Origin of the sequence: Paenibacillus thailandensis (assembly GCF_042685365.1) — a bacterium.
GTDB lineage: Bacteria > Bacillota > Bacilli > Paenibacillales > Paenibacillaceae > Paenibacillus_AP > Paenibacillus_AP thailandensis.
In genome coordinates this window covers 57,460-104,053 of the sequence record NZ_JBHUMY010000008.1, presented here as the reverse complement: position 1 = coordinate 104,053, position 46,594 = coordinate 57,460, and the positions used below count along the sequence as shown (strand labels likewise).

Genomic DNA, 46,594 nt, shown 5'->3' with positions numbered 1-46,594 from the left:
GCGTGCAGCTGACGAATACTAATCGGTCGAGGGCTTATCCTAAAATTACCCCACAAAGTGAAGCGAAGGCTTCCGGAGCATAATCCAAATACTTTGCGGGGATCCCAAAAAGCAGCTAAAGCGAGAAACATTATTCTTATTCGGTTTTGAAGGTTGCAATGATCGCGGTCGGCGATAAATGTATCCTTAGATATATGGCCCGTTGGTCAAGGGGTTAAGACACCTCCCTTTCACGGAGGTAACAGGGGTTCGAATCCCCTACGGGTCACCAAGCCGTTGTAGCTCAATTGGTAGAGCAACTGACTTGTAATCAGTAGGTTGGGGGTTCAAGTCCTCTCGACGGCACCAGTGTATGAGAGCCATTAGCTCAGTTGGTAGAGCACCTGACTTTTAATCAGGGTGTCGAAGGTTCGAGTCCTTCATGGCTCACCAGTTTCATATGCGGTCGTGGCGGAATTGGCAGACGCGCTAGATTCAGGTTCTAGTGGTAGCAATACCGTGGAGGTTCGAGTCCTCTCGACCGCACCATATGCGGACGTGGCTCAGTGGTAGAGCATCGCCTTGCCAAGGCGAGGGTCGCGAGTTCGAATCTCGTCGTCCGCTCCATCTACATAATACAAGCTTCGGATCGATCGATCCGAAGCTTTATTTGTTTTTCAGCCATCGCCGGAGATTGGATAGAATAGAACAGTAAAGAAGCCCGAGCCAGCGCTCGGGCTTTCATGTCATATCGTTACGGGTGCGATAAAAGGTTCACAACCTGCCTTTAGCAGGCGTTCATTCGACGATCAGCGGCACGACTTTCCCCGCGTTAACGTCGATCAGGCCGTGATCGGTGATTTTCAAATAAGGGCTGACGGGCAAGGAATGAGTCGAAATGGACATAATCGGGTTGTAATGCTTATAGCCGAGGCTTTCCATCGCCTGACGCACCTGTTTGACGGACTCGGCCGCTTCGTCGAGAGGCGCCTCCGTCAAAATGCCGCCGACCGGCAGATGCATGTTCGCCAATACCTCTCCTTCATGAACGACGCAGAAGCCTCCTTGTTGCCGGATAACGGTATTCGCGGCAAGCACCATGTCCTTTACATTATGCCCAACGACGAGCAGGTTATGATTGTCGTGCGAATACGTCGTGGCGACGGCCCCGCGCTTAATCGTGTCCCCGGCAATCAGGCCGACGGCCCGACCGCCGTGCTTGCCGTAGCGCTCGAACGTAGCGATCAGCCCGCAGCCGCTTGTTTCCCATCGCAGCCTTCCTGCGATAGCTTCAAGCTCTACCCGGTTTTCGTTCGTAAACGTCGAACCGTCCTGTACCGCCATGACGCGGCATGCGTAACGCCCGTTCGGAGCGTCCGTACGCAGCGCAAAGTCCGTTTCGGAAAGCTCGCCGAGCTTTACGCTTTGATAAAAATGCGCCGGGAAACGATAAGGCGCCGGCTCCGGTTCGTACGGGCGATCCGCCGAATAAGCCAACGTCCCGTTTTTGTAGACGGCGTCGATCTTCATCTCCTCCAGGTCGGAGACGAGCAAGAAGTCCGCCAGCTTGCCGGGAGCGATTACGCCGCGGTCGTACAACCGCATTCGGCGGGCAGGGGTATAGGTTGCGGCATAAATCGCCCGTTCGGGCTTCATGCCCATACTAATCGCTTTGCGGACGATCTGATTTAAATGCCCGCGGGCGCGGAACGAATCCGCCATCACGTCGTCCGTCACAAAGCAGAAATGCTCGGATACGTCATGATAAATCAAATAAGCGATAACCTCCGGGGTCATCGATTTCTCCTGAATTTCAATAAACATGCCCGCGGCGATGCGTGCTTCCAGTCCTTCCACGGTTTGATGCGTATGGTCGGAATCGACCCCGGCGTAAATGACGCGCTGCAGGTCCAAATCGAGCAGCTTCGGCACATGGCCTTCGATGACCAGCTGAGGATGATTTTTTTTCATATGCATCAAAATGCGGTTCGTTTTGCAGTCCGGATCGGAAATAATATCGACGTAGTTCATAATTTCGCCTAGGCATACCGCTTCGCCCGAAGCGAGCAGTTCGTCCATGTCCGCGATTTCGATCGAGCCGCCGGACGTCTCCAGGGACGTGGCCGGAACGGAGCTCGGAATCGCATAAAACATGTCGGCCGTGCAGTCTGCGCTCGCTTTGATCATCTCGCGCACGCCTTCCAGCCCGAATACGTTGGCCATTTCGTGCGGCTCCGGAACGATCGTCGTCACGCCGTTGCGGATCAGGCCGTACGAGAACGAATGCGGGGTAACCATCGTGCTTTCGATATGCAGATGAATGTCGACAAGGCCCGGCAGCATATACCGGCCTTTTGCGTCAACGACCTGACCGGCTTCAAACGTTTCCGCGCCGCGTTCCCCGATATAGAGAAACTTCCCGTCGCGCACGGCGACGTTGCCGGGAGTCCATTTTTTGAAATAGCTGTTAAAGACGTTGGCGTTTAAAATTAACAGATCGACTTGCATGGATGTTTCCTCCTGTTGTTATTCGACGAGGACAAGCTTGTCCGGCGGAAACCCCAGTCGAATATGTTGATTGCCGGCGAAAGGCTGCTGCATCTCCTGGTTAACCGTAAACTCGCCGAGCGCGGTCTCCACGACGTATTGATAGCTCCGTCCGAGGTATGTGCTTACCTTCACCGTCCCGTCCAGCGTGTTGTCTCCGGCTTCGATCTGGTCCGGCAGGCCGATGGCGATATCGTCCGGCCGTATGGCGCCTTTAAAGCTGGCCGGCATGCCCGGGACGACGGCGGCTTTAAAGCGGCGGTCGCCGACGCGCAGCAGGTGGAAGCCGTTCTCTTCGGTACGCTCTTCAAACGTAATGAAGTTATTGAAGCCGATAAATCGGGCGACGAATTCCGTTTTCGGATATTGGAATATGACGGACGGGCGGTCCAACTGCTCGATGACCCCTTTGTTCATGACGGCAACCTGGTCGGAAATCGAGAAGCATTCCTCCTGATCGTGCGACACATAGACGGTCGTAATGCCCAGCTCCTGCTGAATGCGCCGGATTTCCACGCGCATGTTGACCCGCAGATTGGCGTCGAGGTTGGAGAGAGGCTCGTCGAAGAGCAGCAATTCCGGCTCGATGACGAGCGCTCGGGCGATCGCGACGCGCTGCTTTTGCCCGCCGGACAGCGCCTTCGGGAACCGGTTCTCGAAGCCGCTTAAGCCGACGATCTCGAGCATCCGCAGCACGCGGCGCTTGATTTCGCCGTCCTTCACTTTGCGTAGGCGCAGGCCGAACGCCACGTTGTCGTAAACGGACAGATGCGGAAACAAGGCGTAGCTCTGGAACACCAGACCGAAGTTCCGCTTGTTGATCGGAACGCGCGTATAATCCTTGCCGCCGAACTTGAAGGAGCCTTCCTTCGCCTCCATGAAGCCGGCGATCAGGCGCAGCGTTGTCGTTTTGCCGCAGCCGCTCGGGCCCAGCAAGGAGATGAGGTGGCCTTTTTCAATCGAGAGGTTGAAGTCGCGCAAAATATAGTTCTGGTCGTAGGCGACCGATACGTTATCAAGCTGTAGCAATGCCATCGTGTCAGGCCCTCCGTTATTGTTTAGTGAATTGGGAAAGTCCCATGAGACGTTCGATCAGGAACATAAACACGGCGGTAAACGCCATCAGCAGCACCGAAATGGCCGAAACCGTCGGGTCGAAATAATTTTCCACGTAGGTGAGCATCTGGATCGGGAGCGTGCTGACGCCCGGACCGGTCATAAAGAGCGAAATGTCGACGTTGTTGAACGACTCCAGAAACGCGATCAGCACGGCGGCGATAATGCCGGAACGGATATTCGGCAGAATAACCTTAAAGAAGGTTGTCAGCCGACCGGCTCCAAGGCTCATGGCCGCCTCCTCGATCGAAAAGTCAAAGTTAGCCAGGCTCGAGCCGACGACCCGGATAATGAACGGCAGCATAATGACGGTATGTCCGATCAGCAGCGCGGCGTATATCGGGATGTCGAGCGTAATGACGACGTATTTGAGCAGCGTGAAGCCAAGCACGATGCTCGGAATAAGCACCGGCGACAGGAAAATCGCGTTAAGCGTTTCTTTGCCGCGGAACGCAGCCCGGTTAAGGGCGTAAGCGGCCGGTATGCCGAGCAGGATCGCGAACAGGTTGCCGAGCAGGGAGACGCCGACGGACGTTTGGAACGTTGTGACGAACATATCGACGTCGAAGACGTTCCGATACCATTTGAGCGAAAATCCCGTCGGGGGGAATTTCAATACCGAGCCCGGCTCGAACGAGGTGAGCGCGATGATGACAAGCGGCCCGAGCAAAAACAAATAGACGACAAAGGTGAATAGGGCAAGCCCCGGATTTTTTTTCATCTGAGTTCTACCCCTTCGGATTAAATTTGGCCGCAGCCTTGTTCATAAGGCCGATGACGATAAACGTGATGATCATCATTATGGTGGCGATAGCGGAAGCCGCCTGCCAATCGTTCAGCGTAATGGCGTTCTGGTACAGGAACGTCGAGACGACGCGTTTCTTGCCGCCCAGCAGCGCCGGCGTCGTATAAGCGGTCAAGCTGCCCACGAACACGAGGATGCTGCCGATAATCAGTCCCGGAATGCTGAGCGGAACGACGATTTTGCGGAACGCCGTAAATTTCGACGCGCCGAGGCTTTGAGCCGCGCCGACCAGGTCGACGTCGATCGATTCCAAGACGCCGACAAGCGTAATCAGGATTAACGGCAGGAACAGATGAACCAGGCCGATAATCATCGCCGTCGGCGTATACAGGATGCTGAGCGGCTCCTCAATAAAGCCAAGCGAAGTCAACAACGTGTTGACCATGCCGTTTTTGCCGAGAATAATCATCCAGCTGAAGGAGCGGACGACCGAGCTCGTAAGCAGCGGGAAGATGGCGAGCGCCAGCATGATGCTTTTTTTGCGCGGCGGCAGCTTGGAAATGTAATAAGCCACGGGAAAGCCAAGCACGACGCAGAGCACCGTCGTCATGACGCTGACGAGAAGCGTCGTTCCCAAAATATCGAGAAAGTAGGCGTCGGTAAAATATTGCGTATACGTCTCAAACGTAAAACTCCCGTCCCGAAACAGCGTCGAGCCGACTGTGAGCAGCAGCGGCACGATCATGAATACGGTAAGAAACAGCAATCCGGGAGCCAGAAGCAGGTACAAGTATCGCTTTTTCATGAAAGGTAATCTCCTGTACGTTATTGTTCAGTCCCGCAGGACTTCGATAAAACGGCGAATAAACTCGCCGGAGTCGGCGCGCAGGCAGACGTCGACGTTTGGCTCGCGGCCAAGCCGGTTTTGCACGTCGCAGACCGTTTGGCCGTCGCACAGCTTGCTTTTGGTCTCCACGTCCACGAAATAACGTTTCGTCTCGTAGAGCTCCGGCCATATCGCCATGCCGACGGCGAGCGGATCGTGCATGGCGCAGGCGTCGACGCCGTTCCGTTCCCGATACCGCCGCATGTAATCGCGCGTGCTGTCCCGCACGTAGCGGGCAATCGCCGTGTCGCCGATCGCGCCGATATCCCCGTCCGTCAGCAGCGCCTTTCGCGTCACGTCGAGTCCGACCAGCGCCAGACGAGGAAACCCCGCCTCAAGCACCAGCTTCGCCGCTTCCGGATCGACGTACATGTTATATTCCGCCGTCGGGGTAACGTTGCCGTACGTGCCGGTCGCTCCGCCCATCACAATGACTTCCTTCAGGTCATGGACAATGCCGGGATAGTTCGAAACGGCAATGGCGACATTGGTCAGCGGGCCGGTGGCGATCAGCGTAATTTCCCCGGGATGCCGCCGGGCTTGGCGAATGATGAAATCGGGGCCGTACGTCTCGGATCTGGAGCGGTTCGATGGAATCATGTCCGGCAACGCTCCGCCAAGGCCGTCCTCGCCGTGCACGCGATGCTCGAAATGCGGGCGTCTCAGCAGCGGGCGGGAGGCTCCGGGGTATACGCCGATGCCGGGATCCGCTTGAAGAAATTCGAGAATTTTCATCGTGTTTAAGGTGGCGGCCTCCAAAGATACGTTCCCGTTAACGGTCGTAATCCCCAGGACGTCCAGTACGCCGCTACGGATCGCCAGCATGATGCCAAGCGCGTCGTCGATACCGGTATCCACGTCCATAATGACTTTTTTCACTATCGAATCCCCTTCCACTTCTTAAAGATGTGCTTGAAACAAAAGCAGAGGCGAGGGGCCCCTGCTTTTGTTAACCGCTATTCCAAAGCGGCCGTTACCGGCGTTAACGGATGCCGTGCCGTCTTTATTAAAGCGTAACTTCGCGGTTAAAGCGGTCGGTCCAATTTTTCAGGTTTTGGTTTACGAAAGACATATCAAGCTTTCGCAGCTTCTCTACGACATCCGCGCCGTACGTAACGCCTGCGGCTTCTTCTTCCGTCAGCGTTACGTCCTTGTTCGCAGGAGAGTCGACCTTGGCTTTCGCCGCTTTCTCTTGAACCTCTTGGCTAAGCTGCCAGTTTATAAACTCTTCGGCGAGCTCCTTGTTGTCGCTGCCTTTCACGACGTTCAGCGTGTTGACGATCGCATAAGCGCCTTCCTTCGGCGTTACGAACTTGATGCCCGGAACGGCTTCCTGCAGGTCGCTCAAATACATTTGCATAATCGGTCCCGCGGACGCTTCGCCTTGGGCAAACATGTTGATAAATTCGGAAGTTTGCCCGTAATATTTCACGACGCTCGGATTCAGCGCGCTTAATTGCGAGAACGCTGCATCTTCGTTAAAGTCGGCATTGCCGGCCGCGATGGAAGCCGCATCCACCATCATCGGGCCGCTGGTCGACGTAATGCTCGGCATCGTCAGCTTGCCCTTCAGCTCCGGCTTCCACAGATCGCTCCAGGACGTAATCTCGATGCCGGTAGCCGCCGGGTCGTACGCGATGCCAAGCTGGCCGATCGTGTAGGCCGGGCCGTATTCTTCGCCGTTAGGCGCTTTGGCGATATCGTAGATGCTGTCAAGATTTGTAAGCTTGCTGCGGTCGATCTTCTCGAAGGCGCCGGCTTCGATGCCCTGCTGCGCATAATAGTCGGACAAATAAATGACGTCTACGTCCGAGCTGCCTTGCAGCACTTTGCTCAAGCGATCCGCGTTGTTGCCCGTTTCCAGGACGATTTCCACATTGTGTTCTTTTTCAAACGGCTCATAAACTTCTTTATTGTAAAATTCCTCAGCGAAGCCCCACGTCGATATGACGAGCTTTTGTTTCCCGCCGGAGCTTTCCCCGGCCGAATCGTTACCGCCGTTCCCTCCGCAGCCCGCAAGCATCAGCGCAGCAGCGGACAACGCGATGAAGCCTTTGCCCAACAGTTTGTTCACAACTACCATCTCCTGTCGTTTTAATTAGTTTCTCCTTCGTGCCGACAATATACGTTGCGGTTACCCGCCCGCCGTTAAAGCGGATGGCATTCCCCCAAAAAAGAAAATATATAAAAAAGCGCTCCGATTAGAAAAATTCTCTAACCAGAGCGCTTTTCCCCGTAAACAAGGCCAAGCGTAATCCGTTATATCCTAGGCGCGGACAATCCTTAAGATAAATCAAAAGGAAAGCGCCGCAAATATGAATCGGTTACTTATGCTTTAGCATAATGGTGGTAACGGCCCACTGCGTCGCGGGGTCGTAATCCCGGAGCAAAACCTCGATCTCAAGGCCAAGTTCGTTCTCCAGCCGTTCTCTCAATCTCTTTTTATATATAGAAGACATATAAAAGTCGACTTCATACTTCAGCGTCGGAACTTCCCCTTCGAGGGCCGCGGAACGAGGCGAGCGGCGATGGCGCGCGTAAAGCGTAACCGCTTCTTGGCTTATGCCCGTCTTAAGCAGCGTAGTGCCGAAGCCGAACAGCTCCTTGGACACTTCGTTGTAGATTTGGCTCAGCTTCTGTTTGAATTCGTTCGAATTAGGTTCGATAGGGGCCATGAAGTCTCCTTCAATCCATAAAAAATTTCGACGATGAAGATTGCATGTAAATTAATAATACAAAATAAACGGAATGCGCGCAACAAAATGTTCGGTTATTTATTGTTTCCGACGATGAACTTATCCTATTGGCTACTGCAATAACCCCGTAATTACGAACTTTTCCGTTCTATGGGAGAAAATATGACCTGTATAATACGGAGAAAACGGGAGGACGGTTTTGAATCCGGCCGCCGTATTCGTTATGATAAGAAGAAAAATCCAAGGGAGCTGCAATGACGTGAGCGAAGTCTATTATTTCCGCAACGAGTTTCTGCCGAAAGAGGACGTCCGGATTTCGCCGGAGGACCGGGGATATTATTTCGGCGACGGCATTTACGAAGTCATCCGGGTGTACAAGGGCCGAATGTTCGAGGCCAAAGCCCATTTCGAGCGGTTTAAACGAACGGCGCTGGCCGTCCGTATCCCGCTGCCCGACATGGGGGAGCTGGAAGCGGCGCTGCAGGAGCTTATCCGGCAAAACGCGGTCGAAGAAGGCAGCGTATATGTGCAGATGACGAGGGGAACCGCACCCCGCGCCCACAACTTGAACGCCGATACCCCTCCGGTCGTCATGGCGTATTGCCAGAAATTGTCCCGTCCGGTCGACAAGATGGAGAAGGGCATCGCGGCCGCGACCGTGCCGGATACGAGATGGCAGCATTGCGACTTGAAGACGCTGAACTTGCTCGGCAACGTGCTGCTGAAGCAGAAGGCGCTCGACCAAGGCGCCGACGACTGCATTTTGCACCGGGACGGCAGCGTAACCGAATGCAGCTCGTCCAATCTCTTTATTGTCAGAGATAACCGTCTTGTTACGCATCCGGCGGACAACCTGATTCTGCCGGGCATAACGAGAAACGTCGTTATCCGGCTGGCCGCGGAGCTGGAGCTCCCGGTCGAGGAGCGGGCTCTGACGGTAGACGAGCTGCTCGGCGCGCAGGAAGTTTTCCTTACGAGCACGGTGCAGGAAATCGTGCCGATCGTAACGGTGGACGGGAAAGCGATCGGCGGCGGAACGCCGGGGCCGGTAACGCAAAAGCTTCAGCAGGCGTTCGAGCGCCTGATTCTGGCTTAAACGCCCGCAAATCGCTCGGTTGACCGTGGGCTTCAAGGGAAGGTCGGCAGCCGGCAAACGAAACGCCGCCCGCCGCTATCCATACGATAGCTGCGGGCGGCGTTTAACGTTTAAACGTCAAAGGTTAGAAAGCCCAAGTGCCTTTCTTGAAGACCGGTTCCTCTTTGCCGTCGGCGGTAATGCCGATAATGTCCATTTCGGCCGATCCGATCATAAAGTCGACGTGCGTGATGCTCGTATTCAGGCCGCGCGCCTTCAGCTCTTCCTGGGACAAGCCTTTGCCGCCTTCGAGGTTAAAGGCGTACGCGCTGCCGATCGCGAGATGGTTGGACGCATTCTCGTCGAACAACGTATTGAAGTAAAGAATTCCGGACTCCGAAATCGGCGAATAATGCGGGACAAGCGCCACTTCGCCGAGGTAGCGGGCGCCTTCGTCCATTTCGATCAGCCCTTTAAGCGTCTCTTCGCCTTTCTCCGCCCGAACGTCCACAATTTTTCCGTTTTCGAACGTCAGCGTGAAGTTGTCGATAATGTTGCCGCCGTAGCTAAGCGGCTTCGTGCTCGACACCTTGCCGTTTACGCCGGTCGCCAGCGGAGCGGTGAACACTTCTTCGGTCGGCAGGTTCGCGACGAACGATACGCCTTGTTCGTTGACGCTGTCCGCCGCCACCCACAAATGGCCTTCCGGCAGCTCGATCGTCAGATCGGTGCCCGGAGCTATGTAGTGAAGCTTCTTATATTTCTTCGCGTTCAAATAATCCGACTTCTCTTTAAGCGTTGCGATATGCTTCTCCCATGCTGCGACCGGGTCGGCTTCGTTGATGCGGACGGTATCGAAAATCGCTTCCCACAGCTTGCTTACTTGCTCCGACTCCGGAGCGTCCGGGAACACTTTGGCGGCCCAAGCCTTCGAAGGGGCGGCCACGACGCACCAGCTGAATTTATCCGCTTGCATGTACTGGCGGTATTTCGCCAAAGCTTTGCCGTACGTGCGCTGGTGATTGGCGATTTTGTCGCCCGAGACGCCTTTCAGCAGATCGGGGTCCTGCGATACGATGCTAATGACGGCGCCGCCTTTCTCCGCCAGCTCCGTCATTTCGCCGGCGTGCCATTTAGGCTCTTCCAGGAACGCTTCGTCCGGAGCCAGATCGTAGCGCAGCCGGGTTACCGTATCGTCGCTCCATTTCACGTTAACGGAGTACGCGCCCGCTTCATACGCTTTTTTGGCGATGAGCCGAACAAGCTCGGCGGCGTCGATGGCCGCATTCACGACAAGCGTTTGCCCCTTTTGAATTTTGACGCCGATGTTGACGATGAGCTCGGCGTAGCTGTCCAATTTTTGCTGAAACGTGGTCATGGATCATTCCTCCATTATTTTTTGAGTTTGAAATGAACGGCGGCGCTGTACAGCATTTTGCCGAGGTTCGGGTTGAAAACCGCCTGGTAGCTTACGGAGCTGACGTCAAGCAGCAAAGCTTGATTGTTCGTAATCTGATCGTCGATTTGCTTCTGCAGCGTTTTTAAGTCGTAAGCCTCAAAAAACTCCACCTTGTTCTCAAACAAATCGAGTTGGATGTTCATATGTATTTCTCCTAAAAGTTTTGTGAAGCTGTGCTTCCTCGGTTATGCATCGAACAAAACTCGCTTCGGAAGCGACTGCTTGGTTTGCTGAAGCTGTTCTTCCTCAAGTGTAGTATACGGACATGGCCGGATTCAAGCCTGCGCTAACCGCCGGCGCGGGGCGCACGTCCCCGGTTCAAGCGGCCGTGGACCGCAAAGAAAACGGCGGACAGCAGCGCCGTCGCAACGGCCAGCCACGCAACGGGCATCAGTCCTCCAACGTCGTAGAAGCTTCCCATGACATAAGGGCCGATGACGCGCCCCGCCGAGCCGAGGCCGCCCGTAAGCCCGATGTAAAACGGGGCGTTCTTGCCGGCATGCTCGGCGATAAAAGCCGGCGTTGCCGGCGAGATGAGCATTTCCCCCAGCGTCGCGAAGATCATCCCAAGCACCATGCCGGGATAATTCGGCATCAGCAGGATTAGTGCGAAGCCAAGCATGTACAAAAGGCCGCTTGCCGTCATCTGCGACGTTTCCGTCGGGGCAAAAAAACGTTTGATCAGCGTTGTGACCGGCTGCGCCGCGAAGATCAGGATGCCGTTTAACGTCCATAAGAAGCCGTACATCGATTTCGGCAGCCCTTCGGCTATGATATACGGCGAAACGCCGGTATTCCATATCGAGTTGCCAAGCAAAATGAGCAGCGTCCCGATCGACATGTACAGATAGAGGCGGACGTTGAGCAGAAGAGGCCACAGGCTTTCGCGCTGCGCCGTTTTGACCCGTCCGCTCCTTCCGGAATGCGCGGCATCTCCTATTGTGCGTAAATAAAAGAAGAAAAAAACGGCGAAGACCGCCGAACTGACGCCGTTCAGCAGAAAGCTTAACGAATAGGACAAATCGGCCAGAAAGCCGCTGGCGGCCGTCCCGAGCGCTACCCCGATATTGTTGGCCACATAGATGACGTTAAACAGTTCCCCGCGCCGCTCGGCGAAACGAAAGCCGACGAACGCCTGGATGGCCGGGAGCGACATCGAATTGAACAAACCGACGAATCCCATGGCCACGACAAACGGGATCCACCGGTCGCCGATGACGGGCAGCGCGAACAGCGAAAGAGCGTTGGCGGCAAGGGCGCCGACGATTAACCGTTTGACCCCGATTTTGTGGTATAAACTCCCCCCTAACAGCTGCCCGGCAATCCCGCCGACCGATTGAACGAGAATGACGAATCCCGCGCTGGCCATGCTTCTGCCCAGTTCGTCAAACACATACATGGAGATAAGCGGCCACATTAACGATCCGCCGACGGAATTGACAAGGCTTGCCAGTAAAAAAAATTTGATTTCCTTCGGATATTGCTCCAGAAGCTTCATGAAAGGTTCTCCTATCCAGATGTCATCTCTCATTATAGCTAAAAAAGGAAGGGGAGTTCTATTGAAATATAATATTTTTTGGTTGCGGTTCTTCTATAGAAGAACCAAGTTAAACATAAAAATTTACAAGGATAGAAGCATGGTGGCTGGAGCGCCAGCATTTTTGCAATGCGCGTATCGCGGCCGTTTGGTAGAATGGGTTGATTCGAACCTATTCATAACGTAATAGAGAGATAGATAGCAGGAGAGAGGAGAACACCTATTGGCAAGCACATCAATGAGAAAATACGCCGCTGCCGCCTTGGCCGCTCTTGCGTGCTTTCCGGTTATGGCGCATGCGTCGTTCGCGGCGGTTACCAAGCCGCCTTATACCGATATTTCGTCCAGCTATGCGAAGGCGGAAATCATAGAGCTCTACGAACGCGACCTGATGAAAGGGACGACGGAAACGACCTTCTCGCCTAAAAAAGCGATAACGCGCGCCGAATTCGTGACGGTGCTGAACCGTCTTCTTGGCCTTAAGCCGGTGGACGCGGCGGTGACGCCGTTCCGGGATACGCAAAGTGCGGCATGGTACTATGAAGCGGTCATGGCCGCGTTTCAGCTTGGATTGGTCCAGGGGAAAAGCGAGACTTCGTTTGCTCCGTCCGCATCGATTACCCGCCAGGAAGCGGCCGTGCTTCTCGTCCGAGCGTTGAAGCAGGAGACCGACGCGTCCGCGAACGAAATGGCCGGAGTATCCGATAAAGCTTCCATCTCCGCTTGGGCCGAGGAGGCCGTCGCGAAGGCGTTCGAGCTGAATCTTCTGAAAGGCGACAGCGGCGGGAAATTCCGTCCCAACGATCCGATCACGCGGGAGGAAGCGGCCACGATCGTCGCCCGTATCGTTTCGAACGAGGACTGGGCCGATGAACTGGAGCAAAAGCCGGATTACGGCATTCAGCTGGGCTGGCAATACGGACAAACGACCGCCGAATTCGAGAAGTCGGTAGCCGCTTCGACCGTCAATACATTGTCTCCGAGATGGTATTTTCTAGAAGAAGGCGGGAAGCTTACGGATCATACCGACAAATCGCTTATCCAATGGGCGAGCGCCAAAGGGAAGCAAGTATGGGCGATGGTGGGCAACCGGTCCGACCAGGACCTGACGCACGAGGTGTTGTCCGACGCAGCGGCGCGGGAAGCGTTGGTCGGAAATCTGGCGTCGATGGTTTCGAAATACGGTCTGGACGGGCTGAATATCGACTTCGAAAACGTCGCTCCGAAGGACCGGGCTTCGATGACGGCTTTTGTCAAAAGTCTCTCTTCCGCGCTTCGAGAAGAAGGTGCCGTGCTTTCGTTCAACGTTTCGCCGGATCGGGGAACGGACTGGACGGAAGCGTTCGATTACGCGGCGATCGGCCAAGCCGCGGATTATGTCGTGCTGATGTGCTACGACGAGCATTGGGGAGGCTCCTCGACAGCCGGATCGGTATCTTCGCTTAGCTATGTGAAGAGCTCGCTCGCGACGCTTGCGCAGGCCGTAGCGCCGGATAAAATCGTGCTGGCGATGCCTTATTACACCAGGGACTGGACGCTTAAAGCGGACGGCAGCGCGGCGTCTTCCGTATCGATCACGCTTCAGAATCAGCAAACCCTTATTCAGACGAACAACGCGGCGATAAGCTGGGACGACCAAGCGGGTCAATATATCGCTACGTATACGAAAGGCGGATACAAGCACCGCATATGGGCGGAGGACGGCCGTTCGATCGGCCGCAAGCTCGAAGCGGCCGCTTCCTACGGTTTGGCCGGTTATGCTTATTGGTACATCGGGGCCGAAACGCCGGATATCTGGGACAGCATCCGAAATTCCTCCGTTTTTCTGCAATACGATTTCGAATAAGGGGCGGAAACGGCGGAGCCGTAGAGTTCGTCCAAAAAAATAGACACGAAAAGAGGGACTGTCGGCTAAAAGCCGCAGTCCCTCTTCGTGCCTGATGGCAGCCATTTGGGCTACTTGTAATTTAAGGCGAGAGCCTTCATGGCCCGGTTTAAACGCTCGAGCTCCCGCTGCGCGTCGAAGGACGCTTGTCCGCCAGCATTGCCGCTAACGGCCGGAGCAATGTCTCCCTTCACGTTCGCGTTTGCATTCGCGTCGGATGACTTGCCGGATAACGTCGTTTCAATGTAGGCGTTAACCTCCAAGATGCGTTTGGACAACGATCCGGTGGAAACGCCGTAGATGTCGGCAAGCTCCGCTTGGCTCCGCGCCGCCTCGTTGGCTTCGGCGACGGCGAATTCGATCGCCGCGGCGAAGATGCCCGGCTTGCGGAAGCTTGGCTTCGTATGTTCCGAGAAACGGTTCCATAACGCGATCGCTTCCAATATAATGCTATCCTCGTAACGGCCTTTCATATGCTCAAGCAGATGAACAGCCAGCGCGCGATACGATTCTGTCGACCAGCTCAATTCAACGTCAATCATATGGATGATGTCATTTTCGGTCAAAGCGACGTTTGGCTTGCCGGAAGTAAGCAACGCGGATTGCAATCTGTTGTTCGACTGATCCTTTCCGAGACAGCAGCGCTTGTACTTTAATCCGCTGCCGCAGTAGCAAAGATCATTTCTGCCTATTTTATCCAAAACATCAACTCCTGTACAACTTGCTGTGCCCCCTAATCATACCCGATTGGCAGGCATTATGACAAGTAATCGGAGGATAGAGCCAAAGCGGCGCCTCATAGATTGCGGCCCGTTAACGAAAAATAGGAGAGAAACTTTCGATGCCCTGCGGACGGGGAGGATTTGGGCGAATAACAGCGAAGTCTTAAGGACGGCGACCCCACAAGCGATTCATTGAAGATGGAATGACCTGAAGCGGGAGGAGTATAAGAAGATGGCCTACAACAGCATTATCGTGCGACTGGAAATGAACCATGAGCTTGTCAACTTTGGCGAAGTCGCTTCTACCGTAAGCAAAGCGGGCGGAGATATCCGTTCCATAGACGTCATTCGTTCGGGCCAGCACAACTCGGTCCGGGACATTACGATTCACGCGGCGGACGATAAAGAGCGGGAAATAACGGAGGCGTTAAGGTCGCTACCGGGCATCGTCGTCGTGAACGTATCCGACCAGACGTTCCTCGCCCATCTGGGGGGCAAAATCGAAGTCGCCCCAAGACAACCGATCAAAAACCGGGACGATCTGTCGAAGGTGTATACGCCCGGGGTCGCCCGCGTTTCGACGGCGATTCACGAAAATCCGGATAAAGCGTATTCGCTTACGATCAAACGGAATACCGTCGCCGTCGTGACGGACGGGACCGCCGTGCTTGGTCTGGGCGATATCGGCCCTAAAGCGGCGGCACCGGTTATGGAAGGCAAAGCGATGCTGTTCAAGCAGCTTGCCGGGGTGGATGCTTTCCCGATCTGCCTCGACACGAAGGATACCGAAGAAATTATCCGCACGATTAAGGCGATCAGCCCGATCTTCGGAGGCATTAATCTCGAAGACATCAGCTCGCCCCGCTGCTTTGAAATCGAAAGGCGGCTGGACGAGGAGCTCGACATTCCGGTGTTCCACGACGATCAGCACGGAACGGCTATCGTTGTCGTAGCGGGCTTGTTGAATGCGCTTAAAGTCGTCGGCAAGCGGATTGAGCATGTGCGGGTCATCGTCAACGGGATCGGCGCGGCGGGCGTTTCGATCTGCAAGATGCTGCTGGCCGCAGGCGTGACCCGCCTTGTGCCCGTAGACCGCGAAGGGGCAATCGTCCGGGGCGGGCAATATGATCACCCGATGTGGGCCTGGCTGGCGGAGCAGCCGCAGGTCGAAGCGGTGCAAGGAACGCTCCAGGAGGTCATTGACGGAGCCGACGTATTCATCGGGGTTTCGAGAGGCAACATTTTGAGCGCGGACGACGTGTCCAGAATGGCGGAGAACCGGATCGTGTTCGCGATGGCCAATCCTACCCCGGAGATCGAGCCGGAAGAAGCGCTTAAGGTGGTGCGCGTGTTTGCGACCGGACGAAGCGATTATCCGAACCAGATCAACAATGTGCTCGTATTCCCCGGCATGTTCCGCGGCGCGCTCGATTGCCGGGCCAAAACGATCAACGAGCCGATGAAGCTGGCGGCCGCCCGAGCAATTGCCGCGGTGGTCAAAGCGGAAGAGAGGCATGAACAGTACATTATTCCAAGCATTTTTAACGATCAGGTCGTGCCTAACGTCAGAAGGGCCGTTATCGAAGCAGCCATCTTAACGGGAGTCGCACGCCGGATTCCGCCCGATTTCCGCTAAGCGGAGCCGGCAGCGGGACTACTAGCGATTCGAAAGGAATGAAAGCGATGTCAGTAGGCGTATTGGCTCATTTGTTCGGCAGTTTGCCTTACCGCGACCTTGCCGCCAAGGTGCGGTCTTACGGTTTTACCCATGTGCAGCTCGCGATGTGGAAAGCGATTAGCGATATCGATTTCAGCCGGCGGGGAAAGCTGAGCCCCGGATTGGCGTTATCGATTGCGGAAGCGTTCGACAAGGAAGGGGTCCGCATATCCGTGCTCGGCTGCTATCTGCACTTTTTTGACCGGGACGAGGCCAAGCGGCGGGACAATGTCGAGCGGTTCAAGGAGCTGCTGCGCTATGCGCGTTTTCTCGGCGCCCCGACGGTCGCCTTTGAAACCGGCAGCTTCCCGGGCGGGGATTATACCGAGCAGGATCGGAGCGTCATGAAGCAGGTGCTGGAGGAGCTGGCGGAGCAAGCCGAGAAATGGGGCGTGTTCGTTGGTCTGGAGGCGGCGAACGGCCATCTGGTCGGAACGGCGCGTCAGCTTCATGCGATGCTGGAGGAGGTTCCTTCTTCGCAAATCGGCGTCGTGCTCGACCCGGGCAATCTGCTCCACGAAGGGAATATCGCGAAGCAGGACGAGGTCATCGAGGAAGCCTTCCGGCTGCTGGGCGACCGGATTATCGCCTGCCATGCGAAGGACCGTCTGCTGCAGGAAGACGGCAAGGTCGTGACGAAGCCGGCCGGCTTCGGGCAAATGAACTACGAGCTGTACATGAAGCTTCTGCAGCAATACAAGCCGGAAGTCGATATCATTATGGAGGAAGCGCGGGAAGACCAGATGGAGCGGTGCAAAAGCTTTATCGAGCAAACCCGGCGCAAATATCCGGTCTTATAATCGTACCCGCAAAAATAAAAGGAATCATCGCTTCTCAGGGCGTGATTCCTTTTATGCTTCTCATATCGCTTTTGCATCTTCTCCCGAAGTCCGGCGCTCGTGCGCGTCACCGGGTTGACGCCTTGCCAGCTTCCCCGCAGCCGCTCCGGATTCGGCTTTCCTTCCCGTTCCAGCTTTCGTCTAAGCTTCTTCGATTTGCTTGTTGCCATGCTCGTTGCCTCCATCCATTTGCATTTTTTCCATGCTTTCTCCATTATAGACGATCCGGCGCCGGAAGGCCATTCGTATTGTTCAAGCCGCATCCATCGGCGGCGTTCATGAATATATTGTTTTTGAGGAAAACTTAATTGCACGACGGACATAACTATGTATAAAGACGAAGAAAGGGCTGGCTAGTCCCGGACAGGTGATCAGGATGAAACCAATCGAGCGAGTCGCGTTGCCGGAAGAGCTTGTGTTCAAGAACTTGTCGGAAAACAAGCTTTCGCTTCGCGACGTGATGGATCGAATACTGAAATTTATGTCGAACGACCCCCGTTCCCCTTACCAGTTCGTCATCGGCACGGACAGCCAAGTGTTTCACGGCTATACGAAGTTTATTACGGGCATTATTATACGCCGGGTCGGCAAAGGGGCATGGGCGTGCTACAGGCAGGTCGTCGTTCCGCGCGAGATGAGGTCGGTTAAGGAAAAGCTGACGTACGAAACGTCGCTTTCCCAGGAGGTCGCTTATCATATGAGAGAAGCGGGCGGCATCAGCCGAATGGAGGAGTTTCTTATTCCGCATCTGTATCAAGGAGCGTCTCTCGAGCTGTTTATCGACATCGATGCGGGGACGGAGCCGATCGTCAACAAGACGTCGCTGTACGTCCAGGAGATGATCAACCGGGTACAAGGGATGGGGAGCTACGAAGCCCGCGTCAAGCCGGATTCGATCGGCGCTTCCAGCTACGCCAACCGGTATACGAAAAGACCGGTCGATATTGAGAAGCCATAAGCCGCGGGGAACGGCTTTTTTTGTTAGGCGGTGCGGCAATCTTCTCCAATATTCGACAAAAGAAAACGGTTGCAAAACCGGGATTGCGAGCCTATACTAGGTGTTGAAAAGGTTTTCAAATCCCGAAAAGGACGGCCTGCCATGAATTCGACCACGATTCGAGACGTCGCCCGTTTGGCGAAAGTGTCGATCAGCACCGTATCGAGAGTCATGAACATGCCGGAGGCGGTCGCTCCCGACAAGCGGGAGCGGGTGCTGGAGGCGATCCGCCGGCTGGAGTATCAGCCGAACGGCTTCGCACGAGGCCTTATTTTCAAAAAATCGAACACGCTTGGCGTGCTTATTCCGGATATCCGAAATCCTTATTACGGGGACATCATCCGGGGGATGGAGGAGGCGGCCAAGCAATTCGGCTACAGCCTCATGATCTGCAACACGGACCGCGATCCGGAGCGGGTTGTCGGTTATATCGAAGATTTAAGGGAAAAGCAGGTTGACGGGCTGCTCTTCGCCAGCGATTACGTCACGGCTCTTTATTACGAGACGATCCGCAAAAGCGGCGTCCCGGTCGTGCTTGTTTCCACCGAATCCCGCGAATACGGCATCCCTTCGGTGAAGGTGGACGAAGAGCAGGCGGCCTACGAGGCCGTCCGCCATCTTATCGCGCTTGGACACCGCGAGATCGGCATCGTCTGTTTTACGCTGCCGGATCCGATATCCGGCGAGCCGAGATACCGCGGCTATGCGCGGGCTTTGGAGGAAGCGGGGCTCGAAGGGAGCAAGAACCATGTCGTCTATGCCACGCATTGGTTTGAAGAAGCTTACGCCGCGACGGACGTATTGTTCCAACGTTACCCGCAGCTGACGGCCGTCTTCGCCTGCTCCGACGAATTTGCGCTTGGGGTCATCTCCTGTCTTCATGACCGCGGCATCAAGGTTCCCGATCAAGTATCCGTCATCGGTTTCGACAATGTTAGGCTCTCCCGCATGTCCATTCCAAGGCTGTCGACGATCGCCCAGCCGATGTACGAGATCGGGTATGCCGGCGTCAGCAAGCTTCATCGGCTTGTCCGGAACGAAAGCCTGGAGACGCTGCGCGACATTGTGCCTCATCGGCTTATCGTCCGCGAATCGACGGGGCCGCCCGGCGGTTCGGGGGAAAACCGCAAAACCATTGATATCCGAACGAACGATAGTTTCTGATCCGCATATGGTTTATTTCATCCTTCCGCTTAAATGCAAAACGACACGTTTCAACTTCTGCTCGCTAGGTAAAGCAAATTAAATTCCAAGTTCATGCCAAATTTCCGAGTCTAACTTCCGAATCAACCGTAACGAATACACCAAACTTGAATAAACCGATGTATAAGTTCGGGCCGTGAATTTGAAAACGTTTTCAATTTATAAATGCAAAAAACGTTATGGAAGGCTCCGAACTTTATTGAAAGGGGGGATTGCGCCGCGGGCTGCCAGTCGTCACTTATAGGCCGCGCAATGAAAATCCGGCTGCCGGGCACGAATGAGACCGAACGGAAACGGTTTTGCACGAAAGGGTCATTAATCGATGAAGGGGATGGTTCGTTTGAAACGGGCACAACGATTAACAAGGTCCATGATCGGCACATTGGTTCTCGTCTTGGCGCTGCTGCTGTCCGCATGCAGCGGCGGCAACGGTGGAAATAACGGAGGCGCTTCCGGCACGCCGGCGCCGACCCCGGAGCCGAGCGAATCGGCATCGGCCAGCCCGTCGGCTTCGCCGGAGCAACCGGCGGACGGTTCCCCGCTGGAACAGGCATACGCCGGCAAGTACAAAGGCACGAAGGTTACGATGTTCGGGCCGTTCGTCGACGTCGATCAGGTGAAGTTCGAGGAAGCGATCAAGGAATTCGAAACGAAGACGGGCATCGATATTCAATACGAAGGCTCCAAGGAGTTCGAAGCGACGATCGCGATTCGCGTCGACGGCGGCAACGCGCCGGATATCGCGGACTTTCCGCAGCCCGGCCTGCTGCAAAGCTTCGTGAAGACGGGCAAAGTGATCGACGTAACGACGTTCCTCGATGCCGAGAAGCTGAAGGCCAATTACAATCAAAGCTGGCTGGACATGGCGACGATGGAAGGGCCAAACGGCAAAATCATGAGCGGCGTATGGAACCGCAGCAGCGTCAAGAGCTTGGTATGGTACCCGAAGAAGCAGTTCGAGGAAGCGGGTTATACGATACCGCAAACGTGGGATGAGCTTCTGGCGCTAACCGAACAAATCGCCAAAGACGGCGACCCGGCCTGGGCGATCGGCATCGAAAGCGGCGCGGCGACGGGATGGCCGGCTACCGATTGGATCGAGGACATTATGCTCCGCACGACGACGCCGGAAAACTACGATAAATGGGTGAAAGGCGAGCTGCCGTTTACCGATCCGATCGTCAAAAACGCCGTCGAAAAGATGTCCGAAATTTGGCTGAACGAGGACTATGTGTACGGCGGAACAAAGTCGGTCGTCACGACGGCGTTCGGCGACTCCGTCGGCCCGATGTTCGAAAATCCGCCGAAGGCTTGGCTGCACAGGCAGGCAAGCTTCATTACCAGCTTCTTCCCGGAAGGCTCGAAGCCGGGCGAAGACTACGACTGGTTCTATCTACCGCCGATCGACCCGCAATACGGCAATCCGGTGCTCGTGGCCGGGGACATCTACGCGATGTTTAACGACCGGCCGGAAGTCCGCGCCGTTATGGAGTTTTTCACGACGGGAGAATCGATCAAGACATGGGTGCAGTCGGGCGGCGTCATCGCGCCGATGAACGACGCGCCGCTGGATTGGTACACCAGCGACGTCGAGCGTCGCATGGCCCAGCTTATTCAGGACGCCTCGACGCTGCGCTTCGACGGTTCCGACCTGATGCCGGGATCGGTAGGCGCAGGGACGTTCTGGAAAGGCATGACCGACTACGTCAGCGGAACGGTAGAGCTGGATAAAGCGCTGGAGGAAATCCAAGCGGGCTTTAACCAATAATCCAAGAAACGAGGGATTCGTATGCAGCCTGCAGCAGCATCTTCCAAATTCAAGCCGGCGCTCGTCCTGAAATCCACCGCGGTTATCGCAGCCAATGCGCTCGCGCACAGCGGCCTGTTTCTGCTGCTGCGGGATGCGGACCTGCCCTCGTGGATTTTTGCGGCGCTGGCCATCTTGTGGGGCGTGCTAGGGGTATATGGGCTCTATTGGTCGCTGAACTGGGCCGTCGAGCAATACCCGGAGCGGTGGAAGAAACGGATCTTGCCTTACGTCTACGTCGGACCGGCCGCCCTGCTGCTCGGCTGGCTGCTGCTCGTGCCGACGCTGCGCACCTTGTATATGAGCTTTATGGACGAAAGCTCGGAGCATTTCGTCGGCTTCTCGAATTATGCCGCCGTTATCTTTAACCGCTTGCTGCTGACGGCGCTGCGCAACAATTTGCTTTGGGTCGCGTTCGGCGCGACCGCATGCATCTGCCTGGGACTGCTAATCGCGGTCCTGGCGGACCGCAGCAGCTTCGAGAAGCTGGCCAAAGCCGTCATATTCATGCCGATGGCGATTTCCTTCGTGGCGGCGGGCGTCATCTGGAAGTTCATTTATTTCTATAAGCCCGGCGACGAGCAGATCGGCCTCCTGAATGCGATTCTGACCGCGCTTGGCGGCGAGCCGCAGGCGTTCACGAGCATGCTGCAGCCGTGGAACAATCTGTTTCTGATCGCGATACTCGTCTGGATGCAAACCGGATTCGCGATGGTCGTTTTTTCCGCCGCGCTCAAAGGCGTGCCGGACGATATCGTCGAAGCCGCCCGTGTGGACGGGGCAAGCGAAACGGGCATTTTTTTCCGTATCATCCTGCCGTATTTGTCTCCAACGATCTTGTCGGTATCTACGACGATTATCGTCTTTACGCTTAAGATCTTCGACGTCGTCATGGTTATGACCGGCGGCCAATACGATACGGAGGTCGTCGCGACGCAGTTTTACCGGCAATTTTTCATGTACCGCAATGCCGGATACGGGTCCACGCTCGCCATCGTGCTGCTCATCGCCGTTATTCCGGTCATTATTTTCAACTTGAGGCAGATTCGGAAGCAGGGGGGACTATGATGGGATACAAACGTAAAAAAATCGCGTCCAAAACCGTCATTAACCTCGTTCTCGGCTTCATCTGCTTCATCTGGCTGATCCCGACCGTCGGGCTACTGGTCTCTTCCTTTCGGCCGGCGGCAGACATCCTGCAGACGGGGTGGTGGACGGTATTCCCGCACAAAGCTTATCGGACGGTAGAAACGATGCAGCTGCCGAAGGAGACCGACCTGCGCGAGCCGATCGAGATTAACGGTGTCGCGTATACCGACGATCAGCTGAGAAGCGGGGCGGCGACCGAGGACGGCCGTCGGCTCATATGGGAGAACCGTCGGGCAAGGACGGTGCAGGTGCAGGAGAGGGACTGGACGTTTAACGCGAGTTTTACGCTCGACAACTACGACAACGTCTTGACGGGGAAGACGTACAACATTACGATGCCGGACGGCTCGGTCAAAACGGAAAAAGGAAGCGGCTTGTCCCAGGCGTTCCGAAATACGCTTATTGTGGCCGTTCCTTCCACCGTTATTCCGATTCTTATTGCGACGTTTGCCGCTTACGCGTTCGCTTGGCTCAAGTTTCCGCTGCGGCGCTCGATGTTCGTCGCCGTCATCATGCTGCTGGTCGTGCCGCTGCAGGTGGCCCTTATTCCGATTCTCCAGGATTACGGCAAGCTTGGGCTGAACGGGACATACCTTGGCATATGGATCGCCCATACGGGCTTTGGCTTGCCGCTTACGATCTATTTTATGTACACGTTTATCAGCCAGCTGCCCAAGGATCTGTTCGAGTCGGCTTTTATGGACGGCGCCAGCCATTTTACCGTATTTACGCGGCTTATCCTGCCTTTGTCGGTACCCGCTATCGCATCCATCGGCATCTTTCAATTTCTGTGGGTGTGGAACGATTATCTCGTGTCGCTGGTCTTTATCGGCAGCCAGCCGGACGTGCAGGTGCTGTCGATGCGGATCGCGGGCCTTGTCGGGTCGCGCGGCGACGACTGGCATTTGCTTACGGCCGCGGCTTTCGTCTCGATGCTGATGCCGCTGACCGTGTTTTTCGCCCTGCAGCGCTATTTCGTTCGCGGGCTGCTCGGAGGTTCGGTGAAGGGGTGAACGCGGCCGCTCATCCTCGGAGGGCTTCGAAACCGCGGCCACTCATCCTCGAAGGACTTCGATAGAAGTTTTGCTCATATTGTTGCCGCTCTTGTGATAACATAGGAGCTAATACAAGCTGCAGCTTAATGACGGGAGGATCGGGAGCGGATGGGAGTTCCGGCGGGCGTATGGATCAGCGCCGTTATTATCGTCGTCGTGATTACTTGGCTGACGTTGTGGGTGACCAAAAAAGCGTACTCCAAGCGTTGGGAGGACGATTAAACGGACATAGCGAAAACCGCGGGTGCGGCTTATACCCGCGGTTTTTTTGCTTGCGTGCGAATGAACCGAATGCGAACTATCCGACAAAAGCCGCAAGCATCCAAATATGCTTCTCGACCGAAGCTTGAATGCCCGTAAACATATCGGCCGAAGGCTGGTCGCCTTCCGAATCGGCCGCTTCGATCGCGGCGGAAAGCTCTTTCGACATCTGCTTGAAGTCGCGGATCAGCTGCGTGACCATCTCCTCGGCGGTTTCGCCTCCGGCCGCTTCCTTGATCGTCGCGACGTTCAGCTGCTCCCTCATGGTCGACGCCGGCTCGCCGTTTAACGCGAGCAGACGCTCGGCCAATTCGTCCACATAATCGGCTGCCGCGTCGTAAAGCTCCTCGAACTTGGCATGCAGCGTGTAGAAATGCGATCCTTTTACATACCAATGGTAATGATGCAGCTTTGTGTACAATACCGACCAGTTGGCCACCTGCAGGTTCAAAGCTTGCTGTACCGTTTGTTTTGCCGTCGTCTCTGTTGCCAAGGAATAATCCTCCTCCCAAATTGTGACGCCTATACCGATGCCGAATGCAAGGGTTGGCACGGTCATTTCCGTTTCCTTTTTTATTTACCCAGCCGCTGCAGTTTTTAATCATGATTATGGCGAAAGAGCAAAATGGATATATCGAAGTTTGTCGAATGGTGGTAAGATTAAATTAGGAATATTTAACCATCGTGGAGGAGCGGGCATGAAAGGTTTTGGGCGTTTATCGTTGATTTTTTGGCTGCTATTTGCGCTTGCGACCGTTTGGCGGCCTTCCTTCGCGGTTGCGGCAGACGGACAAGAAGAGACGGTCATTACGGAGTGGCAAATGAGCTGGGCGGAGGAGCGTCCGGATTTATCAACGAAGGCGGACAGGCTCTCGTCGCTTCAACATCAACGTTGGTTTCCCGTCCATGCGGGGGAGAAGCACCCGGTGCCGGAACACGTGCGCGCGGCATGGATCAAAATCAAGCTGCCTGCGATTGAAAGTAACCGAACGGGGTTGTACATAAAGGAGATCATTGGTCAAAATTTATACGCTTATATCGACGGGGAAGAAATATACTCGTCTGAAAGAGATTATGTTCAAACTCGAAGAAAGCTTCTTTTATCATTAACGGCAGAGGACTCTAACAAAGAATTATTTGTATTTTTAAGTTACCCGAATAAATCATTCCTTGTTAAAAATATTATTTTTGATGAATACAGGGTATTGCAAAAAAAATATTTAACACCAATTCTAACGGATATTATTCTTGGGTCATCGTTAATTCTAATATCACTTTTGATGTTATTTTGTCTCCTTTTTATAGGGAGATCTTTTCATAAAGCCTGGAGTTCTTTAGCAATCTTGATATTAACAACAGGCTTGATTATTATTGGGGATGGGACAATTCCTTATTTGGACCGTGACTCATTTGGACAATTATGGACGAATATTTTTGATCAATCGACCAATATTCTTCCTATTTCTTTATTTATTTTTCTCGAAGCTTTTATTGGAAGAGGACCAAAATCTATTATTTCCAAATTTATAAAAATAGCGAGCATCGTAGGAGTCTTGAATGTAATTGCTTTTATTTTCGATATCATTACTAAAAGTAAATATTTCGGTTATATGTATCACCTCATGACATTTTTATATTTGCTATTGTTGTTAGCAAGTGTAATCGTTATAGCCGCTGTACTGCTTGTCCGATCTATACAAAAAAATAATTATGCTATCATTATTTCTGGAGGTTTATTAGCTTTTCTCGTTATTTGCTCTACGGAACTTTTTTGGTTTTACTTACAAGGTCAAGACCATCGCTTCTATTTTTGGAAGTGGGGAGCTTTGGTGCTAATATCATGTTTTATATATGTATTGGGCAAGATGATATACGATAATTTCCGGAAAGCGTCTGAGTACGCACAGCAGTTAGAAATTTTCAATATTGAATTGCAGAAATCCGGAAAAATGGAAGTAATAAGCCAACTCGCTGCTTCCGTTGCCCATGAAGTCCGCAATCCTTTGCAAGTAACAAGAGGATTTCTCCAGTTAATTGGCTCAAAAAACATTCAATTAAATGAGAAGAACTATATGGCATTAGCCATAAATGAACTAGATCGGGCTACAGAAATCATCAACGATTTTTTATCTTTTGCAAAACCTCAAAAAGAAGAGATGACTAATTTAAATTTGAATGAGGAATTTCAACATATTATCGATATACTGACACCGATGGCTCGACAAAACAACGGAAGTTTCAAGGTTCATTTTAATGGAAAATTATGGATAAGGGGAGTATCGTCAAAATTTAAACAAGCAATAATTAACATTATTAAAAACAGTATCGAAGCTTTGCCCAATCAAGGGAAAATTGAAGTTTTCGGATATATTTATTTGGAAGAAGTTTATATTGTAATAAAAGATAACGGAGAAGGAATGACTGAAGATGAGTTAAGACAACTTGGTAAACCCTATTTTTCTAAAAAGGATAGTGGCACTGGTTTAGGTTTAATGGTTTCATTCAATATTATAAAGTCCATGGATGGAGATGTTGAATATAATAGTGTAAAAGGTAAAGGGACTCAGGTCACATTAAAATTTCCAATGTTAAAAATTTAAAAAATGCGGCTCTTCGCTTATGAGCCGCATTTATTATTAGTTCCAAGGAGTAACCATAACGGAAGCTTCTTCTGTTGTATCGGCCGGATTAGGAGGAATAACTATGTAGTAGTGTTTATTGGTTTCCTCTACAACAGTAATTTCAATGTCCCAAGGTAGCGAATAACCGAACATTTCTTCTATCGTTGATCTGGGATCTTCAAGCAATCTCGCTTTAAATTGTTCATCCTCCCATGCTTTTTGAATAATTTGATTACGAACCTCTTCAACTGACATGTGAATAACACCCTCTCAACAGGCTGAAATGATTTATTTCAGATATATTTTATCATGAAAATGGTAGAATAGCACTATTGATTTGTTGAATTATTCACGTAATAGTAAAATCCTCCTGATAGCATAGACCTTTTATTTTGTTCGATTTCATTTGCTGTTTCACGCAATCCGATGACTAAACTTCTATGAAAGGCATGAAGGTCTGACAAAGCGGGGACAAGGGAAACGGCATTGTTTAAGTTTAGTTCTGCTATATTTGCATACGAGTCAAGTGCACTTTGTACAAATAAATAATTTTTTATCTTTTTCTCATCGAGGGGTGCGTATGGTTTATAAGTATGAATAATATGAGAAATCAAACAATTGTAGCCGTCATTATTAAAATCCTCTTGCCAATCCACCCAATCATCTGACATTTGCAAAGAGACTAGTGTCCAGTTCACTGTTTTTTCAACGACGGGAACCATCTCCGCTTGGTCTGAAAGCAAAAGTACCGCGGTACTTCCTAATTTGACAGGGCTTGCTTTTTTTGAGACTAGGAGCGGCGACTTTATGAAATAGTCTTCGTCGGACTCGTTGCTCACGCCATCGGCCCACTCCTCAACATACCGTCTGTAATGTTGCCAGAAGGGAGAATCGGATTCAAACAGTTCATGAAACAAGCGGTTCATTTCGAAGGTAAACAATTGTGCAACTACGATGTCTTCCTTACTTTGAAAATTAGGGTTATCCATAATATCATCCTGGATAAAAAAAGAAAGCATGCCAAAAGCACATGCTAATGAAATTTTTCTGCATATATCATGATGTATTTCAGATATATCTGTCATCCAGTAAGGAAGTAGATATGAGATGTAATTTTTATTGTCTTTTTCTTTTGGATTGAGGCTCTGATCTAAATAAAGTCTGGCTCTGGCATCCAGAGGATGCTTATATTTCGAAACAAGCTCCAAAGCTTGCTCGTATAAGATGTTCCATTCGCTGCAATATTGATCAACAAATTTCATCTAGGAATTAGCTCCCTTAATCAGTCCCATGGAGCGGCCATTCTAGCTTTATTTTCGAATTGTTCAGCGGGATTGCGAGGAATAACTAAGTAAATTTCATCTGTCGATTCTTCGACTGTTTTGATCTTAAGAGAGTCGGGGAAAAGAATGCCGAAAGCTTCTTTCAACGTTTCTTTCGGATTGGAGATAAGGCGTTGTTTAAAGTCCTCATCTTGCCATGCTTTTTCGATGATTTGAGTTTGCATAAGTGCGTTTGCTGTCATGATTAGTTCATCCTTCCTATTAAATTGTTATAATTACACAAACAACATACCATAAAAATACAACATTATCCACTATTTTTCTCCACCATTCGACACATTTCCTCTTGCAAACGGACTTATTAGATCTTCTGGTATGGAAAGGGCCTCCGGTTGAGAGGGTTGGAATATTTCGGTAGAATAGGAATTACAACTGGACCAAAGTCGAGGACATTTCTCTACTTAGGTTGGTTTAATCGTTTGGCATTGTAAGGTAATGTATAAGCATCGGTTGTTGGTCATATAGAAGTTGTACGTCTATAAGACAGCGTAAATTTTACTGCCGGAGCTTCTATCGTCTCGGGGCAGGACGATAGCGCCGTTGCGGCTTGTATGGAGGTTAAGATAGTGAAGGAATTGGAAGTGTTTGTCGTTCTGACGGATACGGGGACTTTGTTTACGAGGACGATCAAGTATTTTACGAAGGACCCGTTAAATCATGCCTCGATTGCGTTTGACGAGCAATTAAACGAAGTATACAGCTTTGGGCGCAAAAATCCGAACAACCCGTTCATCGGCGGGTTCGTAAAGGAAGATATGCGCGGTCCGTTGTTCAAGCAGGCCACATGCGCCATATACCGCTGCAAAGTCACGCAGGCCGAATATGCCCAGATGAGGCTGCTGATCGAGCATATGGAAATGAATCAATCGCAATACCGCTATAATTTCCTAGGCATTCTTGCCGTCTTGTTTAATATTCAGATGAAAAGGGAATACGCTTATTTTTGCTCCCAGTTCGTCGCAAGCGTGTTTGAACGAAGCGGCGTTTATCTGGTCAACAAATCGCCGCTTCTCGTGCGTCCGGGCGATTTCCCGCATACGCCGCTGCTTGAGCTGGTCTACCAAGGCCCGCTGCAAGCTTATATACGCGCCAAACAGCAGGAGGCTTGCGCCGCTTCGAAATCGCAAACGATCTCGGCGTAAATACTTTTGAACGAATCCGACCGGCTTGCCGCTGCCGTCGGATTTTTCTTTTTTGCGAAATGGGTTGGGACAGGGCTATACTAGAGGCATGTTGCTGGGAGGAGATAAAATGGCGAAACAACCCGTTACGTTTATGATTATCGGCGGCGGCTGGCGAGCTGAATTTTATATTCGCATTGCCGCGGCGCTGCCCGATTTTTTTCGAATAACCGGAATGTTTGTACGGGATGCGGAGAAAGGTGCGCGGCTCGAAAATAAATATAACGTCCGGACCTATCGGACGATGGACGAGCTTCTAGCTCATGCGTCCGGTTCGTTCGCGGTGCTGTCGGTCCCGCGGACCGTAAGCCCGGATTTCATGTCCGAGCTTGCCGTGCGCGGCATACCGGTGCTGGCGGAAACGCCGCCCGCGGCCGATCTGGAAGCGCTGCTGGCGCTCTATCGGAAGCTGCCCGAAGGCGCACGCATTCAAGTGGCCGAGCAGTATGCTTTTCAGCCGAAGCATGCCGCCCGCCTGGCCTTTGCCCGCTCGGGCAAGCTGGGCGATCTATGGCATGCGCAGGTGTCGGCCGCTCATGATTATCATGGCGTCAGCTTGATCCGGCAATTGCTTGGCGTCGGCTTCGAGGATGCCGTTATTCAAGGAAGCCGTTTCGGCTCGCGCATCCTGAAGGGGCCAAGCCGGCAAGGGCCGCCGGCTGCGGAAGAGTTCGTCGATCAGCTTCAGGACATTGCGGCGTTTCGCTTTGAGGAGAGCGGCAAATCGGCGGTTTACGATTTTACGCGCGAGCAGTATTTTTCCTGGATTCGAAGCGGAAGGGTGCTGGTAAGAGGCAGCCGCGGCGAAATCGCGGACGATCGGATCCGCTATATGAGCGATTACGCAACGCCCGTATACTCGGAGCTCCAAAGAATCGATGCCGGCCATGACGGCAATCTGGAAGGCTACCATCACGTCGGCATTTTGGCCGGCGAACGGTGGCTGTACCGCAATCCGTTTGCCCCTGCCCGCCTGTCGGACGAGGAGCTGGCGATGGCCGCCGTGCTGCAGGCCATGGGCGATTATGCCCAAGGCGGCCCGTCCTTTTATAGCTTTGCGGAAGCGGCGCAAGATCAATATTTGGCGATTATGATGCGCGAGGCGATCGAGCGGGGGACGGCCGTCCGGACGGTCCGGCAGCCGTGGGCGCCGCCTTCCCCGTAAGCACTTACCCGTTGACTACGGTTCCTCCGTTTACATGCAGGACTTGTCCCGTTACATAGCTGGAATCGTCCGAGGCCAAATAGACGTAAGCCGGCGCCAGCTCGAACGGTTGACCGGCGCGCCCCATCGGCGTGTCGGAGCCGAACGTTTCGACCTCGTGCGGTTGAAACGTCGAAGGAATAAGAGGCGTCCAGATCGGGCCGGGCGCTACAGCATTGACCCGGATGCCGCGCGAAACCAAATGCGCGGACAAGGAGCGGGTGAACGAAACCATGGCGCCTTTGGTTGCGGAGTAGTCGATTAAGGTCGGGTTTCCTTTGTAAGCCGTAATCGAAGTCGTATTAATGACGGCCGAACCGGGCTGGAGGTAAGGCACGGCGGCTTTGGTCATATAAAACATGCCAAAGACGTTCGTGCTAAAGGTACGCATCAGCTGGTCCGCCGTAATGTCTTCGAATTTATTCTGCGGATGCTGCTCGGCGGCGTTGTTGACGACGATATTCAAGCCGCCGAAAGCTTGTATCGTCTGCTGGACAACGTTCGTGCAGAACACCTCGTCGCCGATGTTGCCCGGCAGCAGCAGGCATTTCGCCCCCGCTTTTCCGACCTCGGCTTTCGTCAGCGCGGCATCCTCATGTTCATCCAAATATACAATGGCGACATTGGCCCCTTCTTTGGCGAAAGCAACGGCAACGGCTCGCCCGATGCCGCTGTCTCCGCCGGTAATAACGGCGGTTTTGTTCGCAAGCTTGCCCGCGGGCTTGTACGTGTCGGATTGAAAAACCGGCAGCGGATTCATCTCCGATTCGATGCCGGGCTGGCGATTCTGGTGCTGGGGCGGGAATTTCGGCTGCTGCGGCGCTGTTTGTTGGTTCGTCATCGGGAATACCTCCATCGTGTCTTTTCCGTCGTTCTGTTTTATATTGGTCTTTTGGCAACGGCGGGTATTCACCAAGCGGGCAAAAAAAGCCTTCGGAAGACAAAGCTTCCGAAGGCTGGAAAGGCAAACCAAATCAAGAGGATAAGCTTAATCGTGCACATGAACGCTTGGATCGGAGGCCGGCTGACCGGCTGCTCGCGAACGCCAAGTATAAGCGGTTTAGTTTCGGCGAAGCAAAGCGGCAAGCCGGTCGGGGTAGTCCGTTATAATTCCCGATACGCCGGCTTCGATTAACCGGATCATTTCATCCGGCTCGTTGACGGTGAATGGATTGCAGCTTATGCCTTTGGCGGCGGCTTCGGCAACCCATTCCGCTTTAACCGTGTAACGGTAAGGGTGAAGCGCGGAGGCTCCGAAAGCGGCCGCATATTCCCACGGTCGGTACAAGCCTTCCATATACAGTACGCCCGTCGCGATTTCCGGGGCCAGCTGGTTGCACAACGCAAGCGAATAGTGGTTGAAGCTGGAAATAATTGTGCGATCTTCCCATTTGAATTCCCGAACTGCGGCGATGACTTTGCTTTCCAGTTCGGGGTACGGAACAAGCCCGTTTTTAAGCTCGATGTTTACGATCGTATCTGTGCCGCGTACAAGCTCCAGCAGCTCTTCGAGCGCAGGCACCCGTTCTCCGGCGAACCGTTCGTCGTACCAGCTGCCGGCGTCCAGCTTCTGCAGCTCATCGAACGTTATGTCCTTCACCCAGACGTCCGCTCCCGCCGTACGCTTCAACGTTTCGTCGTGGATCAGGACGAGGCGTCCGTCTTTGGTCATCTGCACATCCGTTTCGATGCCGTTTGCCCCAAGCTCCAAAGCTTTGGCGAACGCGGCCATCGTATTTTCCGGGCAATAACCCGAAGCGCCCCGATGGGCAAAATTGATTGGCTGGGAGTTTGGCATTACAATCAGATCCTCTCTGGTTAAAATGGACATCTTCTTCACGGCGGTGATAGGGGTCCCCGGAAAGCAGTTGGAAGCAGCTGCATAACTTATTTTCGCTTTTTGGGGAATAGACCGTTTACGGTTCAGCGTAACGGATATTTGTTATTGGGATATTAACCCGGGACAAATTCCGTTGTAAAACAATGTCCGTTCTAACGGAACCTATATTCCGAAGGCCAATTCCATGAAAGAAACTTAAAACCAGCTGTCCGAAGCTTCAAGGGAATCCCTTTCGGAATGGAATGCGTGTCAACGTTCAGTTCAACTTATATAGATGAAGTTAGCGCTTTCAAAACTATGCAAAAAATAGATTGAGCATGGACCGGGAAAGCGGCATGAGCGTCAGGACAGCCATCCGGCAATAAAAGTCATGACTCGGCTACGAGGATCGTAACATAGCTGTAAAGGATTGAAAAGATGCAGGCCGCAGCAAAATAGTAACGGTTAGCGCCGTTCCGCTTGAGTACCCTATAGGGGTATGATATGATAACAGTATTAGATGATACCCCCGGGAGGTATGGCGATGGAAAAATCATTGGAAGCGCCCGAGCAGGCGCATTGCGGCGAATCGCACGACGCGTGCCATAACGGCGAAGAAAGAAAAAGCCATCATTCGGACAAAATGAAAGCGAACTTGATATCGAGACTTAACCGGATCGAAGGCCAAATTCGCGGCGTGAAGGCAATGATCGAGAAGGACACGTATTGCGACGACGTCCTGAATCAAATATCGGCGGTTCAATCGGCGCTTAACAGCGTAGGGAAGCTGCTGCTCGAAGGGCATTTGAAGAGCTGCGTAATCGAACGGATTCAAGCAGGGGAAAGCGAAGTAATCGACGAGCTGCTGACGACGGTTCATAAATTGATGAAATAAAGGAGAGTGCACGGCAAATGACGAACGCGACTTTGAAGGTGGAAGGAATGTCTTGCGGCCATTGCGTTAACGCGGTCGAGAAGGCGCTGTCGAATGTCGGGGCAACCGGCAAGGTCGATTTGGCCGCCGGCAAGGTAGAGGTACGATTCGACGAATCGTCCGTAACGCTTAACCGGATCAAGGAAGCGATCGAAGAGCAAGGCTATGATGTCGTCTCCTAATCACGGTTGAACCCCGCTTTGCGATATCGAAGCTGCCGTCCGCTTACTTGCGGTTACGGCAGCTTTTTTTACGCGCATTAGGCTAAAGGCCCCCAGAAGAGAAAAAGAAAATCGGATCGGACTTTTTAGCTGATCTTGAGAATGGCAAGCTCCTGACAAGCCTGCGTCATCCTTGCGACTAAAGAATCATTTTTGCTTTAAATCGGGGTTTATCCCGCGAATATGCCGCTCTAGGGCTAATGAACCTGCTTCCGGATGACGATGACTACTGTTGAGGTGGTTATCGATGCGGAACATAAGCAAAAGGAATCAAGGGAGGCTGTGGACGTTATTTGTGGCGTTAGCCGTGGCGGCGTCATTCGTTCCCGCTCAAGGCGTTCAGGCACAAGACCAGGCTCTCCGAAGCTGGAACTATTACTATAGCCCCGCCCCGGATGCGGGCCAAGCTCCGGATAAAGGGGCAACCGGGCTTATTTCCTCGGCTAACGGCGCCGTCCCTGGCCGATTATCGACCGCTTACGGGGGATGGATGGGAAGCGCGAAGGCCAAAGGAACGGTACAAGTCGCCATCGATCTGTTGAAAGATTACCCGATCAAAAATATCAATATCGCGATGAATGCGCCCAACAGCTATTGGGGATTTAAGGAGCTTACGGTCCGATACCGTCCCGAGGCTGTATCCGATCGCTACACTATCGCGGGCAAGCAGGTGAAAGCCGGATCGGATTTGAACTTTGCTGCGACAATCCCGATGGGGAACAAAATAGCCAGATACATTGTGGTCGAAATTAAGCGGTCCCATTCCTATCAGCATATTCCGCTTCCCCGAATCGAAATCTATCAAGGCACGGGAGACACGGGACATGATCCCGGGCCGGCGCTTTCCGCCCAGCAGATGAAGGCCGAGCTGCAGAAGGACGCTTTGATGGTCGATAGATACGGACAATGGCTTTACGAAGCATGGGCGGGCAAGGTGACGAGCGACGCGCAATTGCGGAAGGAATACGCGGAGGAATCGGCCGCGCTCGCAAACGTCGCGCTGGATCCGGATCGATACGATCCATACGGCGGCATCAAGGCTGGAGGACAATACGCCGCCACCGGCTATTTCAGGCTGGAGCGGATCGACGGCAAGTGGTGGTTTATTACGCCGGACGGCTTTAAATTTATTCTGAAGGGCGTGGACGCCGCAAGCCTGTGGGAGCCCGGGTACGGAACCCCGCTCAAGAAGCAGGACGGCGTTACCCCAAGGCAAGTATTCGAGGAGCTGCCCGATCCGGACGCTTACGCTCCCGCGTACGCGAAGGACTCTAGCGGCGAAAGAGTAAGCTTCGTCGTCGCCAACGTCATGCGGAAATACGGCAGCGATTATGAGGCGAAATGGGGCGACATCACCAAGAAACGGCTGATCGATTGGGGCTTCAACGCCTTCAGCAAATGGACCAGGCCCTATAACGTCACGTTCCCGTATATTCACGTATTGCAGGACCCGGCGAGCTTAAAGCGGATTCTATGGACCTACGACGTGTTCGACCCGGAGACGCCGTTCAAGATCGAAGCCGCGTTGAGACCGCAGTTGGAAAAAGCGAAAAACGATCCGTGGCTGATCGGCTACACGTACGATAACGAGGCCGGCTGGAACGCCGATATCGTCAAAGAGATTTTGACATATGACGCAACGTCTGAGGCCAAAAGCGCCTTCGTCGATTTTTTGGCTCCCCGGTACAATAACGATATTGCCGCCGTCAACCGGCTGCTCGGCACGAAGGCGGGGTCGTTTGAGGCATTGAAGAATCTATCCATCGCGATCGACAAGGTACCGGATGCGGACGTATCGGCCTTTATAAAGGTTGCATCCCGGACATACTTCTCGACCGTAAACAGCATCATCGATAAGTACGACGGCAATCATTTATTCCTTGGGGCTTCCGTCGTTCCTACCTGGCGGACCAGTCTGGCTTGGGATTCGGCAGCCATGCCGTATGTAGACGCTTTTTCCGTGGACTATTACGCGAACGACCCAAGCTGGATTTCAAGGTACGCGGCTTTCGGCAAGCCGCTGTTGAACCTGGAATTCGCCTTCAGCGCAAACGGCCGCGGCTTGTCGTCGGTCAACGCAGCCACGAGCGTAGCGACGATAGCGGACCGGGGCAAAGCGTTTAAGTCGTTCGTGGAAAGGCAGGCGGCACATCCGCTGTTCGTCGGATCGGGCTGGTTCAAATATTACGACCAAGCGGTTACCGGACGTTCGGACGGCGAAAATTATAATACCGGGCTCGTCAACCAGCAGGATCAGCCCTATACCGATATGGTGTCAATCATGAAGTCCGTTAATGCAGGCCTGGAAGCCGTTCATGCGAGCGGCGGGGGGAAGTAAATCCCAGCCCGGAAAGAGATACGGCGCTTTGGATTAATCGGCTTGATAAATCGCTAAAGAGAAAACCTTCAATCCCGCGATAGAGCGGAATTGAAGGTTTTTTTGCATGAAGGATTGAAAATGATGGCGTTAAAACTCGTCTTTTGGGGTCCGGGATGCCGAAGGGCCGGCCGCCAGCTCATCGAACGACTTTACTTTTCCATGGGGATTCTGATTATGCTTGCGTTGATGCCAACGGTTTTCCCGGCGGTTTTTCGAGGTCGTCATGAATCACAGCTCCTTTCGTCAATAGGGTGGCATCGATGCGGCTCCGCCATACGTGGAATACGGCGGCAACGGGCTGCGCACACTAAGTCGACACGAAGGAAATAAGTTTAGTTCGGGAAGCGTCGCTAACGAAACGGTTTGGGGAGGGGACTTATGGATCAGAGCGTCATCGATGCGCTACGGCATAAAATCCGTGAGATTGAAAGGCATAACAAATTCATCTATTTGGTGGGCCCGATTCGGCTTCCCATCAACTTGAACGATGAAACATACGTATTTCAATGGTATTGCTGGTTGAATTGCAAGGAGCGCGCGCACGACTTGGCATCGATGATCCGGAAGCTTTCCGATCATAACTTGGCCGAAATGCAGCAATCCAGCGTCCTTGTTTACGGCGATTTCGAACAAGCGGACAGCGTTTACGTCCGTCTCCACAGCATATGCCATACCGGCGACATCTTCGGAAGCAAACGGTGCGACTGCGGATACCAGCTCCATCAATCGCTTCAAATGATTGCCGACCATGGCGCCGGCGCCTTGTTTTATTTGGCCAATCATGAAGGAAGGGGCATCGGACTGTTCAGCAAAGCGATGGCTTACTTGCTTCAGGAGAAGGGCTTCGATACGGTGGACGCCAATTTGAAGCTTGGTTTTGCGGACGACGCCCGCCATTACGGCGATGCCATCGCCGTGCTTCGCGCGCTTCGGGATAAGCCGGTAACGCTTATTACGAATAACCCGCGGAAGCTTGAAGCGCTCCGGAGCGCCGGAATGAACGTGGAACGGCGGATTTCGTTGTGGGGGGACGTATCCGAATTCAACGAAAAATATTTACAGACGAAAGTCAGACGGTCCGGCCACTTGGCCAACGGAGGCTGCCCCAACGAATAGCGGGAAAAACTATGCTAAGAGGATGCGGCATGGACCATACGAAAGCTATGCAGCCGGCCGCGGTGTTACCGCTTATTAAGCCTTGGTTGATTCGACGCTTAATGGGATGAGATAGGTCTGCGGGTTGAACGACGGCATGCTAAAACCCTGACTTCCTAAGCGGATGGAAATCAGGGTTTAACCGCAGCCCCTAACTTTCTTTGTTCGCCGCCGCCGCAGCCGTTTCCGCCTGCTTCGCCTTAGAATAATAGAGGCGGAATATAATATCCTGGTTATGGTTGCCGAAGCCGGAACCGAACAGGGTTACGCCGCCGATATGCTCCGCATCCTCCAGTACGGCGATCCGAAACGACCAATAGCTGTTGCGGATCCCGATATCGTCGATCGTGACGTCGGATAGCTTGATACCGTCCATGAAGGTTCCTTCTTTTTTGATGATCAAATGCTTCAGCAAGCCGTATTGGTTGACGCTCTCAAACCACCAGGGCGGATTCAGCTTGCCCTTGCCGCCGAAGTCACCGGGGCTCGTCCACATGCCCACCTTCACGTTGTTGACGAAAAACGTAATGTCGGAAGGCCAATGGTTGTTGGTAAGCGGGGCCTCCGAAGAAATTTCCATCGAAATTTCAAGCTCCTCCGGAATTTCGTCCCCCATTAAATAATTCGGAATTTTGTATTCGACATATCCTTGCCCGAACCATAAAATTTTGGCGTTCAACCGGTCGGGGTCCAGGAAGTAACGGGGGTCGTCGAAAATGCCGATGACCGAATCGCGCGTGCATATCCCGCATGTCGGCTGGATTTGGACGTCGGTAAAGTGACCGATGGACACTTCCGTCTTGCGGACTTCGCGCGGGATGACGTCTTTGATCGGGAAAGCGATCTCCAAATTGTCCATAATAAGAGAGCACACCTTCTGAGCCGCTCCGCCTTTGCCCGGGCTCATCTCCGATTCGACGATCCCCGCTTTCTCCAGTTTACGGACATGCATCGTCATGATGGCGCTGCTAAGGCCGAGAGCCTCCGCCAATTCCTTAATATTCATCGATTTCTGAGACAGCAGGTGCACGATTTGAATGCGCACGTTGCTGGATATCGCCTCGAATATATGCAAGTTCTGTTCCGTCAAATCTATTCTCAATTTCATTCCTCCGACGATAGCGATTTGTTAACAAAAGCACAAATCATACAGGTATTAATTTATGATAGCCGATTATGAATCGGTTCACAAGGGAAAAATCGAATGATTTTAGGCGAAAAAACAGACATGAAAGGGGTTCCAAAGTAGGAGAAAACATTTATAATAGAGTAAAGCGGTTCGGCTCGGGATTAAAAAGTTTACAGAAATGTAAATGAAAAAACCTTCTATCGATGTCCTTTGAAGGTGATCGACCGCATTTAAAGGCCGTTTTTATCGCCAAATCGAATTTTGATTTCCAGTTCGGTAAAGGAATTTATGAATTCTATTGCGGCAAATCTATACGAGACCATTGACAGCGGCTATATTTCACTCTAGTATTTAGTTTAGATGTGAATTAATAAACATTCGTGTAAATCAATAGTTTGAAAGGATAGGAGATCGACACCTATGAGTAAAGTATTGCCGAATGAAACGCTCGTAAACCCTATTATACCGCAACGGGCGGACCCGTGGGTATACAAACATGAGGACGGCTACTATTATTTTACCGCCTCCGTGCCCGAGTACGACCGGATCGAAGTGCGCAGAGCCAAGACGATCCAAGAGCTTGGATCGGCTGCGCCGGCAGTCGCTTGGCGCAAATACGACGAAGGCATGATGAGCGCCAACATCTGGGCGCCGGAAATTCACTATATCGACGGCAAATGGTACATCTATTTCGCCGCGGCTCGCACGACGGCTACGGTAGAAGGACTGTTCGACCATCGGATGTTCGTGCTGGAGAACGAATCCGCCAATCCGCTGGAGGGCGAATGGGTGGAGAAAGGCCAGATCAAAACGAAATGGGAGAGCTTCGCGCTTGACGCCACGACTTTCGAGCATAACGGAAAGCGTTATCTTGTATGGGCGCAGAAGGATCCTTCGATCGCCGGCAATTCCAACCTATATATTGCCCCGATGGCCAATCCTTGGACGCTTGCCGAGGAGCAGGTCATGATTGCGACCCCCGAGCATGATTGGGAGAAGATCGGATTCCTTGTCAACGAAGGACCTGCCGTATTGAAACGGAACGGCAAAATTTTTATAGCGTTTTCCGCCAGCGCCACGGACCATCATTACTGCATGGGTCTTCTCGTTGCCGACGAGAACAGCGATCTGATGAGGGCCGAAAGCTGGACGAAGCTGCCCGAACCCGTCTTCACGACAAACGAGGAGACCGGGCAATACGGTCCGGGCCACAACAGCTTTACGGTGTCCGCCGACGGCAGCCAGGACATTCTCGTCTACCACGCGAGAAATTATAAAGAAATCGAAGGAGATCCGCTTTACGATCCGAACCGCCACACGAGGGCGCAAGTGTTCGGATGGACGAGCGACGGCATGCCCGACTTCGGAATTCCCGTTGCGGACAGCCGCATCGTAGGCCGCTAACCATAGCGGCCTTGCGATCGAATAATAAGCAGGAAAATAGTAGTTGACAATTGAAAGCGCTCTGAATTATTATTTATTCATCGAAATATTAATTATTAATATTTTTGTTATTAAAGCTGCCGGTCTTGTAAGGGTTACTCCTAGGCAGAACTCTTGAAGACAAGCGGCTTAAATGAAAAACTACAATCGATTCTATTCCTGCAACAATGATTCAGCAAGCTGCGGTACTTATCTTTGGATGCGTTTACAGAAACATTGATTTTCTATAGCTCTGGGAGGGGTTCTTCTTGTTTAGGAAAAAAGGAATTCTGTCTATTGTTTCATTGCTTCTCGTTGTATCGTTCGCGCTGTCCGCTTGCGGAGGCGGGAACGATGAGAAAACGATTACGTTCTGGACGCCGCTCACAGGCGATGACGGCGCATATATGGATCAACTCGTAAAAGATTACAACGCGACCAATCCGGAAATCAAAGTGAAGCATGTCATCACGTCGGATATGTATACGAAAATTTCGACCGTATTGAACTCCGGCAAAGGGATTCCCGACCTGGCCATCATACATGCCGACCGCGTGCCGGGCTATGTAAAGCAGGGCGTGCTTGAGCCGATGACCAACATTTTGGCGCAGCAGCCTGAAATTAAACAAGAGAACTACTTGCCGCAAGCTTGGGGGACCGGAACGATCGACAATGTGCAGTATACCGTTCCGCTCGATATCCACGCCAATGCGATGTACTACAATAAAGATCTTCTGAAGAAGTATAATGCGGAATCTTTCTTGGACGACAACGTCGTGACGATCGACGAAATGCTTTCGCTGCAAGGTAAAATGGAAGAAGGGCAATATGTAGTCAACGACGCGCTGCTCGGCTGGGTCATTCTTGCGCAGCTTCAGAACGTAGGCGGCGACATTCAAAAGGACGGAAAGCCTGCCGTCAACACGCCTGAAATGAAAAAAGCGTTTGAAGAAGTGAAGAAAATCGCCGACGCCGGCTTGATGACGCCGTTCGGCGAAGACGGTTACCTGATGTTCCAGGACGGAAACGTATTGTTCTCTACGGACGGCACGTGGACGTCGACGGCGCACTCGGCGGTAGAAGGCTTGAACTTCGGCGTTACGAACATTTATTCCACGACGCCGGATAAATTTACAAACCGCGCTTCTTCCCACTTGTTCGCAATGTTCAACAACGAGAAACGTTCGGACGAGAAAGAAGCGGGCATCGGCCAATTCCTGGAATTCATTCGCCAGCACTCGCTCGAATGGGCGAAAGCCGGCCAGATCGTAGCGAGTAAGCAAGTCAACGAAAGCCCGGACTATCAGCAATATATGCAATCGTTCTTTACGTCCAACGAGCAAGAAACGAAATCGCTTTATATTTACACGTATGAATACTATCCGTATATCGCTGAAGCCGTAGACACTTATGCCGCCGATATCGTACGCGGCAATGTGGATATCGACGAAACGCTGCAGACGATGCAGAAGTTCGTCGAAGACAAAGTTGCCGAAGCGAACCAAGGGGCGCAATAATCCGGCGAATTGAATAGCCAGAAAAAAAGTAATGTGCCATGGATATGGCACATTACTTTTCCAAAAGGAGAATTAAAATGCTATGAATAAGAAGCTGTTTACGCCTTATTTGTTTGTAGGTCCCCACTTGATCCTATTTATTGTCTTCATTTTGCTGCCGACGATATACGGCATTTACGCTTCTTTTACGCAATGGAATCTGATTAACGACCCGACCTGGGTCGGTCTGGACAACTATAAAACGATTTTATTCGATAAAGATTCGACGTTTTACACGCAATTTTGGAGAGGGCTCAAAAATACGTTTTTATTCGTATTGTTTACGGTCCCGCTTTTGATCGTGCTTCCTCTTCTCATTGCGGTCGCTCTTGAACATAAGAAGGTGAAGATGAAAGGATTGATGCAATCGATCCTGTACATTCCGGGACTTATTTCGATTTCGGCGGCTGCGCTTATTTGGGCGCTTATTTTCAATAAGCAATTGGGCATCACGGGCAACGTGTTTGGTTCTACCGTCGCTTGGGCGGCCAATCAGCCGTACGCGTGGATCATTATCGTCGTCGTTACGGTATGGGGCGGCGTCGGCGGCAACATGATCATTTACCGCGCTTCGATCAACGGCGTAGCCCAGGACTTGTACGAAGCGGCCAGCCTTGACGGCGCGGGTTCGGTCCGTAAATTTTTCAGCATTACCTTGCCTTCTATCCGTTTTCCGCTTATCTATACGTTCGTCATGACGACGGGAGCGTCGTTCAACGTCTTCGGCCAGCCGCTGATGATGACGGACGGGGGACCGCGACAAAGCACGCATGTGTTGATGATGTACATCCGGCAATTGGCGTTCGGCAACGGCGAATCGATTGCGGGGATGGCGTCCGCCATGGCGGTATTGCTCGGTCTCGTCATTTTGATTATTTCGGCATTCCAATATTACTTCATGAACCGAAACGCATCCTAGATTTGCGATGAAACGGAAACGAAAGGGCAGGTGCTTCCATTGCTGAAAAAAATAAGCCTATCGCAAATATTAGCTTATTTATTTTTGATCGTATTATGTTTTGCTTGGGTTATTCCCGTGTTGTTCGGTTTTTCGACCTCGTTCCGTTCCCAGACGGAGGTTGTCACTTCCGGATTCAGACTGCTTCCGGCGAACTGGATTTTCGATAACTACACCGCGATCTTGCAAAATACGTCTACGGCTCCGATTCTTCGCTGGCTCGGGAACTCGCTGTTTATCGCCATTTTGCATACGGCGCTTGTCGTCGTCGTTATTTCGATTACCGGCTACGGCTATTCGCGGATGAACTTTAAAGGAAGAGATACGTTATTTTTTACGCTGCTCGGCATTTCTTTTTTTCCGGGCGTCGTCAACTTGATTCCTTCTTATAAAATCATTGACGCCTTGGGCTGGGTAAACACGTCGCTGGCGATGATCATTCCGGGCCTTGCAGGGATGGGCAATATCTTTTTGGTGCGGCAGTTCATGAAGGGGATTCCCGGCGAATTGGACGAATCGGCGCGCGTTGACGGGGCAGGGGATTTCCGCATTTATTTCTCCGTTATTTTGCCTCTGATCAAGCCCGTTCTTATCGTATGCGGCTTGTTTTCGTTTGTCGGCTCCTGGAACGACTTTCTGTGGCCGGTTATCGTCTATACGGATGTCAATAAAATGCCTGTAACGGCCGGCTTGCTTCTGCTTCAAGACATTTACGGCAACTACCGGATGATCGGCCAGTTGATGGGCTCGGCCATGCTCGCCATTATTCCGACGCTTGTCCTGTTCTTGTTTGCGCAAAAGCATTTCCTTTCGTCGATTAATTTGAATTCGGGCATTAAAGGCTAAATGCAAGCTTTGCCGGCTCGAAAAAGGCAGTTCATTATGCTTGTGCAGAAAAATCCTTTTCCTCATGCGGAAAAGGATTTTTCTTTTTGCTCGTTATTTTGCAGTCATGCTCTTGTCGCTGACGCTTTTAGGAGATCGCAAGCCACCGGTCGCCCCCGGGACGCGGGCAGCTTCGTTCCTTCAGCTTGGCGGCGACCTGCACGATGCATCCGCATACCGTGCAGGTCGTGCCGTTCATGAGCTTGTCGCAAGCGCCGCATGCGGCAAGCCGCCGTTCATAAACGTCGTCGCTTACGCTATGCTCCGGGGAACGGAACATAGGCGCTTGCAAAATCCGGCTGATCTGCTCGTCGGTTACCCGGTAGTCGTCCCGGCACCCTTTGCATCCACGAACGTCGCTCATGGCCTTCGTTTACGCCTGCGCGAGCTCGAGCACCGTTACCGACATCGGAGCAAGCTTCGCGCGAATGGACGAGCCGTTCAGCTCAAACGCGGTGAAAGCTTGCGGCGTCACGTTGTCCGGATTGCCGAACGTATTATGCGCATCGATGGCCCCAGCCGTCAACGTCGTCCCGCTTACGTTCAGCTTGCTTCCGGCAAGGCCGCGCACGTCGATCTCGACGTCGGCTGCGCCGGAGTGATCCAGGTTGCAAAGGCTGACATGGATGCGGCCTTGCGCGTCCACCGAAGCGGAAGCCGATACCCGTTCCACCGATTTGCCGTTCATCTCGTAATTTTCGCTTTGCAGGCTTGTTTGAAGCAGCTGCGCATCCTGATGCACCTTATACATGTCGAATACATGGTAAGTAGGGGTAAGCAGCATTTTTTCGCCTTCGGTCAGAATGACCGACTGCAGTACGTTGACGATTTGCGCCAGGTTCGCGATTCGGACGCGGTCGCAATGCTGATGGAATATGTTAAGCGTAATGCCCGCCACCAATGCGTCGCGAATCGTGTTCTGCTGGTACAGGAAGCCCGGATTCGTGCCCGGTTCCACGTCGTACCAAGTGCCCCATTCGTCTACGACAAGCGCAATACGCTTCTCCGGATCGTATTGGTCCATAATCGCGGAGTGGCGCGTAATAAGCTCGTCCATCCGAAGCGCATTATGCAGCGTAGAGAACCAGAACTCTTCGGTAAAGCCGGTTGCCGGTCCTTTGTTCTCCCAAGAGCCCGGGAAAGTATAGTAGTGCAGGCTGATGCCGTCCATAAACCGGTGCGCGTCGCGCATGACCGTTTCCATCCATGCGTAATCGTCGACGTTAGGACCGCATGCGATTTTGAAAATTTTGTTGTCGCCGTAGTTGCGGACGAACGTCTGATAGCGGCGGTACAGATCCGCATAATATTGCGGGCGCATATTGCCGCCGCAGCCCCAGTTTTCGTTGCCCACACCGAAAAATTTCAAGTTCCATGGCTTCTCGCGGCCGTTCTCCTTGCGCAGCTCCGCCATCGGCGATACGCCGTCGAACGTCATATATTCGACCCACTCGGACATTTCTTGGACGGTGCCGCTGCCTACGTTGCCCGAAATGTAAGGCTCGCACTCCAGCAATTCGCACAGCTCCATAAACTCGTGCGTGCCGAAATGGTTGTTCTCCACGACGCCGCCCCAATGCGTGTTAATCATCCGCTTGCGGTTCTCGCGAGGGCCGATGCCGTCCTTCCAATGGTATTCGTCTGCGAAGCAGCCTCCCGGCCAGCGCAGGTTCGGGATGTTCAGCTTTTTGAGCGCTTGCACGACGTCGTTGCGGATCCCTTTCGTATTCGGAATCGGGGAGTCCTCGCCTACCCAGAAGCCCTCGTAAATGCACCGTCCCAAGTGCTCGGAGAAATGGCCGTAAATATGGCGGCTAATTTGACCTGCTGAGGAATCGGCGTTAATCGTCAAACGGTTTGTCATCATTACCCCTCCATGAATTCATAAAAATATTAATCAATTAATCAATACCTTATTCTAACAACATCATAATTGTTAACGCTTACGATTGCAACCCCTAACAAAGATTTCGGGAACAATTTTTTCAAACTTTTTTGCGGAGGTTAAGCCTTGTCCGAAGTTCTAGGCCAGCGTTGCTATGTCCGTCAGGACAAGCAAGGTCAACTCAAACAGAACATGGCAGAAGAAAGAGAGTAGTAGGCAGCAAGGGGCGGGAATGAAAGCTCTGTCGGTCAGGACAGGCGGCTCCCTCATGATCATGTTCTATCGAACACGGCGAGTGGAGGCAGTACGCTAAGGCATAGTGTGGCTTAAGAAGCGGGAAGGTAAGCTTTGTCCGTAGGACAACGCGAGGTTTGGCACGCTTGATTGTCGAAGACGGCCGCGCGGCAGAGACGCCGATTTGGGGTGTCCAGAGGTGCGAGCCCTTTGGAGTCCCCTTCTCTGGAGGGGGTGGGGGGAGGTGACTCTCGAGGGGTGGGGGAGGATCCAGTGAAAATTGGACGGCGGCACCTCGCATCTAAGGTGCCGCCATTTAGCATAATCGCGCGAATTGCGCAATTCTATATTTAACCCGTAATCCGGACTTGTGCCGTTTACTTTAATCCCTGGTCACAACGTTAATTGTTCTAAGATGTTCTTACAGCCTTAATTTCCAAAACAACGAAAGCCCTGCCTCTCTTTCGTCCTTGCGGCTCCGAAGACCGCGCCAGTGTGAATCAGAATAGCTAAAGTAAATGGGTAAATTAACCGTTAAAGAATCGAGAGGAAATAAATTATTCTTTCGAGGGATCTTTGAGAGGTTAAATATAGCACGTATGGAACCACTATACCCGAAAACATAAACTTTTGCAACTTTTAAGTTTAAAAACCTTTGGTTCATCGGGAAAAATGAAAATTCCCGAACCGTGTCGTTTTTTTTTAAAGCGATTTCATTTTATGTCTTCCCATTAGGGCCATACTGGCTTAAACTAAGGAAAGACGCGCAAGGACCAAAGGCGCTGCGGATTCGTACGAGCCTGATGGTCCCATATTTCGTACGCGTCTTATATATAATAGGAAGAAACTCGTTTAATACAGCAGAGGCGAGTCCTCTCCTTGCTTGTACGGGGACGTTCCGTAATCTACATCTCCCTTTGCTCGAGTCGTTTTTTTGTCGGTGATCGTATCGGGCATAATCTGACCGCCGGCAAACTGGTGCTTCACCAGAATGTTAAAATCCTCAAGCCATGGCGAGAGCGAGTGGCCAAGCCACGCTTCTTTGGCGTATTCGCCCATTTCATTTACAAATTCCTTATTGGCGGAAATATAAACTTCCTGTACCATCGGGGCAAGCTCCCGGATTTTGACCGCGATCGTCTGCTTTAATTCGGGCGACAGCTCGCTGTGGTCGTTGACGGAGAAATACGAATTGTACGGGGTTACCAGCTTGCGATTGTCCCAATATGGGCTTCCCGTCGTATGATTATAGACGCCTTCGCCCATGCCGCCGTTATTTTGTTCTTTTGTTTTTCCTCTGCTTTTGATTCCGACGGCCGTCCAGTCAAGCATAACGCCGGCATAGGCGTTTTTATCCGTCAGCATGACGGTAGCGGACGCGATGCCGTTCAAATTGGATACGGCGTTGGATAGTTTGGAGCTGTATTCGAAAAAGGTGTTGTCGTGCTGATAAGGGTTGTCCGATGCGGAGCCGTACATTTGGCCCCCTAGCATCTTCGGATCGCCGGACTCGCGGCTGCCGTAATCCTCGTCGCTGTTATGGACTCTTTGCTCGTAAGCACAGCCTGTCCCGATTGCCGACAGCAGCGCCGTCGCAACGAAAAGAACGCTCATTCGTTTCAGCATAAGCTGCTTTCCTCCTTTGCTCGCCATCGTTAGATCTTAGAGTTTGCCGGCGGCGCATTTATATACGTAGAGGAGGGGGATACATAAATGCCCATGGATAAGGTGCATAATATAGGTGAGTGGGGAAAATGGCAGCGTTTTTATTTGCGAATTTGACAGCTTTTAGAACAATTTGTGAACTCTCTGTGGAGCGTTGACAAAAAGTCCCTGCAAACTTTATATTTAAAAAAGTAATAATGTAGCAACTTTTGTAATTACATCAATGAATGCGCATTCTGCTGCAATTTTGAATAAGTTTTGCAGCCATGAAACTTCAAAAATGGGGTTGATTATTGATGAATCGGTGGCAGTTAATGAAACGGCTAG

At 52.5% G+C, this 46,594-nt stretch carries 43 protein-coding genes, 5 tRNA genes and 1 pseudogene (1 of these 49 cut by a window edge); 27 read left to right on the top strand and 22 right to left on the bottom strand.

All coding sequences use genetic code 11. The features are described 5' to 3' along the window. Positions 1-196 precede the first annotated feature (196 nt). From ACFSW5_RS09910 to ACFSW5_RS09890, 5 genes are all read left to right on the top strand, one after another. A tRNA-Glu gene (locus ACFSW5_RS09910) sits at positions 197-271 on the top strand. A gap of 1 nt (position 272) precedes the next feature. Beyond that, a tRNA-Thr gene (locus ACFSW5_RS09905) sits at positions 273-348 on the top strand. 8 nt (positions 349-356) lie between these two features. Next, positions 357-432 (top strand) — tRNA-Lys (locus ACFSW5_RS09900). A 9-nt stretch (positions 433-441) separates the two neighbouring features. Then, positions 442-528: transfer RNA gene (locus ACFSW5_RS09895), tRNA-Leu, on the top strand. A gap of 3 nt (positions 529-531) precedes the next feature. Beyond that, positions 532-606, top strand: a tRNA-Gly gene (locus ACFSW5_RS09890). A gap of 171 nt (positions 607-777) precedes the next feature. Here the strand turns inward: ACFSW5_RS09890 and ACFSW5_RS09885 are convergent. The 7 genes from ACFSW5_RS09885 to ACFSW5_RS09855 all read right to left on the bottom strand — a co-directional run bounded on the left by ACFSW5_RS09885 (position 778) and on the right by ACFSW5_RS09855 (position 7,948). Then, on the bottom strand, positions 778-2,487 hold the full coding sequence (locus tag ACFSW5_RS09885; protein ID WP_379272112.1) for an adenine deaminase C-terminal domain-containing protein: 1,710 nt from the start codon (positions 2,485-2,487) through the stop codon (positions 778-780). Between the two features lie 18 nt (positions 2,488-2,505). Continuing rightward, entirely contained in the window at positions 2,506-3,561 is a 1,056-nt protein-coding gene (locus ACFSW5_RS09880) for an ABC transporter ATP-binding protein (protein WP_379272110.1), read from the bottom strand. A 16-nt stretch (positions 3,562-3,577) separates the two neighbouring features. After that, positions 3,578-4,363: an ABC transporter permease gene (locus tag ACFSW5_RS09875; protein ID WP_379272107.1), complete on the bottom strand. Its 786-nt coding sequence runs from the start codon at positions 4,361-4,363 to the stop codon at positions 3,578-3,580. A gap of 7 nt (positions 4,364-4,370) precedes the next feature. Beyond that, a complete protein-coding gene (locus ACFSW5_RS09870) occupies positions 4,371-5,192 on the bottom strand; it encodes an ABC transporter permease (protein ID WP_379272104.1) in 822 nt (273 codons plus the stop codon). Positions 5,193-5,219: 27 nt separating this feature from the next. Continuing rightward, entirely contained in the window at positions 5,220-6,152 is a 933-nt protein-coding gene (locus tag ACFSW5_RS09865; protein ID WP_379272102.1) for a nucleoside hydrolase, read from the bottom strand. 127 nt (positions 6,153-6,279) lie between these two features. Next, positions 6,280-7,356: an ABC transporter substrate-binding protein gene (locus tag ACFSW5_RS09860; RefSeq protein WP_379272100.1), complete on the bottom strand. Its 1,077-nt coding sequence runs from the start codon at positions 7,354-7,356 to the stop codon at positions 6,280-6,282. Positions 7,357-7,597: 241 nt separating this feature from the next. Continuing rightward, positions 7,598-7,948 (bottom strand): DUF2294 domain-containing protein, encoded by a 351-nt coding sequence (locus ACFSW5_RS09855; protein ID WP_379272098.1) that lies wholly within the window; start codon positions 7,946-7,948, stop codon positions 7,598-7,600. A 280-nt stretch (positions 7,949-8,228) separates the two neighbouring features. Here ACFSW5_RS09855 and dat point away from each other — a divergent pair, with 280 nt between their 5' ends. Continuing rightward, entirely contained in the window at positions 8,229-9,065 is an 837-nt protein-coding gene (gene dat, locus ACFSW5_RS09850; RefSeq protein ID WP_379272096.1) for a D-amino-acid transaminase, read from the top strand. Between the two features lie 124 nt (positions 9,066-9,189). On the opposite strand, the gene ACFSW5_RS09845 is transcribed toward dat, so the two are convergent. The 3 genes from ACFSW5_RS09845 to ACFSW5_RS09835 form a co-directional block, all read right to left on the bottom strand. Then, on the bottom strand, positions 9,190-10,422 hold the full coding sequence (locus tag ACFSW5_RS09845; protein WP_379272094.1) for an aminopeptidase: 1,233 nt from the start codon (positions 10,420-10,422) through the stop codon (positions 9,190-9,192). 14 nt (positions 10,423-10,436) lie between these two features. After that, the gene (locus tag ACFSW5_RS09840; RefSeq protein ID WP_379272092.1) at positions 10,437-10,646 is read right to left on the bottom strand and encodes a YrzA family protein; all 210 of its coding nucleotides are present in this window, start codon (positions 10,644-10,646) and stop codon (positions 10,437-10,439) included. 143 nt (positions 10,647-10,789) lie between these two features. After that, the gene (locus tag ACFSW5_RS09835; RefSeq protein WP_379272090.1) at positions 10,790-12,001 is read right to left on the bottom strand and encodes an MFS transporter; all 1,212 of its coding nucleotides are present in this window, start codon (positions 11,999-12,001) and stop codon (positions 10,790-10,792) included. A 262-nt stretch (positions 12,002-12,263) separates the two neighbouring features. Between ACFSW5_RS09835 and ACFSW5_RS09830 the strand changes: the two genes are divergently transcribed. Beyond that, positions 12,264-13,886: an S-layer homology domain-containing protein gene (locus tag ACFSW5_RS09830; RefSeq protein WP_379272088.1), complete on the top strand. Its 1,623-nt coding sequence runs from the start codon at positions 12,264-12,266 to the stop codon at positions 13,884-13,886. 110 nt (positions 13,887-13,996) lie between these two features. On the opposite strand, the gene ACFSW5_RS09825 is transcribed toward ACFSW5_RS09830, so the two are convergent. Further along, entirely contained in the window at positions 13,997-14,626 is a 630-nt protein-coding gene (locus ACFSW5_RS09825) for an SEC-C metal-binding domain-containing protein (protein WP_379272086.1), read from the bottom strand. A gap of 253 nt (positions 14,627-14,879) precedes the next feature. Between ACFSW5_RS09825 and ACFSW5_RS09820 the strand changes: the two genes are divergently transcribed. From ACFSW5_RS09820 to ACFSW5_RS09790, 7 genes are all read left to right on the top strand, one after another. Next, a complete protein-coding gene (locus tag ACFSW5_RS09820) occupies positions 14,880-16,283 on the top strand; it encodes an NAD-dependent malic enzyme (RefSeq protein WP_379272084.1) in 1,404 nt (467 codons plus the stop codon). A 47-nt stretch (positions 16,284-16,330) separates the two neighbouring features. Further along, positions 16,331-17,164: a sugar phosphate isomerase/epimerase family protein gene (locus ACFSW5_RS09815; protein ID WP_379272082.1), complete on the top strand. Its 834-nt coding sequence runs from the start codon at positions 16,331-16,333 to the stop codon at positions 17,162-17,164. A gap of 415 nt (positions 17,165-17,579) precedes the next feature. Further along, positions 17,580-18,161, top strand: a complete 582-nt coding sequence (locus ACFSW5_RS09810) for a ribonuclease H-like YkuK family protein (RefSeq protein WP_379272080.1) — start codon at positions 17,580-17,582, stop codon at positions 18,159-18,161. 141 nt (positions 18,162-18,302) lie between these two features. After that, on the top strand, positions 18,303-19,364 hold the full coding sequence (locus ACFSW5_RS09805; protein WP_379272078.1) for a LacI family DNA-binding transcriptional regulator: 1,062 nt from the start codon (positions 18,303-18,305) through the stop codon (positions 19,362-19,364). 379 nt (positions 19,365-19,743) lie between these two features. After that, positions 19,744-21,171 carry an ABC transporter substrate-binding protein gene (locus ACFSW5_RS09800; protein WP_379272075.1) on the top strand — a complete coding sequence of 476 codons (1,428 nt, stop codon included), beginning with the start codon at positions 19,744-19,746 and terminating at the stop codon, positions 21,169-21,171. A gap of 21 nt (positions 21,172-21,192) precedes the next feature. Then, complete coding sequence (locus ACFSW5_RS09795) at positions 21,193-22,278, top strand: carbohydrate ABC transporter permease (RefSeq protein ID WP_379272073.1); 1,086 nt, start codon at positions 21,193-21,195, stop codon at positions 22,276-22,278. Next, the gene (locus tag ACFSW5_RS09790) at positions 22,278-23,372 is read left to right on the top strand and encodes a carbohydrate ABC transporter permease (protein WP_379272070.1); all 1,095 of its coding nucleotides are present in this window, start codon (positions 22,278-22,280) and stop codon (positions 23,370-23,372) included. Before ACFSW5_RS09795 ends, ACFSW5_RS09790 begins: the two co-directional genes overlap by 1 nt. A gap of 340 nt (positions 23,373-23,712) precedes the next feature. On the opposite strand, the gene ACFSW5_RS09785 is transcribed toward ACFSW5_RS09790, so the two are convergent. Beyond that, complete coding sequence (locus ACFSW5_RS09785; protein ID WP_379272068.1) at positions 23,713-24,168, bottom strand: Dps family protein; 456 nt, start codon at positions 24,166-24,168, stop codon at positions 23,713-23,715. Positions 24,169-24,205: 37 nt separating this feature from the next. On the opposite strand from ACFSW5_RS09785, the gene ACFSW5_RS09780 reads away from it, so the two are divergent. Next, the gene (locus tag ACFSW5_RS09780) at positions 24,206-26,275 is read left to right on the top strand and encodes an ATP-binding protein (protein WP_379272065.1); all 2,070 of its coding nucleotides are present in this window, start codon (positions 24,206-24,208) and stop codon (positions 26,273-26,275) included. 36 nt (positions 26,276-26,311) lie between these two features. Here ACFSW5_RS09780 and ACFSW5_RS09775 read toward each other — a convergent pair whose 3' ends face one another. From ACFSW5_RS09775 to ACFSW5_RS09765, 3 genes are all read right to left on the bottom strand, one after another. Continuing rightward, the gene (locus ACFSW5_RS09775; protein WP_379272063.1) at positions 26,312-26,551 is read right to left on the bottom strand and encodes an NHLP leader peptide family RiPP precursor; all 240 of its coding nucleotides are present in this window, start codon (positions 26,549-26,551) and stop codon (positions 26,312-26,314) included. Positions 26,552-26,625: 74 nt separating this feature from the next. Next, on the bottom strand, positions 26,626-27,558 hold the full coding sequence (locus ACFSW5_RS09770; RefSeq protein WP_379272061.1) for a hypothetical protein: 933 nt from the start codon (positions 27,556-27,558) through the stop codon (positions 26,626-26,628). A gap of 20 nt (positions 27,559-27,578) precedes the next feature. Continuing rightward, a complete protein-coding gene (locus ACFSW5_RS09765) occupies positions 27,579-27,821 on the bottom strand; it encodes an NHLP leader peptide family RiPP precursor (RefSeq protein WP_379272059.1) in 243 nt (80 codons plus the stop codon). Between the two features lie 384 nt (positions 27,822-28,205). On the opposite strand from ACFSW5_RS09765, the gene ACFSW5_RS09760 reads away from it, so the two are divergent. Then, complete coding sequence (locus ACFSW5_RS09760) at positions 28,206-28,781, top strand: hypothetical protein (RefSeq protein WP_379272056.1); 576 nt, start codon at positions 28,206-28,208, stop codon at positions 28,779-28,781. Between the two features lie 109 nt (positions 28,782-28,890). Then, complete coding sequence (locus tag ACFSW5_RS09755; RefSeq protein WP_379272054.1) at positions 28,891-29,985, top strand: Gfo/Idh/MocA family oxidoreductase; 1,095 nt, start codon at positions 28,891-28,893, stop codon at positions 29,983-29,985. Between the two features lie 4 nt (positions 29,986-29,989). Here the strand turns inward: ACFSW5_RS09755 and ACFSW5_RS09750 are convergent, their stop codons facing one another. Together ACFSW5_RS09750 and ACFSW5_RS09745 are read right to left on the bottom strand one after the other, a co-directional pair. After that, positions 29,990-30,865 carry an SDR family oxidoreductase gene (locus tag ACFSW5_RS09750; RefSeq protein WP_379272052.1) on the bottom strand — a complete coding sequence of 292 codons (876 nt, stop codon included), beginning with the start codon at positions 30,863-30,865 and terminating at the stop codon, positions 29,990-29,992. Between the two features lie 219 nt (positions 30,866-31,084). Continuing rightward, complete coding sequence (locus tag ACFSW5_RS09745; RefSeq protein ID WP_379272050.1) at positions 31,085-31,822, bottom strand: glycerophosphodiester phosphodiesterase; 738 nt, start codon at positions 31,820-31,822, stop codon at positions 31,085-31,087. Positions 31,823-32,387: 565 nt separating this feature from the next. On the opposite strand from ACFSW5_RS09745, the gene ACFSW5_RS09740 reads away from it, so the two are divergent. From ACFSW5_RS09740 to ACFSW5_RS09730, 3 genes are all read left to right on the top strand, one after another. Then, on the top strand, positions 32,388-32,738 hold the full coding sequence (locus ACFSW5_RS09740) for a metal-sensitive transcriptional regulator (RefSeq protein WP_379272048.1): 351 nt from the start codon (positions 32,388-32,390) through the stop codon (positions 32,736-32,738). 17 nt (positions 32,739-32,755) lie between these two features. Then, positions 32,756-32,959 (top strand): copper ion binding protein, encoded by a 204-nt coding sequence (locus ACFSW5_RS09735; protein WP_379272046.1) that lies wholly within the window; start codon positions 32,756-32,758, stop codon positions 32,957-32,959. Between the two features lie 286 nt (positions 32,960-33,245). Then, positions 33,246-35,336, top strand: a complete 2,091-nt coding sequence (locus ACFSW5_RS09730) for a hypothetical protein (protein ID WP_379272043.1) — start codon at positions 33,246-33,248, stop codon at positions 35,334-35,336. Positions 35,337-35,465: 129 nt separating this feature from the next. On the opposite strand, the gene ACFSW5_RS09725 is transcribed toward ACFSW5_RS09730, so the two are convergent. Then, on the bottom strand, positions 35,466-35,603 hold the full coding sequence (locus ACFSW5_RS09725) for a DUF6254 family protein (protein ID WP_379272041.1): 138 nt from the start codon (positions 35,601-35,603) through the stop codon (positions 35,466-35,468). A gap of 153 nt (positions 35,604-35,756) precedes the next feature. On the opposite strand from ACFSW5_RS09725, the gene ACFSW5_RS09720 reads away from it, so the two are divergent. Further along, positions 35,757-36,494: a GTP cyclohydrolase II gene (locus tag ACFSW5_RS09720; RefSeq protein ID WP_379272039.1), complete on the top strand. Its 738-nt coding sequence runs from the start codon at positions 35,757-35,759 to the stop codon at positions 36,492-36,494. Positions 36,495-36,505: 11 nt separating this feature from the next. Further along, a pseudogene (locus tag ACFSW5_RS09715) lies at positions 36,506-36,604 on the top strand (alpha/beta hydrolase); the annotation flags it as partial. Positions 36,605-36,684: 80 nt separating this feature from the next. On the opposite strand, the gene ACFSW5_RS09710 reads toward ACFSW5_RS09715, so the two are convergent. Further along, complete coding sequence (locus ACFSW5_RS09710) at positions 36,685-37,635, bottom strand: ArsR/SmtB family transcription factor (RefSeq protein WP_379272036.1); 951 nt, start codon at positions 37,633-37,635, stop codon at positions 36,685-36,687. A 447-nt stretch (positions 37,636-38,082) separates the two neighbouring features. Here ACFSW5_RS09710 and ACFSW5_RS09705 point away from each other — a divergent pair, with 447 nt between their 5' ends. The 4 genes from ACFSW5_RS09705 to ACFSW5_RS09690 all read left to right on the top strand — a co-directional run bounded on the left by ACFSW5_RS09705 (position 38,083) and on the right by ACFSW5_RS09690 (position 42,444). Continuing rightward, entirely contained in the window at positions 38,083-39,066 is a 984-nt protein-coding gene (locus ACFSW5_RS09705) for a glycoside hydrolase family 43 protein (protein ID WP_379272033.1), read from the top strand. Positions 39,067-39,353: 287 nt separating this feature from the next. Continuing rightward, the gene (locus ACFSW5_RS09700; protein WP_379272031.1) at positions 39,354-40,601 is read left to right on the top strand and encodes an extracellular solute-binding protein; all 1,248 of its coding nucleotides are present in this window, start codon (positions 39,354-39,356) and stop codon (positions 40,599-40,601) included. Between the two features lie 82 nt (positions 40,602-40,683). After that, a complete protein-coding gene (locus ACFSW5_RS09695) occupies positions 40,684-41,559 on the top strand; it encodes a carbohydrate ABC transporter permease (RefSeq protein ID WP_379272028.1) in 876 nt (291 codons plus the stop codon). A gap of 39 nt (positions 41,560-41,598) precedes the next feature. Continuing rightward, complete coding sequence (locus ACFSW5_RS09690; RefSeq protein WP_379272024.1) at positions 41,599-42,444, top strand: carbohydrate ABC transporter permease; 846 nt, start codon at positions 41,599-41,601, stop codon at positions 42,442-42,444. A 127-nt stretch (positions 42,445-42,571) separates the two neighbouring features. Here ACFSW5_RS09690 and ACFSW5_RS09685 read toward each other — a convergent pair whose 3' ends face one another. The 3 genes from ACFSW5_RS09685 to ACFSW5_RS09675 all read right to left on the bottom strand — a co-directional run bounded on the left by ACFSW5_RS09685 (position 42,572) and on the right by ACFSW5_RS09675 (position 46,228). Beyond that, entirely contained in the window at positions 42,572-42,847 is a 276-nt protein-coding gene (locus ACFSW5_RS09685) for a DUF6171 family protein (RefSeq protein WP_379272021.1), read from the bottom strand. A gap of 9 nt (positions 42,848-42,856) precedes the next feature. Beyond that, on the bottom strand, positions 42,857-44,347 hold the full coding sequence (locus tag ACFSW5_RS09680) for an alpha-N-arabinofuranosidase (RefSeq protein WP_379272019.1): 1,491 nt from the start codon (positions 44,345-44,347) through the stop codon (positions 42,857-42,859). 1,107 nt (positions 44,348-45,454) lie between these two features. Further along, entirely contained in the window at positions 45,455-46,228 is a 774-nt protein-coding gene (locus ACFSW5_RS09675) for a hypothetical protein (protein ID WP_379272016.1), read from the bottom strand. 332 nt (positions 46,229-46,560) lie between these two features. Here ACFSW5_RS09675 and coxB point away from each other — a divergent pair, with 332 nt between their 5' ends. Next, a protein-coding gene (gene coxB, locus ACFSW5_RS09670; RefSeq protein WP_379272013.1) for a cytochrome c oxidase subunit II crosses the window boundary here: on the top strand, positions 46,561-46,594 show its beginning. It continues 1,016 nt past the right edge of the window; the window shows 34 of its 1,050 coding nt (coding positions 1-34); it begins with the start codon at positions 46,561-46,563; its stop codon lies beyond the right edge, outside the window.

Excerpts from the sequence above, each read along its gene's own strand:
- ACFSW5_RS09870 (WP_379272104.1), bottom strand. The coding sequence starts at position 5,192 with ATGAAAAAGCGATACTTGTACCTGCTTCTGGCTCCCGGATTGCTGTTT.
- ACFSW5_RS09725 (WP_379272041.1), bottom strand. The coding sequence starts at position 35,603 with ATGACGACCTCGAAAAACCGCCGGGAAAACCGTTGGCATCAACGCAAG.
- ACFSW5_RS09885 (WP_379272112.1), bottom strand. The coding sequence starts at position 2,487 with ATGCAAGTCGATCTGTTAATTTTAAACGCCAACGTCTTTAACAGCTAT.
- ACFSW5_RS09790 (WP_379272070.1), top strand. The coding sequence starts at position 22,278 with ATGGGATACAAACGTAAAAAAATCGCGTCCAAAACCGTCATTAACCTC.
- ACFSW5_RS09875 (WP_379272107.1), bottom strand. The coding sequence starts at position 4,363 with ATGAAAAAAAATCCGGGGCTTGCCCTATTCACCTTTGTCGTCTATTTG.
- ACFSW5_RS09680 (WP_379272019.1), bottom strand. The coding sequence starts at position 44,347 with ATGACAAACCGTTTGACGATTAACGCCGATTCCTCAGCAGGTCAAATT.
- ACFSW5_RS09815 (WP_379272082.1), top strand. The coding sequence starts at position 16,331 with ATGTCAGTAGGCGTATTGGCTCATTTGTTCGGCAGTTTGCCTTACCGC.
- ACFSW5_RS09860 (WP_379272100.1), bottom strand. The coding sequence starts at position 7,356 with ATGGTAGTTGTGAACAAACTGTTGGGCAAAGGCTTCATCGCGTTGTCC.
- ACFSW5_RS09695 (WP_379272028.1), top strand. The coding sequence starts at position 40,684 with ATGAATAAGAAGCTGTTTACGCCTTATTTGTTTGTAGGTCCCCACTTG.
- ACFSW5_RS09735 (WP_379272046.1), top strand. The coding sequence starts at position 32,756 with ATGACGAACGCGACTTTGAAGGTGGAAGGAATGTCTTGCGGCCATTGC.
- ACFSW5_RS09765 (WP_379272059.1), bottom strand. The coding sequence starts at position 27,821 with ATGACAGCAAACGCACTTATGCAAACTCAAATCATCGAAAAAGCATGG.
- ACFSW5_RS09740 (WP_379272048.1), top strand. The coding sequence starts at position 32,388 with ATGGAAAAATCATTGGAAGCGCCCGAGCAGGCGCATTGCGGCGAATCG.
- ACFSW5_RS09795 (WP_379272073.1), top strand. The coding sequence starts at position 21,193 with ATGCAGCCTGCAGCAGCATCTTCCAAATTCAAGCCGGCGCTCGTCCTG.
- ACFSW5_RS09730 (WP_379272043.1), top strand. The coding sequence starts at position 33,246 with ATGCGGAACATAAGCAAAAGGAATCAAGGGAGGCTGTGGACGTTATTT.
- ACFSW5_RS09675 (WP_379272016.1), bottom strand. The coding sequence starts at position 46,228 with ATGCTGAAACGAATGAGCGTTCTTTTCGTTGCGACGGCGCTGCTGTCG.
- ACFSW5_RS09720 (WP_379272039.1), top strand. The coding sequence starts at position 35,757 with ATGGATCAGAGCGTCATCGATGCGCTACGGCATAAAATCCGTGAGATT.
- ACFSW5_RS09705 (WP_379272033.1), top strand. The coding sequence starts at position 38,083 with ATGAGTAAAGTATTGCCGAATGAAACGCTCGTAAACCCTATTATACCG.
- ACFSW5_RS09770 (WP_379272061.1), bottom strand. The coding sequence starts at position 27,558 with ATGAAATTTGTTGATCAATATTGCAGCGAATGGAACATCTTATACGAG.
- ACFSW5_RS09745 (WP_379272050.1), bottom strand. The coding sequence starts at position 31,822 with ATGCCAAACTCCCAGCCAATCAATTTTGCCCATCGGGGCGCTTCGGGT.
- ACFSW5_RS09820 (WP_379272084.1), top strand. The coding sequence starts at position 14,880 with ATGGCCTACAACAGCATTATCGTGCGACTGGAAATGAACCATGAGCTT.
- ACFSW5_RS09835 (WP_379272090.1), bottom strand. The coding sequence starts at position 12,001 with ATGAAGCTTCTGGAGCAATATCCGAAGGAAATCAAATTTTTTTTACTG.
- ACFSW5_RS09750 (WP_379272052.1), bottom strand. The coding sequence starts at position 30,865 with ATGACGAACCAACAAACAGCGCCGCAGCAGCCGAAATTCCCGCCCCAG.
- ACFSW5_RS09810 (WP_379272080.1), top strand. The coding sequence starts at position 17,580 with ATGAAACCAATCGAGCGAGTCGCGTTGCCGGAAGAGCTTGTGTTCAAG.
- ACFSW5_RS09685 (WP_379272021.1), bottom strand. The coding sequence starts at position 42,847 with ATGAGCGACGTTCGTGGATGCAAAGGGTGCCGGGACGACTACCGGGTA.
- ACFSW5_RS09845 (WP_379272094.1), bottom strand. The coding sequence starts at position 10,422 with ATGACCACGTTTCAGCAAAAATTGGACAGCTACGCCGAGCTCATCGTC.
- ACFSW5_RS09755 (WP_379272054.1), top strand. The coding sequence starts at position 28,891 with ATGGCGAAACAACCCGTTACGTTTATGATTATCGGCGGCGGCTGGCGA.
- ACFSW5_RS09880 (WP_379272110.1), bottom strand. The coding sequence starts at position 3,561 with ATGGCATTGCTACAGCTTGATAACGTATCGGTCGCCTACGACCAGAAC.
- ACFSW5_RS09840 (WP_379272092.1), bottom strand. The coding sequence starts at position 10,646 with ATGAACATCCAACTCGATTTGTTTGAGAACAAGGTGGAGTTTTTTGAG.
- ACFSW5_RS09780 (WP_379272065.1), top strand. The coding sequence starts at position 24,206 with ATGCCGAATGCAAGGGTTGGCACGGTCATTTCCGTTTCCTTTTTTATT.
- ACFSW5_RS09775 (WP_379272063.1), bottom strand. The coding sequence starts at position 26,551 with ATGTCAGTTGAAGAGGTTCGTAATCAAATTATTCAAAAAGCATGGGAG.
- ACFSW5_RS09805 (WP_379272078.1), top strand. The coding sequence starts at position 18,303 with ATGAATTCGACCACGATTCGAGACGTCGCCCGTTTGGCGAAAGTGTCG.
- ACFSW5_RS09855 (WP_379272098.1), bottom strand. The coding sequence starts at position 7,948 with ATGGCCCCTATCGAACCTAATTCGAACGAATTCAAACAGAAGCTGAGC.